This window comes from Christiangramia aestuarii, assembly GCF_009735585.1.
GTDB lineage: Bacteria > Bacteroidota > Bacteroidia > Flavobacteriales > Flavobacteriaceae > Christiangramia > Christiangramia aestuarii.
On record NZ_VJVW01000002.1, the window covers coordinates 173,015 to 230,685 of the forward strand.

Genomic DNA, 57,671 nt, shown 5'->3' on the forward strand with positions numbered 1-57,671 from the left:
GGCAGTATGACCACGTACGGGTTTACGGCAGGGATTACTTCGATAAATTAAGAAAAGTAGGTTTTCAAGTGGAAGAAGTAGACTACACCTCCCGCTTAAGTGAGGAACAGGTAGAGAGATACCGGCTGGCCAAAGGGGAGATCATCCCCGTTTGCCATAAATGATCATTCCAGCAGGTTTTTCCTGAACCCGGGACTTACGAACTCTCCCATATTACCTTCTGGAGTGGAATATAAGATATAAACTTCTACATTATCTAATTCCTCAACCAGCTTTTTGGTCCTTTCCAGCCCGAGAGCCATAAAAGCAGTGGCGTATCCATCGGCCATCATACAGTTATCTGTGATCACTGAAGCACTGAGAAGATTGCTGCGCTCAGCCTTTCCATTCATAGGATTTATGGTGTGGACATATTTTTGCCCGGTAACCGAATCCATTCGGTATTTACGGTAATTTCCGGAGGTAGCCATGGCCGCATTTTTCAGTTTTACTTTTGCTTTTAAACTACGCTCGCCTTCTTGCTGATCTGGATCGTCAATTCCAACCACCCAGTCGGCTTCGCTTTCCAGGTTTTTTCCCTTCGCTCTGAGTTCACCTCCCAGTTCTATAAGGTAGTTGTTCACTTTGTTCGCTTCCAGGTATTCCGCGATGACATCTATGGTATATCCTTTGGCTATAGCGTTAAAATCCAGATACACATTGGGATGCTCTTTTTGAAGCCTTCCTTTTTCCGTAATATTTATCTTATCAAAGCCCACCAGGTTGCGCAAAGAATCCAGTTTAGAGCTATCTATCTCTTTTAAAGGTTTATCGGGCCCAAAACCATAAGCGTTAACCAGGACTCCCACTGTTGGATCAAAATACCCGTTGCTTTCCTGGTATATCTTACTGGACCCAGCAAAAACCTTTTTAAAGTGCTTGTCTACCTTCACGGTGGTATCTCCCCGGTTGATCTTAGAAATATCAGATCCGGTTCGATAAGTACTCATTGAAGAGTTTATAACTTCAAGGATACTGTCAAGAGATCTTTCGAATTTAAGGTCACGATCTGAAAAATACTTAACCATGTAGGTAGTTCCCAGGGCTTCCCCGGTATATTGATGACCGTCTATTTCTGACTTATCTGCACAAGAAATCAGCGAGACCAGCGCTAAGAATAAAATCGATATTTTTTTCATATTAAAATTCCTTCCAACCTGAATAATTTACAACGTAATCTTCATCACTATCGATAGGTTTTTCGTAATCGGCAGAGTTTGCCAAACCTACGGCAGCATAAAAAGTGCGGGCGTTAAACTTCTCTGCATGCTCCTTGATCTCTTTAAAGAAAACCGGGTCGTAGGCAGAGGGATCATCGGGATATTCGATAGCCCTTACGATCACAAAATGTAATTTCCCGGCCTTTAAGGCCACGAACTGGGGATTCTTCTTTAACTGGGAATTCACCCCAAGGAATTCGTATCCCTGGTCTTCCAGGTCTTTCCCAACGATATTCATCGCCAGGTTATGCAGTTCCTGTTTGTTTAATTTCGGCATGGGTCAAAGATAAAAATTAGCTGGCTGAAAATTGGTTCACGTGAAACCTAACTTGATTCAGGTTGGTAAAAAGAGATCCTGAAACAGGTTAAGGATCACAATTCTGTTAATTCTGGATGTTCAATTAAAAGCAAAAAAATCCCGCCGAAGCGGGATTCTAATTTATTATCCTCCGAAGTCATCGAAGCGAATATTCTCTGGCGGGATTCCAAAATCCTCTCCCATTTTCTGAACAGCCTTGTTCATCAATGGAGGTCCACAGAAATATAGTTCGATCTCTTCCGGTTCTTCATGATGCGATAAATAGTTATCTATCACTACCTGATGAATGAATCCTACGAAACCGTCTCCTTCATCATCCAGGCTGGATTTTACTTTCCAGTTATCTTCTTCCATTGGCTCAGAAAGGGCCAGGTAGAACTTAAAGTTAGGGAAATCTCTTTCTAAAGCCCTGAAATGCTCCGTGTAGAACAATTCACGCTTAGAACGACCACCATACCAATAAGTCACTTTTCTATCGGTTTTCAAAGTTCTGAATAAATGATATAGGTGAGACCTCATTGGGGCCATTCCGGCACCACCACCAACATAAAGCATTTCTGCATCGCTCTCGTTGATAAAGAATTCACCATAAGGTCCAGAAATAGTTACCTTATCTCCTTTTTTCAGACCAAAGATATAAGAAGAAGCAACCCCAGGGTTCACATCCATCCAACCATCTTTAGCTCTATCCCATGGCGGGGTAGCAATACGAACATTCAGCATGATCTCACGCCCTTCAGCCGGGTAAGAAGCCATAGAGTAAGCTCTCTCCACTGTCTCAGGGTTCTTCATTACAAGCGGCCAAAGTTTGAATTTATCCCACTCGGCCTGGAACTTATCTGGAGTCTCGTGTTCTTCAGGGTGAGCCGTGATATCCATATCTTCGAATTTCACTTCACACTTAGGAACCTCGATCTGGATATACCCCCCAGCCTTGTAATCCATATCTTCAGGAATCTCAACAACAAATTCCTTGATAAATGAGGCTACGTTGTAGTTTCTAACTACGGTAGCTTCCCATTTCTTAATTCCGAATACCTCTTCAGGAATGGTGATCTTCATATCCTGCTTTACCTTCACCTGGCAACCAAGTCTCCAGCCGTCAGCGATCTCTTTTCTGGTAAAGTGAGGCTCTTCTGTAGGAAGAATCGCACCACCACCTTCTTCAACGATACACTTACACTGGATACAGGTTCCACCTCCACCACAGGCAGAAGGAAGGAAAAGTTTATTATCTCCTAAAGTTGAGAGCAAAGTTCCTCCGGAACCTACTTCTAAATCTTTTTCATTATTAACATTGATAGTTACAGGACCAGATGGGGTCAGTTTTGCCTTGGCCCCAAGTAGAATGGATACCAATAACAAGATCAGAACTAAAAATACTACTATACTCGCTATTATAACTGTCATAATCTTTCTTTACGATTATAATTTAATTCCCATGAAACTCATAAAACCTAGTGCCATCAATCCGGTAATGATAAATGTAATACCAAGACCTTTTAACGGAGCAGGAACATTTGAGTATGCAATTTTTTCTCTAATGGCTGCGATGGCTAGAATAGCAAGGAACCATCCTATACCACTTCCTAAACCATAAGTTACAGCTTCAGAAATTCCGCCGAAATCCTTTTGCTGCATAAAAAGCGATCCTCCAAGGATAGCACAGTTTACCGCAATAAGAGGAAGGAAAATACCCAAAGCACCGTATAGTGCAGGAGCGAACTTTTCAACGATCATCTCCACTAGCTGTACCATAGAAGCGATTACCGCAATGAACATGATAAAACTTAAGAAACTTAAGTCTACGTCTGCATATTCAGCGCCTAACCAGGTTAGGGCGCCAGGCTTCAGCAGGTAGTTGTCCAGTAAAAAGTTAATAGGTACGGTTACCACAAGTACGAATATTACCGCAGCACCTAAACCAACAGCTGTTTTTACAGTTTTTGATACCGCCAGGTAGGAACACATTCCCAGGAAGTAGGCGAATATCATATTTTCAATGAAAATACTTCTTACAAATAGATTAACTAATTCCATTTTTTATACTTTTTTGCTGTTCAGCTATTAGTTTTCTTCGATTAGTTTACGGTTTCTAGCTCTCTGTACCCAGATGATCACCCCTACCACGATAAGTGCCATAGGTGAAAGCAGCATTAGACCGTTATTCTCATAACCCAGAGCATAAAGCCCGGTTGACTCAGCAAGTGTAGCACCTTTATGACCAAGTACTTCAAATCCGAATAATTTTCCTGAACCTAGAAGTTCTCTAAAGAAAGCTACGATGATAAGGATAAGACCATATCCGGCAGCATTTCCGATTCCGTCAAGGAAGGATTTGTAAACCCCGTTTCCAAGCGCAAAGGCTTCCAGACGTCCCATCACGATACAGTTGGTAATAATAAGACCAACGAATACCGATAATTGCTTACTCACATCGAAAGCATATGCTTTTAGTATCTCACTTACCAGGATCACCAGGGAAGCAACTACTACCAGCTGCACGATGATACGGATACGGCTTGGGATAAGGTTACGCAACATAGAAATAATCATGTTACTAAAGGCCATTACCACCATTACCGCGATAGCCATTACGATAGCAGGTTCTAACTGAACCGTGATCGCAAGTGCCGAACAGATACCAAGTACCTGTACCGTAATCGGGTTATTATCATCTAAAGGATCTGATAGTAACTTTCTGTTCCCTTTAGAAAGAAAGTGCTCTTTTTCTTCAGAATCTGAAAGAAAAAGGATCATTTCCTGTTTCTTCTCTTCCTCTTTAGCAGAGTTGAATTTGTTCTCTTTAGCCATAATTATTTTATTGCTACTTTAATATCCTTTTGCTGCTCGAAATAAGGCAGGTAACGCTTCAATCTTTCTGAGATCATGTCTGAAACACCGTCACCGGTGATCGTCGCTCCAGAAATAGCATCTACCTTGTTATCGTCCTTATCTGAAACATCTATGTTTCCTTTTACCACAGATACACCTACCAGGTTTCCGTTCTCATCGAAGATCTTTTCATCTTCGAATTTCTTACGGAACCATTCTTTGGTGATCTCTGCACCAAGTCCAGGAGTTTCTCCAAGGTGGTCGAAAGTCGCACCTTTAATGGTATTTACGTCATCCTTCAGTGAAATGTATCCGAAGATCGCATTCCAAAGTCCGTTACCTCTTAAAGGAACGATATAATATCTGGAACCTTCAACTTCGGCAACATATAGAGGAAATACCTGCTCATTTACAGGCTTCTTAAGTTCTTTAGCAAGATCTACCTTAAAGGCATCTACAGACTCGTCTACAGATCCATCTTCACGAATGGCCACTTCTTCAACGATGTACTGGTCGTAAAGTTCTTTTGCTCCATCCCTGTCTGTAGCGATTCCCACTGTAGAAAGGATATTCTGCATTTTCTCTTTACGGATATTCTCCTGCTGGGTTGGCTGAAGCGAAGTCGCAGCAAAAGCAAGTACCGCGGCCACAACCACCACCATGATCACGGCGAACATAAAAGTATAGCCGTTACTATTTGTTTTATTTACTGATTTCTCTTCCATAATTATGCTGTTTCAACCTGAGGATTAGCATTCTTAAGTCTTTTCTTTCTTCTGTTAACGTTCGCCTGAACCACGTAGTGATCGATGGTTGGAGCGAAAACGTTCATAAGAAGGATCCCAAGCATCACTCCTTCTGGATATGCCGGGTTAAATACACGAATCATGATCGAGAAGAACCCAACCAGGAATCCGTAGATCCATTTTCCTTTCATGGTCTGCGCTGCAGAAACCGGATCGGTTGCCATAAAGACGATACCAAAAGCAAGTCCACCTACGATTAAGTGCAGATACCATGGGAAGTTAGTAAGGTCATTCCCTTCTAATCCCATTGATGGAAGCGCGTTGAAGATAAGGCCCATTACGGCAGCACCAATAAAGGCACTCACAATGATTCTCCAGCTTCCAACCTTGGTCAATATCAATAATAAAGCTCCTGCCAGGATACAGATCGCTGAAGTTTCAGCGATAGAACCAGGAATCACTCCCGAGAACATATCCATGGCAGAATATGGCACTTCACCACCAGAAGCAAGCTTCCCTAAGATAGTCTCTCCCGAAACCGCATCTACCTCGCTGGCTTCGCTCACCCATACGGTATTACCCGACATATAGGTTGGGTAGGCGAAAAAGGCGAAAGCACGAGCTGTAAGTGCAGGGTTCAATATATTCATCCCGGTTCCTCCGAAAGCTTCCTTACCAATAAGTACAGCGAACACTACAGAAAGTGCCACCATCCAAAGTGGAATATCTATCGGCATGATCATAGGGATCAATAATCCTGTTACCAGGTAACCTTCGTTCACCTCGTGACCTCTGAAGATCGCAAATGCGAACTCGATCCCTAGACCTACTGCATAAGACACAGCGATCATAGGAACGATCTTTAATGCTCCTTCAAGGAAAGCATCCCAGAAAGGCACGCCATTGGCATATTCTGGCAACTGGTGCAGATACTGGTATCCTCCATTCCACATTCCGAAGATAAGTGCCGGAACAAGGGCCAGAACCACGGTGATCATGGTTCTCTTAAGGTCTACCGCATCACGAATATGCGCTCCTTTTTTTGTTGTATGATTCGGGGTAAAAAGGAAAGTATCCAGGGCATTGATCGCCGGAGCATACTTTTCTAATTTCTGCCCCTTATTAAAGGGCTCCCTTATTTTATCTAATCTTTGTCTAATCCATTCCATAGTTCTTCAGCTTTTTAACCTACTTCAGTGATCATTAAATCCAGACCTAATCTTATTACTTCCTGAATTTCGATCTTGGAAGTATTCACATATTCAACCAATGCGAAATCTTCAGGAGCCACCTCATAAATTCCCAGGTTCTCCATTTTTTCTATATCTCCAGCCATACATGCTTTAATAAGCTGCATTGGGTAGATATCCATAGGAAGCACCTCCTCCATTTCTCCGGTAACCACTAAAGCACGCTCTTCACCATTTAGATTGGTAGTAGGAGTGTATTTTCTTTTAGGGAATAACCAGGACAAAGAAGTTCTGGAATTAGAGTGAATATTATTATAGGTAAATGGTAGCCATCCAAACATCCTGTAATTATCCCCTTCAGGAATAAGGGTCACTTCGTTATCGAAGAAACCGATGTACTGGTTATTGGAAAGCTGAGTTCCCGTAAGTACATCTCCAGAGATAATCCTAACATCGCCTGGTGCCTGACCAATAAGATCTGCTACGTTAGCACCGATCTTTACCTGGTAGTACTTTCTATCTTTAGCCTCGCTACCCGCAAGAGCAACAGTTCTTTCTGCATGGTACTCACCGGTTAGGAAAACATTACCAATTATAGCAACGTCTTCAACGCCAACAGTCCACGCACGCTCTCCCCTGTTAATTGGATCGATCTTATGGATCTGAACCCCAACATTACCAGCAGGATGATCTCCTTTTACATGATGCAATTCAACCCCCTGAATATTTTTAAGATATTGAGCTGAACTATCATCAACACAAAGATGAACTTTCCCAGGAGTTAATTTCTTAAGGGCATTGATCCCTTCCTGGAAAGCATCGATCTTGTCTTTTATGATAAAACCTTTATCTGCTGCAAGCGGAGCCGTGGTTACGGCAGAAATAAAGATAGCCTTAGGGGTATCCTTTGGGTCTGCAACGATCGCATAAGGTCTCTGATAAATAAAAGCTCCACAACCGCTTTCCAGGATCCTTTCCTTAACATCTTTAACATCGGCCTTAGCTGCATCCATCTTACCAAAATCGCGGTAAGCATCCTCAGCATCTGCCTCGATGATAATTTCCAGGATCTTTCTTTTATCTCCTCTTTTAATTTCTTTTAGCACACCGCTTACAGGTGTAGTAAAGCGAATTTGTTCTGTATATTTTGAGTAGAAAATCTCATCACCGGCAAGAAGTTTTGCTCCTTCTTTAACAACCATTTTAGGTACTACAGTGTGAAAATCTGGCGGTTTGATCGCATAGGTTTTAGATCTCGGAGCCTTGGTTAGCTCTCGTTCCGCCTCCCCTTCTAATCGCAGAGTTAATCCTCTTTTAATTCGAATGTCTTTTGACATAGGATGGAGTGTATGTTAAAATTTTTAGTTTAAAGTCGTGCAAATTTATGAAATTTGACTCCATTTATCCCAACAAATAATAGAATTTTACTTTCATCAACTGTTAAAATAAGTTGATGAAAACAAGGGATTTCTTTTAACTTTGTTTATTATAAAATTTATGAGAACCTTAATATTATTTCTGCTCCTTCAAGGAATTGGCTGTGCCATGTTCGGACAGACTGTTCAGGAAACAGCTCCTCCAAGCTTTATAAGGACCGTGATCTTTCAGGGTGAATCCCGCGAAAATGTAGGCAACCCGGTAATTAGCCTTGGAAGCCGGCTGCAGCTGAGTTTTGATGATATCATAGGTGACGAGGCAGATTATTATTATACCATAGAGCATTATAATTTCGACTGGACAACCAGCCAGCTTTCCAAGAACGAGTACCTGGATGGTTTTGATGATATCAGGATCATGAATTACACCAATGCCCTGAATACCCTTCAACCCTTTTCCCACTACGAGCTAAGCATTCCTAACCAGAATGTGAAACGCCTAAAGGTCTCAGGCAATTATATGCTGAATGTTTTTAATTCCAACCGTGAACTTGTTTTTTCCAGGAAATTCATGGTCTACGAGCCTATCGCGCAGGTTAGTGCCGAAATTAAAAGATCCCGTGATCTTAACTTTATAGATGAAAAGCAGATCGTGAATTTCAGCATCGACTCCCCAGATCTATTGCTGAAGAATCCCAAGGAAACCGTGATGGTAAGCCTGGTGCAGAACCATAATCTCAAACTAGCCATCAACGATCTGGAGCCCCAGTACACCATTGCCAACGAACTTATTTACAGGTACGATTCTGAAGCTTCCTTCTGGGGTGGCAATGAATTTCTGCAGTTCGATAACAAGGAACTAAGGGTCACCACGGCAGATATCGCAAGTGTTGAACTAGATGAACTTTACCATCATTTTCTTTTCCTTGATTTTACCAGGGCGAACGAGCCCTATACTTACAATCCGGATATTAACGGCGGATTTCTGATAAGGAACCAGCAGGCTCAGAACTCAGACCTGGAAGCAGAATATGTCTGGGTCCATTTCAGATTAAAGAATTACGACAATATCGATAATTCCCAGATCCATATTTACGGGGGCTTCAATAATTTTGAACTGGATAACAGTACCCTGATGACCTATAATCAGGAAACGGGATATTACGAAGGGGCCAGGCTTTTCAAGCAGGGCTACTATAATTATAAATATGTGTTGCTTAAGGAAGATGGGAGCATAGATGATGGTTTTATCAGCGGGAATTTTGATGAGACCGAGAACATCTATTCCATTTTGGTCTATTACCGACCTCCCGGGGCGAGATATGACAGGATGATTGGTGTTGGATATGCAAATTCTGAAACTATTCGAAACTAATATCTTTCCAAATGCTGGAAAACTATAACAAGAAAGACGCTCTTTATCACTATCGCGGGGACACCTGTCTAAACTGTTATCTCCCCCTTGAAAAAAGCGATAATTACTGCCCTAATTGCGGACAAAGAAACTCTACCAAAAAACTGAATTTTGGAGATTTCTTCGTGGAATTCTTTTCGGGGTTATTCAATTATGATTCACGGTTTCAGCGTACCCTTAGAGTATTGTTATTTCGCCCCGGCAAGATCTCCAAGGATTATGTGAATGGGAAAAGGATGCGTTACGCCAATCCTTTTCGGTTCTATTTGAGCGCCTCGATCATCTTCTTTTTAATCGCGGGAATTTCAGACAAGTTTGAAGGCGTGAATTTCGCAGAGCAGCAAGCAGGTATCGAAGAGGGGGTGATACAGGTACAAAACGACAGTATCTTAAGAAAAGAGCTCAACGAGATCCCTGCTTTCAAAAAAAACAATATCGAAATGGATTCTATCGTCAAAAACATCCCCAAAAGGCAACAGGCGGAAGAGAAATCCTATAAAGATGTTTATCTCACCCAGCAGGAGCTGGATACCATGAACTTTTTTAACAAAAATGGGAATAAACTCCAGATCTTTTACAAATACTATAAGGAAACCAAATTAGGTAAGGCTGAAGAAGCCATTGCCGATCTTAATTACGAAAACACCAAATGGAATGTCTGGTTATACCACAAGGCGATGAAATTCGATCTATTCTACAACAATCCGCAATTGTTCGTAGATTATTTCGTGAATAAGCTTCCCTTTATCATTTTCTTCTACCTTCCGGTCTTTGCCCTTTTCATCTGGCTCATTTACATCAGGCGGCCCTTTAACTATATGGAACACCTGATATTCGCATTCCACGTACAAACCATGCTTTTTGTACTTTATATAATTGCCTACAGTATAGATAATGTATTTAAGACCGACTGGGGCTTTACGACAGCTAATTTCCTGTTCGTTTTCTATCTATATAAGGCCATGCGCTACTTTTATGGACAGGGTCGTGTTAAAACGATTTTAAAGTTCATATTACTGAACATTATATTTTTTATTTTAGCTACAATAGCCACAATTGTAGCTGTAATTGTTTCTTTTTCAATATTTTAAAATGACCCAGCAGATCACAAAAGGCATAAAGATTTCCGTCGAAACCCATTTCGAAGGAATGTTCTTTAAGAACTACAAGATGCACTATGCTTTTGGGTATGTGATCACCATAGAAAATCAAAGCAATGATCCGGTGCAATTGAAATCGCGATTCTGGGAGATCAAGGATGTGTTGAATGATACTGAAACCGTCGCCGGGAAAGGAGTGATTGGCAGACAGCCCAAATTACAGCCGGGTGAAAGCCATACTTACCAGAGCGGCTGTCTTTTAACCGGACCTTTTGGCTCCATGAGAGGTTATTATAATATGGTAAATCTTAATACCAAAGCGAAATTCAAGGTACATATACCTGTTTTCAATCTCAGCACTCCCTATGCTCTTAACTGAAGGTATTCTTCAGTAACTTCCTTACTACTTAGATTCTCGTAACTAAACCTCAGCTCTTTTTCTGTATTCTGAACCTGGCTGATACTTTGGGTTTTCAGAAAACCCCGGTCTATGATAAGATCATATTCTCTATTACCTTCCCCAGCATTATGATGAAAATCTAAAAGCGACCTGGCTGAAAAACCTTCTGTTTCTTTAAGCTTTTTGAACCAGTCGCGCCGCAGTTGCTTCATTTCTTCAGAATACAAAGGAGAGGAAGACCAGAGGTGTTCTTTCAGAGGTAACTTCTTCAGCTTTCGTTGATGGCCGTCCCAAATAAATTCATAAAATATGAGTCCGTTATGCCAGTCTACCACGATCATGGTAAAAGGCTCTATACCTTCAAGCCTATAATCTTTAAATGCTTTTTTTAATTTTTTCCTACTCAGGAAATCCTTTACCACTACTCCCCTGCTTTTGCGATATTCGGGCTGTCTTATATGGGGTTTTTCTGCTCCGTTCATTAGACAAACACAGCGAAGCAATTCACTAATCCCCAGCCAGGTGCCTCCTGCCTCTTCATCTTTCGGAAAATAAAGCCTGCAACCATTGTATACCTCGCTTTGTGGTGGGAGGGTATTCCTACTTACCGCTTCGTCCCGGTTAGAGGTCAAAATAAAAGCGTTCAGCGATTCCGGATGAGGAACAAGAGTGATGGTACACATGGGTGAAAATGAAAATTTTAAGGAAAATTACAAAAAAAGTTAAGCTTTCGTGAACGGGTTCATCTTAGTCTTTAAAACCGCTTTATTTTTTTACCTTTAGCGCAATTAAAATACAATCGAAAAAAGCAAAAATAATATTATGGGAAAAGGATTTTTTCACGTTCCTGTAGCCGTTAACGAACCAGTTAAAAGTTACGCTCCGGGAACCCCAGAAAGAGAAGAAGTTTTACTCACTTACAAAGACCTTTGGAACGCAAATACCGAAGTTCCATTATATATAGGTTCAGAGCAGGTTAAAACTGGAGACACAAGAACCATTAATCCACCTCACGATCACCAGCATGTGGTGGGTACCTATCACATCGCTAAGAAAAAGCATGTTGAAAAAGCTATAGAAGAAGCTTTAGAAGCTCGTAAAAAATGGGCTAAACTGGAATGGGAACAACGTGCTGCGGTTTTCTTGAAAGCTGCTGACCTTATCTCTGGCCCATACAGACAAAAAATGAACGCTGCCACCATGATCGGGCAGTCTAAAAATATATACCAGGCAGAAATAGATTCAGCTGCAGAGATCTGTGATTTTCTTCGCTTTAATGTGGAGTTCATGGCAGAGCTATATAACGAGCAGCCAATTTCTTCTGATGGAAACTGGAACCGCGTAGAGTACAGACCACTTGAAGGTTTTGTTTATGCTATCACGCCTTTCAACTTTACTGCTATTGCCGGTAACCTTCCTTCCAGTGCAGCCCTGATGGGGAATGTAACTGTTTGGAAGCCTAGTGACAGCCAGATGCTGTCTGCCCAGGTCCTTATGGAAGTATTCAAAGAAGCCGGGGTACCAGATGGAGTGATCAATATGGTAAATGGTGATCCAGAAATGGTGACCGATACTGTACTGGCCAGCCCTGATTTCGCAGGTATCCATTTTACCGGTAGTACCGATGTATTTAAAGGTATCTGGGAAAAAGTCGGGAAGAATATCAGAAAATATAAGACTTACCCTCGCATCGTTGGTGAGACCGGAGGTAAAGATTTTATCCTTGCACACCCAACAGCAAATCCAAAACAGGTAGCCACAGCTATTTCCAGAGGTGCATTTGAATACCAGGGACAAAAATGTAGCGCGGCATCAAGGGTTTACCTTCCAAAAAGCCTATGGCCTGAGATCAAGGATTTCGTAGTAGAAGACGTAGAATCTTTTAAGATGGGATCTCCAGAAGATATGACCAATTTCATCAATGCAGTGATCCACGAGGCATCTTTCGATAAATTGGCGAGCTATATAGACAAGGCTAAGAAAGATAAGAATGCCGAGATCGTCGTTGGAGGAAATTATGATAAATCTAAAGGTTACTTCGTTGAGCCAACAGTAATCCTTACTACAGATCCTCATTACACTACCATGGAAACGGAATTATTCGGACCGGTGGTAACGATATACGTTTACGACGATAAAAATTTCGATGAAAAGAAGTGGGCAGATATTTGCGAAACTGTAGATAATACAAGTATGTATGCACTTACAGGGGCAATTTTATCTGGAGACCGTTATGCAGCAGCCCAGGCCACAGACCTGTTACAGAATGCTGCCGGTAACTTCTACATCAACGATAAGCCAACGGGAGCAGTAGTAGGTCAGCAACCATTTGGTGGAGCAAGATCCAGTGGCACCAACGATAAAGCTGGTTCTAAGATGAATCTTATGAGATGGATCTCGGTAAGACTAATCAAGGAAACTTTTGTTCCGGCAACAGATTACAGGTATCCTTTCATGGGTGAGTAATCCTTACTTACAAAAATTCTAAAAAAGCCATTCCACCCGGGATGGCTTTTTTTGTTATAGCTGATAATCAGAAACATACCGTAAACACTTGCTTTTCCTTCGGGGTTCATCGACTTTAATTGATTTTTAGCGAATAATTAAGATACTTTAGGATTTTTCTATTAAATTTATGAGCTATTTCACTCATAAACAGTTATTTGTGATTTAACATCTTGTTCCGCCCCATTTTTTTATTGCCCCACCTAAATTACCCTACATAATATTTTTTTGTAATTAAACCTTGCGACTATGGGGAAAAGATTACTAGTGATTATTGTATGGATTTCATTTTTGGTTCCAGCGCTAAGCTGGGGGCAATGTCCTACGTCTTTAACTATCAGTGCTGATACCGGTACTACCATTTGCGGAGGAACTTCGGTTACCTTCGACGCATCCATTCCTTCGGGATCTTATGGCAGCCTTTCTTACGACTGGCAGGTGAACGGAAGTTCAGTTGGAAGCGGAAACACCTTCAATTCTTCGAACTTACAAAACGGGGATGACGTCCAGTTAATCATAACTTCAACAGAATCAGATGGAGTTACTGCCTGTAGTAAAAGCAGTAATACGCTACAAATGACGGTGAATGCCAACCGCACCGGATCCGTCACCATACAGGCCAGCCAGACAAATATCTGCCCTGGAGAAACTGTCGACTTTTCAATTGGTTCCATTGCAAATGCAGGATCGGGAGCCACTTATTCCTGGAAAGTAAATAACAGTGTGGTACAAAGTAGTAATAGCAACACTTTCTCACAGGTAATGCAAAATGGGGATATTGTTAGTCTGGACGTCATTTCCAGTGTACCCTGTACTCCAAATTTTAGCAGTTCCAATACTATAAGCATAACACAAAAAGACGGGGTCCCCAGCCAACCTACGTCTATAAATGGAAACATAACGGTTTGTCCAGGCGAAACAAAAACCTATTCCGTTACTAATGATCCAACCGTTACTGAATATATATGGAGCATTCCATCCGGATGGTCTGGATCCAGCAATACAAATTCAATAGATGTTACTACGGGGCCTAACAGCGGAGATATCAGCGTAATTGCAAAAAATGATTGTGGCAGTAGTGCACCCATTACTATTAGCATCAATTCTGAAGCTGCCGCACCTAATACTCCCGGAACAATCTCAGGAAACACTTCTGTATGTCCGGGGATATCAGAAACCTATTCCATAGCCGCGATAGCCAATGCTGCGGAATATATCTGGACCTTACCAAATGGCTGGAATAATAACAATACTACTGTAACAACAACCACGCCCAGTATTGATGTAATATCCGGAGCCACTGGAAATAACAGTGACATAAGCGTTATTGCCAGAAATTCCTGCGGGGATAGTGCAGTAAGGAAACTAAATGTTACCGTAAAACCGGGCACACCAAATACACCAGGCTTAATTGCTGGCGATGACACTATTTGTCCAGGTGCAACTAAAACATATACCGTAGCCGCGGTTACGGGAGCAACCTCTTATACCTGGACCCTGCCTTCGGGGTTTTCAGCCAGTAACCTTACTACAAGCAGCCCAAGTATTAACATCACCGCAGGTTCGGCTGGTTCAGGCGATATAACAGTTAGCGCTTCTAACGATTGTGGTACCAGTAGTGGTGTTTCTACAAAATCGATCAGTGTTTTACCTGCTCCACCGGTAATGGCCGGTAGCATTCAAGGGCCTGCCGGAGTGTGCGCTAATACCACGGCGCATTCTTATACCATACCTGTTATTGCTAATGCCACTTCCTACACCTGGACCGCGACTTCAGGATTGAGTATCACTAGTGGCCAAGGAACAAATACAATTACGGTAAATTCAGGATCAACCGGCGGCAGTCTTTCGGTGATTGCGAGCAATAGTTGTGGAGACAGTAGCTCGCAGTCCATCTCAGTGAGCCTCAATAATCCGGCTCCGGTAATGACCGGATCGATAACCGGTCCTACAAAAGTTTGTAAAAACAGCACCAATTTACAATACTCTATTCCTGAAATAACCAATGCCGCTGAATATATCTGGACGGTACCAACCAACTGGATAATTACAAATGGCCAAAATTCACGAACCATCACAGTTAGTACGCCAGGAACTACCAGCCAGTCTAATACAATTTCAGTGGTAGCAAAGAACAGCTGCGGAACTAGCGCCTCCAAATCAATAACTGTCACATCTTCCAACAACGTACCTGCACAACCAGGAGAAATTTCTACAGATCTACCCAGCACAGCCATTTGTCCACCGGCAAATGGGTATAAATTCTGGGTGACACCAGTTTCTGGGATGACCTACAAATGGTACGTGCCTAACGGATTCCAGATTATTAGTGGTGCCGGAACCAATGAGATTACGGTAAATGTAACATCAAATACTGCCTACGGGAACAATCTTAAAGTAGAAGTTGAAGCAGTCAATGCCTGTGGACCCAGTACCAGAAGAGCCTATAGTAATATAAATATCGACAATTTTGTCATCGCCAACCTTGGCGCAGATCAAACGATTTGTTCTTCTACAACTACCCTTAATTTGAATGGGAATGTTTCTTTCGGATCAAATCAAGCTAAACTTAAGGTTACATCCATAACTTCTTCAGGAACAAATACTGTTCAAGGTTTACCAAATGGAAAGGTTAATGATTTCACCTATCAATACACTCCTTCCGCGAGCGATCTTGCAAATGGTAAGGTAACTTTCACGTTATTAACTGAAAAACCAGCCGGGGCCTGCCAGGAAGGAAAGGATGAAATGACCATTTTCTTCAGGCCAGTACCTTCAGTAACCATTGCAGCGGTATCGCCTATCTGCGAAGGAAATACTTCTACACTTACTTTCACAGGAACTCCAGAAACCAGGGTAACCTATAGAATAGGAAGTAGCAACACAGATTACACTATAGATTTAGGGGCATCAGGCACAGCAGATTTAACCACCACTGCCCTTAATGCGACTACCACATATAATTTGAGAAGTATAGCTTACACTACAGCTCCAAATTGTTCAGTTACAAATTTGACTGGATCGGCAACGGTAACAGTTACACCAATTCCAACAGCTAGCATAAGTTACAACCAGCCCTTCTGTACCTCGCTAACCGACCCGCAAGCCGTAAATATTTCCGGAACCAATGCATATACAGGTGGAAGCTTCAGTGCTCCGGCTGGTTTATCAATAGATCCATCTACCGGAGCTATTACGCCAGCCTCAAGTACACCAGGCAACTATACCGTGACCTATACAATTCCCGCCAGTGGCGGATGTGAGGCTGTGGATGTTACTACAGATGTTTCTATCCAGGAAAAATCTGTCATTACCAGCCAGCCAACCAGCCTTAGAGTATGTGAAGGTGATAATGCTGAATTCCAGGTAGAGGCCACCGGCGAATCCCTTACCTATCAATGGTACCTGAATTCTGTTGCTTCTGGAAACGAAATTGCCGGTGCAAATAGCGCTACCCTTAATTTAAATGGAGTATCTGCCGCCCAGGCCGGTTCCTATATAGTGGTCGTAGGCAATACTGCTTCCTGCGAAAATGTACCTTCCACTCCAGTAAACCTGGTGGTGGATCAAAATATTGTTATAACCTCCCAGCCAATTTCAGCCACAGTTTGTACTGGTGATAACACCAGCCTTGAAGTATCTGCAACTTCTGGTGGTTTAGCTTTAGACAATAGCTATTCCTACCAGTGGTATGAGGGTGAAGCTGGATCTGGCACCCCTATATCTGGCGCAAACTCCAGGGTTTTACCATTAAATAACGTTAACCTAAATACTTCAGGTAAATATTACGTGGAGATTTCAGGCCCTTCGGAATTCAAATGTCAAAAAGTTATCTCAGATGTTGCAGATTTTATCGTTAGAGAAACACCTGTCGTGGATATTTCAGGAGATACCCAAATCTGTGATGGTAGCAGCTCAGAAATTTATTTTTCTAATGGAATTCCTAATACGGTAGTCACTTATACTATTAATGGTAATAACACCAATCTACAAACCATAAGCCTTGATGGTTCCGGACAGGCTGTATTAAATACAGGAAACCTAGTCGCTACCAATCCTGACTCAAACACCTTATTCACTTACGAATTAAAATCGGTAGCATATGCCGATGATCCAAATTGTTCTAATATTGTTACAGGTACAGCAACAGTCACGGTGACTCCAAATCCCGTGGTTTCGATGTCCTTACCAAACAACCAGATTGAGTTCTGCACCCAGGACGGAAATAAATATACTCCCATCGTACAGGGCACAGGTAATTATAGCGGAGGTACTTTTTCTGCACCAGGCTTAAACATAGATTCCAATGATGGCTCATTTATACCTTCAGACAATTCAGCTGGAGACTATACCATCAGTTATGCAGTGCCTTCTTTTGGAGGCTGTGTTGAGGAAACGATTACTCTGGATATAAGTATCTTTGAAGAAGTTCTTATAACCTCAGAACCCTTTAACATGGGAATCTGTTCTACTGAAGATGCAGAATTTTCGGTGGTGGCATCTGGAGATAATCTAACCTATCAATGGTTCAAAGTAGTAGGCGACCCAGACATCAATACTGGAATTACAGAAACAAACGACACGGAACTTTCCGGCGAAACCTCAGCAACTTTATCTATTCCGGTTGCTACTTCTGCTAATGCCGGTGAATACTATGTTAAGATTGCCGGAACCAATGCCTGTACACCAACAGATGATACCCAGGTAAATTCGGAGGTGGTTAGCTTAAATGTTGACGAGGACATTGTGATCCTGGAGCCTGCGACAAATGTTCGAGTATGCGAAGACAGCAGCAATTCTGTAGAATTCAAATTTGTGGCTCATGCCGATGGGCAGCCTCTGCAATTTGAATGGATATACGCTGACGGCACACCGGTACCTGTAAATGGAAACGACCCTGAAGGAAGGTATTTGAGTTCCGTTACACAAGAAAATAATTACCAGAATTCTGGAATTGATGTATATGTTGGAACATTAAAAATAAATATGATCACCTCGAATGATCAGAATTCTTATGCGGTAAGAATAGATGGATCAGGAAATGATTTTACATGCCCTGAAGCTGTTTCCAATTCTTTCGATCTGGACGTAGATCCCCTGCCAAATGCGCCAACTGTTCAACCAGTTTCGTATTGCGTGGGAGATGATGCGGTTGCCCTGACCGCCAATGGTGCTTCTGGAGCAACCTTTATGTGGTATACCAGTAAAACTGACACCAATCCTACCACCACTGCTCCAACCCCTTCTACAGATACGGCTGGAACAACTTCCTATTTTGTAACTCAAAAAGATACCTATTGTGAAAGTGAAATGGCAGAGCTTGTGGTTACCGTAAACCCACTACCTGATGCTCCGCCTATAACTTCTGATGAGCAAACTATAAATTACTGCCTCGGTGAGGATGCCGCAGTTCTTTCAGCCACAAGTTCCGGAACCGATTACTCCTTAAACTGGTATGGACCTAACGATCAGGATGCAGTTTTAGCAGGCGCTCCTACTCCACCAACAGATAAGGATGGACAAATCTATTACTGGGTTAGCCAAACCGATGGCAATAGCTGTGAGGGTACCAAGGCGATGATCACAGTGAACATTAATAATTTACCTGATGTTACCATTACTAATTCAGGAAATTCTGAAATATGTGAAGGAGATTCAGTTACCCTCACTGCCACAGATGCGAATGCCACCAATAATCCTGGAACCAAATTCACCTGGACCTGGGAAGTCTCTGGCGAGTCGGCAAGCGGAGCTGTTCAAACTTTTGACCCTCTGGTTACCACTACTTACACAGTTACTGCCACCAACGATAATGGTTGCGTCAACACCCAACAAATCACTATAAATGTTGACAAGGCTCCTGTAGGCGGAACAGTAAGTGGCCCATCCAGTGTTTGCGTTAACGATCCAAACGGTTCTCTAGACCTAAATGGACACGACGGTATTATAGATCGCTGGGAGAGGAAGCCTGCTTCGTCTTCTACCTGGGAGGCGATAAATGAAACGACTCCAGATGCGAATTATCAATTTACGGGACTTAACGAAACAACTTCGTTCAGAGCCATTCTAACAAATGGTGTTTGTGCGGAAGTCGCTTCCTCTGAAATCACCATAAATATAGACGAAGAGCCTGTTGCCGGAGGAGTATTATTTAATAGTCAGGCTGGTTTAGACCGGGTATTTATGATGTGTGAATTTCCTTCTGATGATTATTTGGTACCACTCGAGTTAAGTGGAACCTATATTGGAGAAATTATTTCCTGGCAGTATAGAAGGAATTCCCAAACAGATTGGACGGTAATTAAGGAAAATGGCTCTAATTACACCGGTAATACTTTATCTGGAGCCCAGGTAAATGCAGCTAGCGGCAACGAATCCACCCTATTTAGGGTAGAAGTAGGAAATGGCGCCTGTACACCAAATGCTTTTTCAGATTATGCCACTCTTAGCGTAATACCATCTGATATCGCGCCAAGCCCGGTGCAAATAACTCCTGGAGAAGTATGTCTGGGGGAAATAGTTACTATGAGTTCATCTACCGGGTATGGTGGTTCCGGAACATTTCAGGGTGGAGCATTTGATAACTCATCCATTGCCAATCATGGTTGGAGAGTGATGAGATATGGTACTAACAACTTTACCGAATACACTTTTGAATCTGCAGCAGATAATACGAGGCCAGAAAGATGGATGAGAACCAATCCTCACGATTACCAGATGCAAAATCCTGACGGCTCTGGAAATATTATCTATCAAAGATTTGACAGCTGCTCCTGTGACGCAGGAAATAAGGGGTATGCCATTGTTTCTGGAGACAACCCCTCCACATTGGAGACACCGGTCTTCAATACTTTTACTATGGATAACCCAACTTTAACCTTCGACCAGGCGTATAATCTTACTTATAGTGATACCATCAGGGTTGAACTTTCACTGGATGGAGGTAACACTTATGACATAATCCTAATGGAGATTGGTGGTCCGCCAAATCCAGGTGATCCACCTGTGGTGAGTGGTAATTATGCATTCTTTGGTGATGATGGTCTGGGAGAACCAAATAACATGGAAATAGATCTTAGCAATTATGCGGGATTGAGCAACTTGAGGATAAGATGGCTATACGACGGAACCAGAGGAGGTATATACACCATCGACGATATAGGTCTTCCAGAAGATCCACAGAACGTACAACTCATCTGGTATTATGATCAAGATATTAACGACCCGAACAATAGCCTAGAACAGATCGGTCAAATAAACCAAAGTACAGTTACTTATCCCCAAAACGGGGCACAATGGCCAAAGATAGGCTGGAACGATTTCGAAGTGCAGACCGCACTCGTTTTCGATACCAACGGTGATCCATGTGAAAGCGCTGAAAACAGCGCAGTGGCAAGTGTTTACGTATTCGATAATTATACATCAACGGCAAACGCCAAAGTTGGGGAATGTGGTAATACCGATGTTCAGCTATCAGCTACCATAGAAGGAGTATTCCAGGGGATAATCACCGATTTTCCCGAAGGTGAGGGCTCAACCCTGGCCTGGGAGGTCATTGAGGCCCCTGCAGGATATTCTTTTTCTGAAGATCATTTTGTAGCCTCTAGTACAGATATATCGGCCATCGAAGACCCTAATGCGATCTTCCAACCACCGGTTGAGGGTAACTATAAATTAAGATTCACAATAACACCAAATGAATCACAAACTACCAGAAACGTACTGGGAGAAATGGTGACCCAGGATATATCTGCGAATCCATGCCCAATGAATCATATAGATACCGAATTTGAGTTTATTGATTGTACCACCCTCGATTTTGATGGAGACAATGATTATATAGATCTCGGTAATAATTATAATGGAAACTACTTTATAGAGGCCTGGATAAGACCTTTCGATAGAAAACTCGATGATGGATCTGGCGATACTGATGCATCAACAGGAACAATATTCAGTGGTCCTGGCTTTGAAATTTCCATGGAAAAATTGCCATCTAAAATCCAAAAGAATACCAGATGGTATCACATCGCGGTATCTAATAATGGTGCCCTATGGGTTGATGGAGTTTCGATCGCCGGAGGAATTACTGTAAATGGTAACGGTGGAAGTAAAACCATCATAGGTGCCAAATGGAATTCTACCACGAAAACTACAGAAAATCATTTTTCAGGATGGATAGAAGAGGTGAGGATCTGGAACAAGCCTCTAAATGAGAAACAAATCAGGTTTATGATGAATCAACGTCTGAAACTTGATGCTAATGGAACTGTGATCTCTCCGTTACAGGGTGAAGTTGTACCTAATCTGGTTATTAATGACGGAGGTTTAAGCAGTTATCATACAAACGGGACTTATAACCTTGACCAGGATGACGATCCATTTTACGACCTTACAACTAATGATCTTGCGGGATATTACAGATTGATTTCAGACAATCCTGATCCGGCTAATCTGGTAAGTTTTGATGCAGTACTAATGCCGTCTGGCGGATATACACCAGACCATTCTTTGAATAAGGTACCTGGAAGACTGTATAATATTACCACCGATCAGGAAAATACCTCTCCTACACCTTATCTATCAGGTAAGGATGGCACCTGGGCCGATCCAACTACCTGGGCCAGACCAATAGTTTGGGATTATCCGAACAGTAGTTATGATGGAACTGAATTAGGATGGAATATAGCACGGGTTAATCATAATATCACCTCAGACAACAAAGTGATCACAATGCTTGGATTACTTTCTGAAACACCTGGAAAATTATTGAGCATTAATGGAAACCACCCCATTAGAATTACACACTATCTTCTGTTACACGGAAATATGGATCTTGTAAATGAGTCACAATTACTTCAAGACCATGGTAGTATCCTGGATAACACCAGCCAGGGATGGGGAGAAATAGATCAGGAAGGTAGAATGAGTAGCTTTAATTACAACTACTGGTCAAGCCCATTCAGTACCCAAGGAGTTGACAACAACTCTGGATTTGAAGTCAGAGATATATTAATGGACGGGACAGACCCAAACAATCCGCAAGCAATCACTTTTAAAGATGGGTATTTTGCAGCTGATGGTGCAAAAACAGACCCAATTACAATAAGTAATTACTGGATCTGGGACTTTAGAGGAGGAGATGCTGACATTTATGGAGACTGGTTATATTTAGGCTCAGATTATCCTGAGATCGTGGGTGCAGGTTTCACTATGAAAGGAACAACTGGTTCTGCCAGTCTCGGTGCTAAACAGAACTATACTTTCAGGGGGAAACCGAACAATGGTAATATTCCTACCACACAGCTGTATTTGCAGAACAATCAAAATTTCCTGGTTGGGAATCCGTATCCATCTGCGATTGATGCTGACAAATTCTTAAGAGATAACCTGGTAAATGTTGGTACTGGTTCAGGTAACAACCAAAATAATGAGAATGTTTTTAATGGAACTCTATATTATTGGGATCATTTTGCAGGATATACTCACATCCTTGAGGAATATATTGGAGGATACGCGACCTATAACTTATCCGGAGCCGTTGAAGCAATTTCTAATGACTGGAGAATAAATGTAACAGGAGCTAAAAATACCGGTGTCAAACCAAAAAAATATATTCCAGTGGCGCAAGGATTTTTCTTAAACAGTGCTCCGGTGGGAGGCCAATCATTTTCTGGAAAAATCATATTTGATAATACCCAGAGATATTTTAAAGCTTTAGGGAGTGAATCTATTTTCTTACAACAGGAAGATGAAATTGTAAAAGGTAAACCTAATACTAAATCTGATTCTGATGATCGTATGAAAATAAGGGTGAAGTTTGAATCCCCTAAAAAATATTACCGACAGATTCTAGTTACCAGTGATCCTAATACTTCTAATGGATTCGACGTAGGTTATGATGCACCTCTTATTGAAAATAATGTGGAAGATATGTATTGGTGGTTCGAGGATCACGGTTTCGTGATCCAGGGAGTACCAGATTTTGAAAAAGAACAAATATTGCCATTAGCTATTAAAACCAATGCAGGAGGAGAATTCAAGATCAAAATTGATGAGACCGAAAATTGGCCATCAGGTAAAGAAATTTATTTAAAAGATAAATTGCTTGATACTGTTCACGATATTTTGAAACAAGATTATGTTGCCACAACAGAATCTGCTGGCGAGATCACAGACAGGTTTGAACTTGTCTTTTACAAGGAGCAAGCCGAAGATCCTATAGATCTGGATCCCGATGATATTGTGAATCCAGACCTTCCGGTCATTGATGATCTAGTTGGAGTAAGCTACAGTACCTTTAGCAAACAGATCATGATCTCTAACTACGATCTCCTTGAGGTAAATAAAGTGATGGTATTCGATATGGGAGGAAAGCTCATTCAGGAGTTTGATGGACTTCCAACCGAACGGGAGATCAGGCTGGCTATGCGACCTGTTCGTTCTTCGATATATATTGTAAAAGTATTCTCGGAAAAAGGAATCACCAACAAGAAGATCATTGTTAAATAATTTTCTAAATCATTTTAATGCAGGATTTTTCATACATGAAATATCCTGCTATTTTACTGAATAAAAGTTAGTTAAATAAGATTTTTCTGGCATTTTAGTTTAGGTTTTCGATTTAATGTGTATTTTTAACGATGAAAATCTAGATTGGTAGCCTATGCGCAAAACTACTACTGGACCCCAAATCCATTATGTACTAATATTTACGCTTATACTTTTTGGCCTTTCGACCATGACTGGCGGCCAATTGTATGGGCAGCAAATTAGTGTTTCCTCCCAGAGTCCAAGTTGTTCAGGAAATTCTGATGGAGCTATAGATATTTCTGTTACTGGAGGTACAACTCCGTATTCTTATTCATGGAGTGGCCCTAATGGTTTTAGCTCTACCAGTGAAGATCTCAACAGTATTGGTGAAGGGAGCTACACTGTTACGGTTACTGATGCAAATTCAAATACAGTAAGCGAAACTATCGACCTGAATTTTCAGGATAACACCGATCCACAGGTGGTTACTAAAAATTTTACCGTCCAACTAGATGCAACCGGAAATGCATCTATAGCCGAAGACGCCGTCAACAATGGTTCTTCTGATGCCTGCGGTGGACTCACCTTTAATACCAATATTACAAGTTTTAATTGTGATGATGTGGGAGCCAATACTGTAGAGCTTACCGTTACCGATGCTAATGGAAATTCTGCTAAGGCTACCGCAATAGTAACCGTGGAGGACAAAATTGCTCCACAGGTGATCACTTCAGATATAACCGCACAACTAGATGCAACCGGAAATGCATCTATAGCCGAAGACGCCGTCAACAGCGGGTCTTCCGATAACTGTGGTGGACTCACCTTTGATACCAATATTACAAGTTTTAATTGTGCTGATGTGGGAGCCAATACTGTAGAGCTTACCGTTACTGATGCTAATGGAAATTCTGCTAAGGCTACCGCTAAAGTAACCGTAGAAGACAATATTGCTCCACAGGTGATCACTTCAGATATAACTGTACAACTAGATGCAAACGGAAATGCAACTATTGCCGAAGATGCCGTCAACAGCGGATCTTCCGATAACTGTGGCGGACTCACCTTTGATACCAATATTACAAGTTTTAATTGTGCTAATGTGGGAGCCAATACTGTAGAGCTTACCGTTACTGATGCTAATGGAAATTCTGCTAAGGCTACCGCTATAGTAACCGTGGAGGACAAAATTGCTCCACAGGTGGTCACTTCCGATATAACTGTACAACTAGATGCAAACGGAAACGCAACTATCGCAGAAGATGCTGTCAACAGCGGGTCTTCCGATAACTGTGGTGGACTCACCTTTGATACCAATATTACAAGTTTTAATTGTACTGATTTGGGAGCCAATACTGTAGAGCTTACCGTTACCGATGCTAATGGAAATTCTGCTAAGGCTACCGCTATTGTCACCGTGGAGGACAAAATTGCTCCACAAGTGAACACTTCTGATATAACTGTACAACTGGATGCAAACGGAAACGCAACTATCGCAGAAGATGCTGTCAACAGCGGGTCTTCCGATAACTGTGGTGGACTCACCTTTGATACCAATATTACAAATTTTAATTGTGCTGATGTGGGAGCCAATACTGTAGAGCTTACCGTTAGTGATGCTAATGGAAATTCTGCTAAGGCTACCGCTATTGTCACCGTGGAGGACAAGATTGCTCCACAAGTGATCACTTCCGATATAACTGTACAACTAGATGCAAACGGAAACGCAACTATCGCAGAAGATGCTGTCAACAGCGGGTCTTCCGATAACTGTGGTGGACTCACCTTTGATACCAATATTAAAAGTTTTAATTGTGCCGATGTGGGAGCCAATACTGTAGAGCTTACAGTTACTGATGCTAATGGAAATTCTACTAAGGCTACCGCTATTGTCACCGTGGAGGACAAAATTACTCCACAGGTGATCACTTCTGATATAACTGTACAACTGGATGCAAACGGAAACGCAACTATCGCAGAAGATGCTGTCAACAACGGATCTTCCGATACCTGCGGTGGTCTAACTTTCGATACTAATATTACAAGCTTTAATTGTGATGATGTGGGAGCCAATACTGTAGAGCTTACCGTTACTGATACTAATGGAAATTCTGCTAAGGCTACCGCTATTGTCACCGTGGAGGATACGATTAATCCAGTTATTACTGTAGCAAATGATATCTCAGCAACCAACGATACAGGAAAATGTGAAGCCGGCCTAAGTATTGCCCCTCCATCTATTACAGATAATTGCGAAGCCGGAAATCCGGTAGGCACCAGGGATGATGGCCTGGAACTGGACGAGCCATATCCAGTCGGGAGTACCATTATTACCTGGAGCGTCCAGGATAATAATGGAAATTTTGCTGATGAAGTAACCCAGACTGTTACTGTAGAAGATAACCAGGCTCCCGTCCTGCCCGAAGTGCAGGATATCTTCTGGGGTTGCGAATACACGGTAGAACCACCGGTTACCACAGATAATTGTTCCGGTTCCATAACCGGTACCACCAACGATCCACTTACCTATAGTTCTACCGGAACCTATGAAATTGAATGGAGCTTCGAGGATGAATACGGAAATATTTCTCGATTAACACAAACTATCGAAATTGATGAACTAAGAGTCAGCATTTCTAAAACAGACATTCTTTGTAATGGATTTCAAACCGGCGAGGCTATAGCCACCACCAATGGAGGTGTTAAGCCATATGATTATTCATGGATCAACACCGAAACTAATACAGATCTTGGGAATAATAGTTCCATATCAGATATTCCTGCCGGAAATTATTCTGTTTCGGTTACTGATTTAAATGGATGTCAAGTAATTGAAACTATAGAAATTACAGAACCTTCTGCCTTAAGCATGACCACACCTTCAAGTACTCCAGTGACCTGCTTCGAAGGGAGTGACGGCATAATTAATGTTGGACAAATGACTGGCGGAACGGCACCTTACACCTATTCCTTAGACAATTCAAACTTTCAAAGCGGGACAACTTTTGAAAATTTAACTGCTGGAAATTATACTATTTTCGTAAAAGATTCCAACGAATGTTCTTTGCAGGTAGACCTTAGCATAACGGAACCCGAAATATTATCTGGCTCCCTTTCTAAAACCGATGTTAGTTGTTACGAAGGGACAGATGGAGAAATCAGTATTTCCAATGCCAGGGGCGGAAATGCAGGCTATGAATTCAGGATCAATGGAAGCACCTGGCAATCCTCTCCAGATTTTACCGGCCTTAGTGCAGGCTCCTACCAGGTAGATATTCGGGATGACTCACAAACTGCCTGTGAAATTAGTTTAGGTGAAATAAACCTCACCCAGCCTTCTGCTCCTTTAGAAGTGACGGCTACCTCAACTAACACTACAACCTTTGGAACTTCTTCAGGAACAGTCACAGCGAATCCAACTGGTGGAACTCCCGGCTATTTTTACGAATGGAGGAAAACAGGTTCCACAGAAATTTTAAAGACCACCAAAACCGTTAACAATCTTCCAGCCGGGGAGTACGAAGTGATCGTAAAGGATGCGAATGGATGTAGATCTGAGACAATAAAAGTTACCGTTCTCGATGCCCTATTTGCTGAAATAGATTCAGCCGCAATTTGTGAGTCGGATGATAAACAAGGGGATGACCCAATAAGAACTGCTTATTTCAGGGTTACAGGATTTTCTGCCCTTGGAGGATCCGGAAGTTATACCTATTCGTGGGATTTTGGTGAAAACAAATCTGCTACCGGCGTGGGTGAGCATGCCGTGGTTTATAACTCTCCTGGAAATAAAACCATTAAACTGACTGTCACAGATACTGTTTCCAATCAAGAGGTTGTAATTACACGTCAGCAATATGTAGGTTTATGTTATGAGCCTTGTGGCCAGGCCCAGAATTTTCAGTTTAACGTAGATGGGATATATATTGGAGATATTAACGGAAACGAACTCGACTTAGATGACCCTAATGTTTGCTCCTCTAATATAGACATGTATCTTTTCCTGCCGGTCTCCAAAAATGTGAACGTTTATAATCCTTATACCGAGGTAACCTTTAATACTTCCTCAGGTATCCTTGAGGACCTATTAGAAACTCAGGAAGATTTCGGATGTAAGGATGGAGATGAAATAGATGAAATCCCTGAATCAGAAAACCAGGGGAAAATAAACCGGGTAGGTGAATTCATCAGGCTTACAATTGACCCTATTGAATATGAGTGTGGCGACAATTTAAATATCGATAGTTTCTACATTACCTACACCAACGTTTCGAAAAAGGATTGCTTATCTAACAACAATGGTTTTTGTTATTCAACTAACGAACCGGTAACCGTTCCTACCCCGGTATATGTAAGTGCTACTCCAAACCATATCCAATGCTTTGAAGCAAGCACAGGTTTTATTGAGGTTAAAGGTTCGGGCGGTTTTGCTCCTTATACCTACAGTCTTACAGGTAATGCAGAAGATTATCAAACTACCAGTATTTTCAACAATCTGGGAGCTGGAGACTATACTGTATATATTAAGGATTCAAGAGGAAATGAAGGCTCGACCACTGTCACCATCAATCAACCTGTCTCAGCAGTAAAAATTACCGCATCTAAAACAGATCCTCCTTGCTTCGGCGAAAATGGAAGCGCTAGTGCTGTAGTTGAAGGTGGTACTCCTTTTTATGATAATAATGGAGATCCTTATTATGAAATTTTATGGAATGACACTTCCTCTCAAACCACTGTAAATGCGGAAAGCCTAAGCCCAGGTGAATATACGGTAACCGCTACCGATGCAAATGGCTGCCAAGCCATTTCTACGGTCAGCATTATTGAGGCACCTGAACTTACTGAACCAGAAGCGGGCGAAGACATAGAATTGGGCTGCGGTAGGTTTGATATCACACTTAACGCAAATACCCCTGAAACAGGGGTAGGTACCTGGACAATAGATACTGAAAATTCAGACCTTAACGGAAATATCGCTTCGCCTACCAATCCTAATTCAGAATTCAGTGCTCCGGAAGGAGTCTATAACCTCGTCTGGACGATCGCTAATGAGGATGGTAGCTGTGCAAAATCAGATTCGGTGACTATTAGCATAACCGGGGAATGTTCGCAATTAGATTTTGACGGTATAGACGATTATGTAAGTACCGGGGATACATATCCTTTAAATTCAGGAAACTTCACCCTGGAAGTATGGGTTAAGCCAGAATCCACCACCGGTATTCAGACTATTTTAAGCAAAAAAGATCGCAGTTCTGCATCAACCGGCTATGAACTAATAATTAATAACGGAGCCCCAACATTTAGGTGGAATGGCAACACAGTGAGCACATCTTCAAAAGTAAAAACTGACAGGTGGTATCACATTGCCGTTATCTATAATGGAACTGCCAGATTATATGTTGACGGCTTGGACGTGGGGAACAAAACCGGGGCAAATCCTTCTTCTACATCCGCTCCATTTATTCTTGGTGCTCTATATGATTCAAGTACCCCGAATACTCCTACCAACTATTATTCCGGATGGATCGAAGAATTAAGGATATGGAATAAAGCCCTTACCAAAGAGCAGTTAAGGTTCATGATGAACCAGAGAATTAAACTATCTGGTGGACTAACTTCAAACACTTTGATCGAAGGTGAGCTAATCCCAAATAAATCAATTCCGGGAAGTTATTATACCAGCAATAACCTGAACCTTGATGCTAACGGGAATCCTTTTTACGATCTTAAATGGGGTAATTTACTGGGATATTACAGGCTGATATCTGTTGACCCTGATCCGTTAAATTACCTGGAATTCGATGAAAGTTTGAAACCGTCAAGTGGTTCTACACCAGACTTATCCCTGGAAAGCGTTCCCGGTATTCTTTACAATATCGAAACTGATCAAAACAACACTGCACCGCTTCCTTATATTTCTAACCAAAATGGGAGGTGGCAGGCACAATCTACCTGGCTAAGGCCATCTGTTTGGAGTTTCCCGAATGATAAAGGGATTAACAACAAAAAAATAGACTGGAATATTGCCAGTACTTCAAATGACATATACTCTGATGACGACATCAACCTTCTTGGACTGATTTCAAATTCGAATGAATTAAAAATCAATGGAGATGTTGCCGCAGAAAATGGACAGGGCCTAACTGTAACTCATTATCTAAAGCTGGACGGATCTATAAACTTAGAAGGTAATTCCCAATTGGTACAAACCCAGGGAAGCATTCTTGATGATTCAAGTACAGGAAGTATAGATATAGACCAGCAGGGAACCGCGAACAGTTTTAATTATAATTATTGGACCTCACCTGTTTCACTGCAAGGGCAGACAAACAACTATGGCTTCAAGATCGCAGAAGTATTGCTGGATGCAACCACTCCGGAAAACCCTAAAGATTTAAGTTTCAATTATCAGTACCACTGGGCCGACGGTGGCAGCACTAACCCTAAAAGAATCAGCTCTTACTGGCTATATACCTTCCAGGGTACAGCAGATGATTACTTCCAATGGGGACAGGTTTCAGAAACAGAAGTATTGAAGCCAGGAATAGGATATAGTATGAAGGGTACCACCGGCTATGTCCCTATCTCCAACAGACAGAATTATACTTTCCGCGGAAAGCCGAATAATGGTGATATTACCGTCAACGTAGGAGCTGGACAAAATTTATTAACAGGAAATCCATATCCGTCAGCTATTGACTCTTACCAGTTCATTGATGAAAACCTTGGTGATTTCAATGGCAGCATTTATTTCTGGGATCATTTTGGTAAGGAAGACACTCACTATCTGGAAGAATATATAGGTGGTTATGCTGTAATGAATAAATCTGGAGCAGTGGCTGCCGCCTCTTCTATAGATTCAAGGATAAATGATACTGGTGACAAGGGAAATGCAACCCCTGGACAGTATATCCCGGTAGGCCAGGCGTTCTTTATTAGTACGATTGGAGTTTCCAGTCCGAACTCGATTACATTTAAGAATAAGTACAGGGCTTTTGTACCGGAGTCGACCAGCGATTCCCATTTTCATATGAAGGAAGATCCGGTTACCAAGAAAAGCAAGGACTACGCTTATAAAAAAGATACCCGATTTAAGATCAGGTTGAAATTCAAATCTCCGAAAGGATATCACAGGCAGATACTAGTCGCCGCAGATGCCAATTCAACCCAGGGATTCGATCTTGGTTATGATGCACCGCTTATTGAAAATAACGTGGAAGACATGTACTGGATGATCGATGAAACCGAGTTCGTGATCCAGGCTGTCCCGAATTTCAATCTTGACCAGGTACTTCCTATAGGATTTAAAGTTGCCGAGCCGGGAGAATACACCATTAAAATAGATTCCCTGGAAAACATAAAGACCAATTTCGATATTTACCTGCACGATATTAAAGAAGATAGTTTCTTCAATATTTCAAAAAAGGAATACACAGCGAACATTGAAGAAACCGGGGTATTCAACGAGCGCTATGAAATTACATTTAGAAAACCGCAAACTGAGGAACAGGTTGAAGAAAAACCTGAAATTGAGCTGGATGACAGGATCCTCGGGTTACAATATTTGAAAGACACAGACCAGATCGCCCTTTCTAATCCAGATCTAATGAACCTGGATTTTGTAGAACTATACAGTATTTCAGGACAAAAGATCATGAGCTTTAGGGAGGTACCGACTCAAAAGGACATACTGTTAAATGTGGACCAAAAACTGAGTTCGGCAGTATATATAGTAAAAGTATACTCGGGGAATAAATCCTATTCTAAAAAGGTGATCATCACAAAATAATTATCCCTTGTATTTCAGAGGAAGATAAACCACTTTTTTGGTTCCAAAGAATTCCTCTTCAAAGTAATCTGAAAGCTCAAAGATTTCCGCGGTGCGGTAGTCTTTGAGTTCTTCAGTTAAATCACCTCCCTTGAGGTAAAGTATACCGTTCTTGCGATCGTGTTTACTATCTTTTTCGATCTTGCCCTTCACCCACCTTACAAAACTAGGCATGACGGCAACCGCTCTGCTAACGATGAAATCATATTTACCATCGAGCTCCTCTACTCTCTGGTTAAAGGAAATCACATTTTCTAATCCCAGGCCTTCGCTTACCTCATCGACCACTTTTATCTTTTTGCCTATAGAATCCACAAGGTGGAATTGACTTTCTGGAAACATGATGGCAAGAGGAATCCCTGGAAAACCACCACCGGTACCTACATCCAGGATCTTCGAGCCGGGATTGAATTTCTGAACCTTGGCAATTCCCAGCGAATGCAGCACATGTCTTAAATACAGTTCGTCTATATCTTTCCTGGAAACCACATTTATCTTTAGGTTCCAGTCCTTATACAATTCCTCGAGTTTTTCAAATTTCGAGATCTGGTCGTCGGTTAATTCCGGAAAGTATTTTTTGAGTAATTCCAAAGCCTATTATTTTCAGCAAAAGTAATTATTTTTTATTGCTATTTTTCTTCAAATTCAGAAGTACGGAAAGTATAAAATTTTAACTTTGAAGCTGCTTCACCTAAAAACTGGGGCGTTTGCAATAAAACTGGTTACATCAGGAAATTTAAAACCTAAACATTATGCAGGAAAAATTATCGAATCGCATTAACTCAATGGCAACTTCCCAAACCCTGGCCATGGCCGCCAAAGCCCGTGAATTGAAGGCCGAAGGGAAAGATATCATCGGTCTAAGTTTGGGGGAACCAGATTTTAATACACCAGATTTTATTAAGGAAGCGGCGATTAGGGCGATCAATGAAAACTACAATTCTTATACTCCTGTTGACGGTTATGTAGAACTTAAAGATGCTATTATCAATAAGTTCAAAAGGGATAATAATCTCACTTACGATCGATCACAGATCGTGGTTTCCACAGGAGCGAAACAATCCCTTGCCAATGTAGCCATGGTGGTACTAAATCCAGGTGACGAGGTGCTACTACCCTGCCCTTACTGGGTAAGTTATGCCGAGATCGTGAAGTTGGCTGAAGGAGTACCGGTAGAAGTTCCTACCTCTGTGGAGACCGATTTTAAGATCACGCCAGAGCAGCTCGAAGCAGCGATCACTCCCAAAACAAAGATGATCTGGTACAGTTCTCCGTGTAACCCGAGCGGAATGGTCTACAGCAAGGAGGAACTAAGAGCCCTGGCCGACGTACTCAAGAAGTACCCAGATATTATCGTAGTAAGCGACGAGATCTATGAGCATATTAATTTTGTTGGAGACCACGCTTCAATGGCCGAATTTGAGGACATGTATGACCGTACGGTAACTGTGAACGGCGTTTCCAAGGCTTTCGCCATGACCGGCTGGAGAATTGGCTATATTGGCGCACCTTCTTATATCGCCAGAGCCTGCAATAAGATGCAGGGACAGATCACCAGCGGTGCCAACTGTATCGCTCAAAGAGCTGTAATTACCGCTCTGGAAGCACCGGTGAGCAAGATCAGCCATATGATAGATACCTTTAAAAGCCGAAGAAAACTTATCATTGACAAACTGAATGAAATTGAAGGCTTCGTGACTACCGAGCCGGAAGGTGCTTTTTATGTATTCCCAAATGTTTCTGCTTTCTTCGGAAAAACGATCAAAGGACACGAAATTCTGAATGCCACAGATTTCAGTCTTTTCCTTTTGGAAGAAGCTAATGTAGCAACAGTTACTGGAGATGCCTTTGGTAATCCTGAATGTATCAGGATCTCGTATGCCGCGAGCGAAGACCAGATCACGGAAGCTATGGCCAGAATCAAGAAAGCTCTTAGCTAATTCAGGATGATATATAAAATAAAAAACCGGCCATCCGCCGGTTTTTTTATGTTTTGATTTACTATTATCAGCTTTACCTGTTCCTCCAGAAGAATGGGGTTAAAAGGATAAGTACGGTAAAGAGTTCCAGCCTTCCAATTAGCATAAGAAAGGCACACCACCATTTTCCGAAATCTGGCAACATATCAAAGTTATTAACCGGGCTTAATCCTCCGAAGGCAGGCCCGATGTTCCCAAGAGAAGAGGCAGCTCCCCCAATGGCCGTTTCAAAATCAAGGCCTAAAGAAGCAAGTACAACGGCACCAATGATAAAAGAAAGCATATAGAGAATGAAGAATCCAAGAATATTGAAAACGATCTCTTTACTAATTGACTTTCCATTAAACCTAACCGGTAATATGGCGTTTGGATGCAGTGTTCTTTTAAATTCTGTGATCCCATTCTTGATCATGATGATATGACGCATCACCTTAACACCCCCGGCAGTAGATCCTGCCGAACCTCCAAGAAAGAATAATCCGAAGAATAGTATGGTTAGAAATGGTGTCCACATGGTATAATCTGCAGAAACAAATCCGGTGGTTGTAATTACTGCAAGAACCTGGAACAAACTATGCCTGAAGGCACTTTCTCCTTCTCCCCAAACCATTGGATGATCAATAGAGGATATGCTAACATCTGCCTGAAAATACACGATGAGCGAAGAAATTGCAGTAAAGGCTCCAATAAAAATTATATACCATTTGAATTCATCGTCCTGCAGCACGCGGCTGATTTTCCCCTTGAAAGCGAAGTAACTCAATACGAAGTTACTTCCAGCCAGAAGCATAAACAGGATAACGATATACTGTATCGCGGGATTATCGTTCCAGAAAGCCAAACTGGCATTCTTAGTGGAAAACCCTCCAGTAGAAAGGGTGCTAAAAGCGTGGTTTATCGCATCGAAGAAGCTCATTCCCGCAGCCCAGAGCAAGATGGTTTCTGCCAGGGTATAGGAAACATAGATAAGCCAAAGTCGCTTGGCCGTATCTGTAATGCGCGGTTTCAATTTATCGGCACTTGGCCCGGGAGATTCGGCAGAAAAAAGCTGCATTCCTCCAATTCCCAGTAAAGGTAAAATAGCGATGGCTAATACGATGATACCCATCCCTCCAATCCAGTGGGTTAAACTTCTCCAGAACAAGATACCCTTGGGAATTGCTTCAATGTCATTTAGTATAGAGGCTCCGGTGGTAGTATAACCGGACATGGTTTCGAAAAAAGCATTGGTAAAACGGGGAATGGATTCGCTTATTACATAAGGTAAAGCACCACTAAGCGCCATAAAAATCCAGCCGAAGGTTACAATGATATATCCTTCCCGCACCTTGACCTCTTTACTATGCCCTCGAGTAGTGAACATGAAAAGGGTACCAATAAATAAAGTTATAAGTGCAGCCGTGGAAATTTCGAGGGTCACTCCGTCCTGATAAAACCAGCTAACCAGGGTAGCCAATAACATGAAGCCGCCATTACATAGCAGCAACAAACCCATCACATGCAGAATTATTTGATAATTCAGTTTGGGCATTATAGAAATAGTTTTTCCACTTTATTAATAGACCTTGGCAAACAGCAGACAACGATTCTGTCTCCCGGTTTTATAAGAAAATCACCTAGCGCGATCAATCCCTTTCCATTTCTAATGATACCTCCAATAATGGCCGATCTTGGGAAATCCAGGTCCTTGATCTTTTTGTTGCTTACCTGGGATTTTGGTTTTACGATGAATTCAAGCAGCTCGGCATTCATATTGTTCAGTTTGGTCATGGCTACGACCTCCCCTTTTCTTACATACCTGAAGATATTATTCGCGGCAAGTAGTTTTTTATTGATAAGCGTATCTATCCCTATGGAATGGCTGAGCTGGAAGTAATCCATATTCTCGACCAGGGAAATAGTTTTTTTAACGCTCTTAGATTTGGCTACGAGGCAAGACATGATATTGGTTTCAGAATTTCCGGTTACCGCTATAAAGGCATCCATATCATGGATATTCTCCTCTTCAAGAAGTTCCACATTCCTTCCGTCACCGTTAATTATCAAGGTTTCGGGCAATTCATCGGCAAGCTCGTAAGCCTTGTCCCTGTCCTTTTCTACTAATTTCACCTTGAAATTATTTCGACACAGGTCCTGGGCTGTTTTTCTTCCAATCTTACTACCGCCAAGGATCATCACATTCTTGATATCCTGCCTGATCTTACCGGTAAGCTTATACAGCTCCTCTACCCCATTCTTAAGGGTTATGAAATATACCTGGTCACCATCTTTGAACTGGGTGTCTCCCCTGGGAATAAGAGTGTACTGAGTTCCAAAACGCTGTATCGCGATAGGCACAAAATTCAATTCCGGGAAAATCTTGGCGGCCTCTTTCACGGTCTTACCTACAAAGGTAGCCGTGCGTGAAAGGCTCACCCCTATCATGGTAAGTGCACCTTCTTCGAACTCATAACTATCGTTAAAAGCCGACTGATTCAAAAGCAATTCGATCTCCCGGGAAGCAAGCGCTTCCGGAGAAATTAACTCATCTATACCGAATCTTGTAAAACCAAGTTCACCCTGATTTTCGAGGAATTCGGTGTTTGATATCCTGGCAATGGTCCTTTTTGCACCAAGCTGCTTGGCCAGTACACACACGGTAATATTGGTAGCTTCACTGGAAGTTACACTAATCACCATATCTGTATGCTTAACATGAGCCTCTTTAAGGATCTTTATGGAGCTGGCATCACCTTTAACGGTTCTAATATCCAAGTGAGTATCTGCATAGGCAAGATTATCTCTATTGGGGTCAATTAGCGTGATATCCTGAGATTCGAAGGAAAGTAATTTAGCTAAATGAAATCCTACTTCACCTGCACCGGCGATAATTATTTTCATATAAAAGCTTCAAATTGCGAGAGCAAAGTTAAGGTATTTTGAAGAAACGAAAAATCTATTGTTCAAAGATAAAAATTAGTTGATTAGCAAGGAATTTTATGCATATCGGTTATCTTTGACCCAAATTTTTGCTATGAGTAAAAAGGTCACACCTTATAAGGATTCCAAGCTTACAAAGAAGAAGCAGGTAGAGCAAATGTTTGATAATATTTCAGGCAATTATGATGGGCTCAACCGGGTGATCTCTTTGGGGACAGATGTAAAATGGAGAAAGAAAGTCGTGGCGATGGTCGAGGCTACGAATCCAGACAGCATTCTCGATATAGCTACCGGAACCGGTGACCTGGCCATACAGATGGTGAAGACAGGCGCAAAGCGTATCGTGGGACTGGATCTTTCTGAAGGCATGCTGAAGGTGGGCCGAAAAAAGATCGCCGATAAAAACCTGAGCTCAAAAATAGAAATGATCCAGGGAGACTCGGAAAACCTTCCTTTTGAGGAGAATTCCTTCGATGCCATTACCGTAGCATTTGGGGTAAGAAATTTTGAGAATCTGGAAAAAGGTCTTGAAGAAATTTACAGGGTTTTGAAACCCGGTGGTATTTTCGTAGTATTGGAAACTTCGGTACCTACAAAATTTCCCTACAAACAGGGTTACCGACTCTATTCAAACCTAATTTTACCGGTGATAGGCAAGATTTTTTCAAAAGACAAGGATGCCTATTCCTATTTAAGTGAAAGCGCAGCAAATTTTCCATATGGAATCGCCTTCAACAATATTTTAAAGAAAATTGGGTTTATAGAGGTAGAAGATTTACCACAAACGTTTGGCGTATCAACAATATATACTGCCTCAAAGTAGTAATATGAAGAAGATTCTTGCAATTGCCCTAATGACCTTATGCCTAAATTCCGTTCAGGCGCAACTATTTTCAGGAGAACGGGTACTTAACCAACAAAATTTCGATCAGCAGCGCTGGTCGTGGGGATATTTTCTTGGGCTCAACAGTTATGATTTTAACTTTGACTACAAGAATTATAATCCGGATCCGGTAACTGGCCAGGATTTTAGGGTAGAGACCCGTACAGGATTTAATGTTGGTTTAGTAGGAAATTTAAGGCTGAATAATAATTTCGACCTCAGACTGGAACCAGGGGTTAATTTCAACACCCGGGGATTCCAGGCCTTGAAAGCTGATGCCAACACCTACCGTGAAGTTAGCTCTACCTATGTACATATTCCGTTACTGGTTAAATTCAACGCGAACCGACTGAATAACTTCCGACCGTTTGTCGTAGGTGGTGTATCCACTTCCATCAACCTGAGCAGTAACGAGAACAATCCAGATGATAATAGCGCCGGCCAGTTTAGAATGACCACTAATTCCTACTATTACGAGCTTGGCTTCGGTATAGACCTTTATCTCTACTATTTTAAATTATCCCCTTCCATTAGAGGTGTTTTCGCAATCAACGACGAACTGGTGAGAGATGCAGATCCAAATAGCCTTTATACCGGGAATGTTGAAAAGATGTCTTCTAGGGCTGTCTTTATAAATTTCACTTTTCAGTAGAAAGATTCCTGCGGAATTCACTTAAAACTATAGAGGTCGCCGTGGCTACATTAAGACTTTCGGTAGTCTGGACCTTCCCAAACTGAGGAATCGTGACTTTATTTTTAAGCAAAGAAATTATTTCTTCTGAAATCCCATTCGCTTCATTTCCCATAACAATGACCGCCGAATTCGGCAAAGCACTTGTGTATATATTATCACCTTCCAGTAATGTACCGTAAACCGGCAGATCTTTTTGCTGACCAAGGAATTCTGCCAGATCCAGGTAGTTGATCTTTACGCGGGTTAGCGAACCCATACTTGCCTGCACCACTTTAGGATTGTAGCAATCTACCGTATCGCCAGAGCAGATCAAATTCTCGATCCCAAACCAGTCGCATAACCTGATGATCGTACCAAGGTTACCAGGATCACGAACCCCGTCCAGGGCCAGGATCAATCCTTCAGGCTTAAAAGCAGCCGGACTTGGAATTTTAAAAACAGCCAGTACCTCCTGAGGTGTTTTCAGGGAGCTTATCTTTTTAAGCTCCTTCTCCTCGATCAAATTAAGTTTATCCTTAGGAAGCCCAAAAGTTTTTCCGGTAGTGAATAGCGAAACCAGCTCAAAATCAGAATTAATGAACTCCATAACTCCCTTAATCCCTTCTACAGTGAAGAGTTCATGTTTATTTCTGAACTTTTTTTGAGTGAGACTTTTTATTAACTTAATCTGGCTTTTGCTTAGCATTAAAAAAATGTATTTTTGAGCCACTAAACGCTACTGGTTGAAACGGCTTTTCGCAAAAATATTATTATTTTTCTTAACTCTTGTCCTAATAATTAGCTGTAATGCCGTAAAAAGACTAGACCAGGATGAAAACCTATTGGTGAAAAATGAAATTTTCAGCAATGGTGAAATCGTTAAGGATGCCGGGATTAAAAGTCGATTATACCAGGAACCAAACACCAGTATACTGGGTTTCCCGCTGGGCTTACATGTTTACAACCTGGCCAGGCCGAACATAGACAGCATACTTTCAGAAAGGTACCTGGAGAACGAAAGAAAACGGGATTTTCTCGTAAACATCCTTTCCAAGAAGCAATTCGACAAATACCTAAATTCAAGAAAGGAATTCAACCAATGGATCAAGAAAACTGGCGAGGCTCCGGTGCTGGTGAATGAAGAAGAGACCAAGAAATCTGAAAACAGGCTTAAATCCTGGTACTGGAACAATGGCTGGTTCAACGTAGAGACAGATTATAAGATCATACCCCTGGAGGATAAGAAAAAAAGAGCAAGAGTTGAATACTATGTAACCCCCCATGAGCCATATCTTATAGATTCCATTAAGACAGAAATTTCTTCACAGGCCCTGGATTCTCTGTACGAAATGCATAAAACTGAAAGTGAGATCGTGCCGGGAACAAAATACAACACGCTTGATTTTAATGATGAGCGCGACCGCCTTTCAGATCTTTTCAGAAACAACGGGGTATATAATTTCGACCAGGAGTATATCACTTTCGATGCAGATACCGTAGACACCAATCACAAGGTTAACACTACCCTGATCATTAAAAACAGGAGAAACAACATTGGCGACAGTGTGGCCCGCGTTCCTTTCAAGATACATAAGATTAGTAAGGTAAATATCTTTACAGATTACACCTACAATAAAAGGAATGAACCATTGACGGACAGTGCCCGTTATGAGAATTACAGGCTCTTTAGTTTTGATGAGATGCGCTACAAGCCGGAAGCCGTAAGTGATGCTATTTTCATTAAACCGGGAACTATTTACAGGGATGCCGACAGGACCAGAACATATAACCGAATTAACTCCCTCAGGGTATTTAAATATCCAGACATTCAATATAGCCTCGACCCAAGCGATACAACAAATACAGACCTGGTTACCAATATTTTCCTGTCCCCTCTTCCTAAATATTCCCTTGGATTCGATTTCGACGTTTCCCAAAGTAACATTCAGAAATTCGGAATTGGATTTGGAGGTTCATTTTTGATCAGGAATATCTTTGGAGGGCTGGAAAATTTTGAAATATCTGGCCGGGGAAGCATCGCCTCTTCCACAGATGCAGCCGCCAGCAGGGACGAGAACCGTTTTTTTGATATCACCGAGGTTGGCGCAGACATGAAACTTAGCTTACCTCGTATCTTCTTCCCTATAGATACTGAAAAGATCATCCCAAAATATATGTCTCCATTCACCAATATCAGCCTTGGGTTCAGCACTCAAAGAAATATTGGCCTTGACAAACAGACATTCTCCGGGATCTTCAATTACGCCTGGAAGCCTTCAAAAAAACTTTCTAATAGCCTCGACTTTTTAAATATTCAGTATGTACGTAATTTGAATACAAAGAATTACTTCAATGTTTACCGGAATTCATTCGAGGAGCTGAACGATATTGCCCAGGACAGTAACTATGAATTCATGGATCCTTCAGAAGATCCTGTGCTGGGAATTCCAGATGAGGCAGATGATTTTATCAATTATGTGGTCTCCCAGGATTTTCCGAACACCGGTCTTAACGAGGAAGATTTTTTCAATGTTTTGGACATTTACGAACGTAAATTAAGGTTAACCGAAAACAACCTTATTTTCGCTACTAACTTCACCTACCTGTGGAATACCAGGGAAAGCCTTTACGACAAGGAGTTTTCGAGGTTCAGGTTCAAGGTGGAAACTGCAGGGAATGTTCTCTCTTTATTATCTGGAGTATTTAATTACGAGCAGAATGAGCAGGGAAACGACAAAGTTCTGGGGGTAGCTTATTCCCAGTATGCCAAAACCGAAATAGATTTCATTAAACACTGGGATCTTGGTCGGGATAAGATCTTTGCGGCAAGAGCTTTTGGAGGTATCGCCATTCCCTATGGCAATTCAGACAATATCCCGATTACCAAAACTTTCTTTGCTGGAGGACCTAACGACAACAGGGCCTGGCAGGCTTATGACCTGGGACCGGGAAGCAGTGGTAGTTTCCTGGAGTTCAATGAAGCCAACCTGAAACTGGCTTTTAATGCCGAATATCGTTTCGGCCTTATTGATGAATTTAAGGGTGCTCTGTTCGTAGATGTAGGAAATATCTGGAATGTACTGGATTCCAACACAAATCCCGATTTTGTTTTCGAGGAATTTGCCGACCTGAAGGAACTCGCCGTGGGTAGCGGTTTTGGATTGAGATATGACTTCAATTTTTTCGTGCTACGCTTCGATATTGGCTTTAAAACCCATGACCCCGCACAGCCTGAAGGCAAACGCTGGTTCAGGGATTACAATTTCACCCACGCGGTTTATAATGTCGGAATCAATTATCCTTTCTAAGCCAGTTTATTTTCTTATTTTTGTAAGCCTAATCAAGAAAAGTTATGAGTCACAATATTAAACCAGGCGTTGCCACAGGAAAAGAAGTTCAGGAAATATTTAATTATGCCAAGAAGAAGGGTTTTGCACTTCCAGCGGTGAATGTTATAGGTTCAAGCAGTATAAATGCGGTACTTGAGACAGCTGCCGAATTAAATTCTCCGGTCATCATTCAGTTTTCTAACGGTGGAGCCCAGTTTAATGCGGGGAAAGGACTTTCTAATGATAATGAAAGAGCTGCTATCGCAGGAGGGGTTGCTGGCGCAAAGCATGTTCATGAACTTGCCAAGATATACGGTGTTCCGGTGATCATGCACACAGACCATTGTGCCAAAAAATTACTTCCTTGGATAGATGGTCTTTTGGATGCCAGCGAAAAGCACTATGAGCAATTCGGAAAACCTTTATACAGTTCTCACATGATCGATCTTTCAGAGGAGCCTCTGGAAGAGAACATGGAGATCTGCAAGAAGTATCTTGAGAGAATGTCTAAAATGGGAATGACCCTGGAAATAGAATTAGGTATTACCGGTGGTGAAGAAGATGGAGTTGACAATACCGATGTTGATTCCTCTAAATTGTACACACAACCAGAAGAAGTAGCCTATGCTTACGAGGAGCTTAGCAAGGTAAGCGACCAGTTCACGATCGCGGCTGCTTTTGGAAATGTTCACGGGGTATACAAACCTGGGAACGTAAAACTTACTCCTACTATCCTGAAAGATTCACAGGAATACATTACCAAGAAATATAATGTAGAAGAAAATCATATAGATTTTGTTTTCCATGGTGGTAGTGGTTCTACTGTAGAAGAAATTCGTGAAGCTATTGGTTACGGAGTAATCAAAATGAACATAGATACAGATCTTCAGTATGCATATATGGAGGGCGTACGAGATTATATGGGAAGCAGAAAAGATTATCTTGCTAACCAGATTGGAAATCCAGAAGGTGAAGATGTACCTAATAAAAAATACTACGACCCTAGAAAATGGGTTCGTGAAGGAGAATTAACCTTCAAGGCGAGATTGAAAAAAGCCTTTGAAGACCTAAATAACGTAAACACATTATAAAATAAAACGACAGTCCTTCTTTTTTTGAAGGGCTGTTTTTTATTGCCATAAAGTTGATCATCGAAAGATAAAAATTGAAAAAGAATGGCTTGGTTTAAAAGAACGCAAAAAGGAATACAAACTCCAACCGAAGAGAAGAAAGATGTCCCTAAGGGACTTTGGTATAAATCCCCAACCGGTAAAATCGTTGATGCAGAACAGTTGGAAAGCAACTTTTATGTTAGTCCGGAAGATGGTTACCATGTAAGAATTGGAAGCAACGAGTACTTCAAAATTCTTTTTGATGACAACAAGTTCAAAGAACTGGATAAGGGAATGACCTCCAAGGATCCGTTGAACTTTGAGGATACTAAAAAATACACCGAAAGGCTTAAGGCCGCACAGGAAAAAACTGGCCTTAAAGATGCGGTAAGATGTGCTGTTGGTAAATCTAAAGGTAAAGACCTGGTGATCGCCTGTATGGATTTTAAATTTGTAGGTGGAAGTATGGGTTCTGTTGTAGGTGAGAAAATTGCCCGCGCAGCAGATTATGCCTTAAAACATAAGATCCCTTTTATGATCATCTCAAAATCTGGAGGTGCAAGGATGCAGGAAGCTGCTCTTTCTTTAATGCAGCTGGCGAAAACTTCCGTAAAACTGGCTCAGTTAGCCGATGCCAAGATTCCTTATATCTCTCTGGCAACCGATCCTACTACTGGAGGAACCACGGCTTCTTTTGCCATGCTCGGAGATATCAATATTTCTGAGCCTGGTGCGCTTATAGGTTTTGCCGGGCCTCGTGTGGTAAAAGACACTACCGGAAAAGACCTTCCAAAGGATTTTCAAACCGCAGAATTTCTGAAAGAAAAAGGATTCCTGGATTTTATCACCAAAAGATCTGAGCTTAAGGACAAGGTAAACCTTTACCTGGATCTTATTCAGAATCAACCGGTAAGGGCTTAAAATCGATTAAATAAAAAAAGCGGTTTAAGTAGGTAATTTTTAAATTAGTAGTATCTTTGCCGCCTGACAGAAAAACTGTCAATACATAAAAATCATTTAAATAATATTGGAATGTATTTAGCAAAAGAGAAAAAAGAAGAGATCTTCGAAAAGTACGGTAAAGGTAAGAACGACACCGGATCGGCTGAAGGACAGATCGCATTATTCACTTACAGAATTGCTCACCTTTCTGAGCACCTGAAAACAAATCGTAAAGATTTTAACTCAGAGCGTTCACTAGTAAGACTGGTTGGTAAAAGAAGAAGTCTTCTAGACTACTTGATGAAGAAGGATATCATGAGGTATCGTGCCATCGTTAAGGAACTAGGATTAAGAAAATAATTTTCAGGGGCGCATTAGCGCCCCTTTTTTTTATATATTAGTTTGACCTGAGAAAAAATTCAGGTATTCAAAAATTGTCGCCCAGAGGGGTAGTTTTTCATTGGTCTACAAACAACTACACACAACACACAACCCGGCCGTCCGGATGGCGGAGACCTTTGTTTAACTATAATGATCTGGTTGAAGTTATTCAGATCAAGAATTCGAAATTATTATGATTCCAAAAACATTTAAGGAGGTTATCGATTTAGGAGATGGAAGAACCATTTCCCTCGAAACCGGTAAACTGGCAAAACAGGCTCACGGGTCGGTTGTTGTTCAAATGGGTAACGCTATGTTACTTTGTACGGTAGTGTCTTCATACACGCCAACTACAATGGATTTCTTTCCATTAACATTAGATTACCGTGAAAAATTTGCTGCTGCAGGTCTTTTCCCTGGAGGTTACTTCAAAAGAGAAGCAAGACCTAGTAGCGAAGAAATTTTAGTGATGCGTTTAGTAGACCGTGTATTGCGTCCACTATTCCCTAAAGACTATAAATTTGAAACCCAGGTAATGATCCAGTTAATGTCTCATGACGATGAAGTTATGCCAGACGCTTTAGCCGGACTTGCCGCATCTGCCGCTATTCAATTATCTGACATTCCTTTTGAAACTCCGATTTCAGAAGCGAGAGTTGCGAGAATTAATGGCGAATTTGTTCTTAACCCAAGCAGGGAAAAACTTGCTGAAGCAGACATGGATATCATGGTAGGTGCTTCTGCAGATTCTGTGATGATGGTTGAAGGACAAATGGACGAATGTTCTGAAGAGGAAATGGCTGAAGCTATTAAATTCGCACATGAAGCCATCAAGGTTCAGTGTGAGGCACAGATAAGACTTGCGGAAGCATTCGGTAAAAAAGAAACTCGTGAGTACGAAGTAGCTGAAACCGATGAGGAGATCGAAAAGAAGATCTACGATGCTACTTACCAGAAAGCATACGATATCGCGAAGAGCGGTACCAGCAAAAAAGAAAGAAGCGAAGCTTTTTCTAACCTGAAAGAAGAAGTGAAAGCTATGTTCTCTGAAGAAGAACTTGAAGAAAAAGGGAAAATGATCTCTGGATACTTCAATGACGCTCAGAAGAAAGCCGTTCGTGATCTAACCCTTAAGGAAGGAATTAGACTTGACGGTAGAAAGACAGACGAAATTCGTCCTATCTGGTGTGAAGTAGATTACCTTCCATCTACACATGGTTCAGCTATCTTCACCCGTGGAGAAACTCAGGCATTAGCTACAGTAACTCTTGGTACTTCCAGAGAAGCTAACCAGGTAGACCTTCCAACCCAACAGGGAGAAGAGACCTTCTACCTACACTATAACTTCCCTCCTTTCTCAACCGGAGAAGCTTACCCAATTAGAGGTACTTCAAGACGTGAGATAGGCCACGGGAACCTTGCCCAAAGAGCACTAAAAGGTATGATCCCGGCAGATTGTCCTTATACAGTACGTGTTGTATCTGAAGTTTTAGAATCTAATGGTTCTTCTTCTATGGCTACAGTTTGTGCAGGAACCATGTCTTTAATGGATGCCGGAGTTCAGCTTAAGAAGCCAGTTTCTGGTATTGCCATGGGACTTATCTCAGATGGTGAGAACTACGCTGTTCTTTCTGATATTCTTGGTGATGAAGATCACCTTGGGGATATGGACTTTAAAGTAACAGGAACCGAAGATGGTATCACAGCCTGCCAGATGGACATTAAGATCAAGGGACTTTCTTACGAGATCCTTGTGAATGCTCTAAAACAGGCTAGAGAAGGGAGACTTCATATACTTGAAAAACTTACCGAGACCATCCCGACTCCAAACCAGAATGTGAAAGCACATTCTCCAAAGATCATTACCAGAAGAATTCCGAACGAATTCATTGGTGCTTTGATCGGACCTGGAGGAAAAGTTATTCAGGAACTTCAAAAAGAAACCAAAACTGAGATCGTGATCAACGAAGATCCGGTAACAGAAGAAGGTATCGTAGAAATTCTTGGAACTCAGCAGGAAGGAATCGATAAGGTTCTTGCCAAGATCGACTCTATTACCTTCAAGCCTGAAAAAGGCAGTGTATACGAGGTTAAGGTGATCAAGATCCTTGATTTTGGAGCAGTAGTAGAATACGTGGATGCACCGGGGAACGAAGTATTACTACATATTTCTGAACTTGCCTGGGAACGCACCAACGACGTAAACGATGTGCTGAAATTAGGAGATGTGATCGATGTGAAATACTTTGGTCTTGATCCTAAAACCAGAAAAGACAAGGTTTCAAGAAAAGCCATTCTTCCAAAACCGGAAGGTTTTAAAGAAAGAGCACCAAGAAACGACAATCGTGATAACCGTGGATCCAGAGATAATCGTGGATCTCGTGACAACCGTGGTCGTGACGACAGGAAACCAAGAGAGCATAAGAACTAGTTCTCTGAACACCATTAGAAAAAGCCCGTACCTGTTACGGGCTTTTTTTTTGGATATTTTTTCGATCTGATGAAATTTACATCGAACTCTCCCGACTACCCTGCCGGAAAGATTTACAGAAAATTAATTTAAGCCACGAAATCTGCGTTAGGGATTGTAGCGAAAAGCCCACAGCGACTGAAGGGAAGCGAGGACTTGCAGCGTAAAGCCCGGCACGAAGTGCAACGCCCAAAATAAATTTCATAATCTTTTTGTAACATTAAGAGTACTTCTTACGTATAACTATGTACAAGAGCTATGCACCATTAAAATCCAAGTAGAAGATAGATGAGACAACTGAAGATTACGAAGCAGGTAACCAATCGTGAAACCGCTTCGTTAGACAAGTATTTGCAAGAAATTGGAAAAGTAGACCTGATCACCGCTGATGAAGAGGTAGAATTGGCACAAAGAATTAAAGCGGGAGATAACCGTGCCTTAGAGAAACTAACCAAAGCGAACCTTCGTTTTGTGGTTTCTGTAGCAAAACAATATCAAAACCAGGGATTAACCCTTCCCGACCTTATTAATGAAGGTAATTTAGGATTAATTAAAGCTGCGAAACGTTTTGACGAAACTCGTGGTTTTAAATTTATATCATATGCTGTATGGTGGATTAGACAATCTATCCTGCAGGCATTAGCCGAGCAATCGAGAATTGTTCGTTTACCATTGAACAAAATTGGTTCAATAAATAAGATCAACAAGACTTTTGCTTTCTTAGAGCAGTCACATGAGCGTCCGCCAAGTGCTGAGGAGATCGCGAAAGAATTGGATATGACCATTAATGACGTTAAGGAATCCATGAAGAATTCCGGGCGTCACGTATCTATGGATGCTCCTTTAGTTGAAGGAGAAGACTCTAACCTGTATGACGTTTTACGTTCTGGTGAGTCACCAAATCCAGATAAGGAGCTATTGCACGAATCTCTTAGAACAGAGATAGAGCGTGCTTTAGAAACACTAACGCCACGTGAGGCCGATGTGATAAGACTTTATTTTGGACTGGGTGATCAACATCCTATGACATTAGAAGAGATTGGCGAGACTTTTGATCTAACCAGAGAAAGAGTACGCCAGATCAAAGAAAAAGCCATAAGAAGATTAAAGCATACGTCTAGAAGTAAAATTTTAAAAACGTATCTTGGCTAAGATATTTAAAGTGACAACAGTTTAGTGGCGGCGTGATGAACCGACATGAAAATAACTGTTCGTTTTTTGATTGATGAATGACCCCGGAGTGATGACCGGGGTTTTTTCTTGCCCAATTTTTCCTCTTACTATTGATCCTTTTAATTAAAGCATTCTTTCCATTTATAGGGAAAGAATTAGTTATACCTGTTTTTCTTAGTATTTTTGCGATATAACAACAATACAACTATGAGTAAGACTTTAATTGCCCCTTCTATGCTGGCTTCCGACTTTGGAAACCTTCAGCGTGATACTGAAATGGTTAACAAGAGTGAAGCCGACTGGTTTCATATAGATATCATGGACGGGGTCTTTGTACCCAACATTTCCTACGGGATGCCCGTTTTGCAGGCAATTACCAAACATGCGACCAAAACGATCGATGTGCATTTAATGATCATTGATCCAGACCGATATATTAAAGATTTTGCTAAACTTGGCGCTGATATACTTACCGTACACTACGAAGCATGCACTCACCTTCACCGAACTTTGCAGGCCATTAAGGCAGAAGGGATGAAAGCCGGGGTGGCGCTTAATCCACATACTAGTGTAGAGCTTCTAAAGGATGTTATAAATGATATAGACCTGGTGCTTATCATGAGCGTGAACCCGGGATTCGGCGGGCAAAGCTTTATTGAGAACACCTACAGGAAGGTAAAACGAATAAAAGAGATCATTGTTGAAAATAACGCGGAAACCATCATCGAGGTAGATGGTGGGGTGACCGACAAAAACGCAGCGGAACTTTCTAAAGCCGGTGCAGATGTGCTTGTTGCCGGTAGTTTCGTTTTTAAATCTGAAGATCAGCTTGGAACCATTAAAAACCTGAAGCAAGTTGCAAATTCCTAAGAATAAATATGAGGTAGTAATCATTGGTGGTGGTCCCATTGGAATCGCCTGTGCGCTGGAAGCCGAAAAGAAAGGCCTTTCCTACGTGATCCTTGAAAAGGGCTGCCTGGTAAATTCGCTTTACCACTACCCTACCAATATGACGTTTTTTTCGACTTCGGAAAAGCTGGAACTGGACAATATTCCATTCATAAGCAATAATCCGAAACCGGGAAAGCGTGAGGCGCTGGAATACTATCGAAGGATCGTTACCTCGAATGATATCAACATACATTTATTTGAAAAGGTAAATTCTGTAGAAACCAATCCAGACCAAACCCATACTGTAAAGACCACTAAGGGAGAATATATCGCGGAAAATGTGATCGTGGCGACCGGTTTTTATGATATTCCGAATTACCTGGGAATCCCGGGAGAGGAATTGCCAAAGGTTTCACATTACTATAACGATCCGCATTATTATGCTACCCAGAAAACCATTGTGGTAGGTGCCAGCAACTCGGCGGTAGATGCGGCGCTGGAGATCTATCGTAAAGGTGGCGATGTGACCATGATCGTTAGAAAACCTGAAATTGGTGAAAGAGTGAAATACTGGGTTAGGCCAGATATCATTAACCGGATTAAAGAAGGAAGTATCAAAGCTCATTTCAACTCATCTTTAAAAGAAATCAGAGAGCATGAGGTGGTAGTTCAGACGCCGGAGGGGGAAGAAGTTCTTGAAAATGATTTTGTCCTCTTATTAACCGGATACAGGCCTAATTTTGGATTTTTACAGGATATTGGCATCAAACTTTCAGACGATGGGCGTAAGATCCCGGAATATCATGAGGAAACCATGGAAACCAATATTCCCGGAATATTCCTCGCTGGTGTAATCTGCGGCGGAGTGGAAACGCATAAATGGTTCATCGAGAATTCGAGGGTGCACGCTAAAATGATCATGGATTACCTGCATCAAAAGACCAAAGTTTCCTAAACAGGGAAATACAAAAATTGAACTAGCATAAAATTAAAATGGCCCTTTTTTCAAAGGGCCATTTTCAGTTAACACCGAACCTAAAATTTGAAACCGAGTTTCAAAAAGGTCTGCCCGAAAAAGGAAAAGGTATTGGAATTTGCTTCCAGGTTCTCTAACCCCGGCCCGGGACTTTTCTGGCTGTAAGCATACAGGTATGATACAGGTTTAACCTCTGCACCCATGTACAAACCTTCCATTAGATGGAAGTCTACTCCTCCTATAATCTGTGCGCCCACACCAAATACCTCGGTATGTCGTTCACCTATATCCACGATAACCGGTTCATTAGCCTGGGTAATCACGGCCGGATCGTAGGCAGATCGCCTGGCATAATAAAAGGGAAACGTGAATCCCACATAAGGTGAAACCCTTTTAAACCTGGAATCGAAATGCAATTCTGCTCCCAGATTAAAATTAAGATCGGTTCTTTTATCAGATTCCACCGAAGCATAATTTGGGATCCAGACCTGGTTATTTTCCTCTTCAAAATTGGTAAAACTTTCAATATTAGACCTTGAAGGGGTATTCCTAAAGATAGCGCCCCCACTTAATTTCAGGGCAAATCTATTCGAAAGGAAAAACCTTCCCTCTACCCCCACCATATTGGAAGCATCATTTTCGTTCGGGTCTATCATATCGGCATACGGGCCCTCTCCTTCAACAGTCCAGTTTACTACCGGAGATGAAGGTGCCATAAGACCGGTATCAAAAAAGTTACCCCTACCAAAAAGTACTGAGATGGAGAAATCTCCCCCTACCGGGGCATATATATCTGTAGTATCTATCTCTTCAATTTGCTGGGCAGTTGCACCCAGAATACCGAAAAGAAGAATACCATAAGTGATTATTTTTTTCATGTTATATCCTATTAATTTTATTAGTAAAGAATTAAAATGGAAGCCCCGCCTCCACGGGGCTTCTTGAACTAATAGGATTAGTTGTTATCAACGATTTCGTAGAACATTTCAAGATATTGATCGGCCAGGTCTTTAAGAGCTTCATACTCCTCCATAAGGCGAGCAATCCTGTCTTCAGTTCTTTGGATCATCGCTTCCATTTCTGAAGCCTCAAAAGCATTCTGGACTAGCAATTCCTGATTTTGCTCGATCTCTGCCTCCAGGGCTGCGATCTGGTCCTGGTAGGCCGCGATCTGGTTTTCAAAGTCTGCTACAGAACGATTTGGATCGTTCAGGTAATAGTAAAGATCCCATCTAAGATCCCATTGAGATCCTAATTCCGATTCAATTTCAGAAACGGCATACCAGGCCTCATAATATTCTGAGGTAAGCTCATTCAAAGTAGCCCAAAATTCTTCAGCATTACTAACACCAAGATTACTAAAAATAGCCTCTAATCTTTCTTGATTATAATTGATATTATCATTTAAATTAATAACAGCATTATTGTAACTAGCCAAGGTAGACGTCAATCGAGAAATACGATTAAGTAATCCCCTATAATTTTCATTGGAGTTAAAATTGTTTAATGTGCTAACTGCATCTCCATACGGTGTACCTGGGATAGGATTATCATACATCCAAATACGGGCATTGTAAGTATAGCCCTCAAACTCCCATGTGTTTGTGTCTGAATTATAAGACCATTCAGACACTGGACCTCCATAATAATCTCCGGCATATTCAATAATATTCTGCTTAGCAGCATCGTATGCCTCTTGAGCTTGTGCTAAATCATCAGTGGTTCCATTAAATTCAGCATATTTTAGATCATACCATTCTTCTTCGGCCACCTGCGTAAGATTTATCAAAGTTGCATACTCATCCTCTAGCGAACTCTCAATATCAGAAATATCTTGTGTATAAGGTTCTATTCTTTCTGATGCTTCAGCCAGATTCTCTTCAAGTTTTGAAATTTCAGTTTGATACAGACCTATCAATTCCTTATCATTTTCGATATAGGAAATTCTGTCTCCAACTTCAGATGCTCTTGATGCGAAGGTCTCGTAGATATTATAAATTCTTTCCATTGCCAAGTTGCCTTCGTTTAACGCAGCCTCGAGTTCATCGATTCGATTTTCCACCTGGGTAAGTTCTTCCCTAACATCTTCGGCATTGGCATTAAGACCTTGCAGGCGAGATATATTGGCTTCAATTGCTTCGATCTCTGCAAGATCGGCATCGATCTGAGCTTGTAACTCTGCTTCTACTTCTCCGAAGTTAAGCACATTGCCTTCGGCATCCAGATTGGCTTCATACCTGGATACAATAGTCTTTAAATTGTTTATCTGATCTAGTTTATTGCCTGCACGCATCGTATTGGTCTCATAAAGATCCAGATAACCCTGGGCAGTCTCATTGATCTGGGCAGCGAGTGCATCTACCGCCTGCTGGGTAGCAAGACGTGCCTGGGCGGCAGCTAATTCGGCCTGGGCAATTTCAGTTTGAAGTCGTGCTTTTTCAGCTGCCAATTCGGCTTCCAATAGTTCTTTCTGGTACTGGGCCTCGGCCACGGCAGCCTCAAGCTTGGCTATTTCGCTGGCAGTCCTGGCTTCCATCAATGCCTCTTCGTAAGCAGCCTGAGCTTCCATTAGGGCGGTTTCTGCAGTCATCATCGCGATCTTAGCTTCGCTTTCTGCCTTGGCGATTTCAGCCTGGGCCTGTAAAAGGGCTGCCTGTGCAGCCTGGGTTTCGGCCTGGGCAGTTTCAAAAGCAGCCTGGGCTCTGAGGTAATCTGCCTGGGCGCTGCGAAGTTCCTCTACCTGAGGTGAAATATCCTCAGATACACAAGAAGTTAATAAGACACTGGTACCTATCGCACAATAGGTGAAAAACTTGGTAATTGTTCTCATAGTTGAAAATTTAGATTTTTAAATTTTAACAAATGAAAAGATTTAAGGCACTGGAAGAAATACCCATCGGAGGGTATTTTTTAAGAATATTTTATGTTTTTCAGCATAAAAACAGCCTTTTTAGGTCCATAAAATATCTATAATCTTATTTTTTAGTTAAAAATCAGATAAAAGATGAAAATGAAATTATTCGGAAAATGCTGCTCTAAATTAGCATCAAAATCATTTTCAGAATAGCTTAAACAGGAAAAATCAAACATAAAAAAAGGGCGATTTTAAATTTAAAATCGCCCTTGATAATATTTTATTAGATCAAGCTTAGTCCATCAAGACTACTGAATTGGAACCTATTCCTTTTCTTCTACCAATCAATTTCCCGTAAAACTCAAGATCTTCGTGATTATTCCTGAAAGAATGGTCTACTTTCCTGCCAATCTCTTCCAGCGGAAAGGTATAGACTTCTATCTCTGGATAACCATCAAACTTATCAGATTTACTGATCCCGATTTCTATAGAATTCTTTGCTTTGTTGTAGACAACAAATTCTGCCAGGAAATTATGCCTTAAAAGGTCGACACAATCCTGGGAAAGTGTTTCACATTCCTTGCATTCTGATATATACATCTTCACTAGTTCTTTTAAAGATGCTCTTAACTGGTTAGAATTAAAATAAGCTGCCATTGGTGTTAGGTTTTTAACTTTGATGGCTAATTTATCGGATAAGCTTTCTCCCTGAAACTATTTATATAAGATTTAACGCCAAGGTTTAAAAAAAATGAAATTTTATCATCTAAACCAATTTTCCTTAAAGCAAGTTTAAGAGAATCAGGCTCCGGCAAAACTCCCGGAGCCTGATATCTATTAATCAATTATGATCTGTCTTTCGTAGCTTTGACCATTCCCGGTTACCAGCTTGCAGATATATACTCCACTAGGCAGGTTACCCCGATCAAATCTCACCCTTACCAGTTCATTAGCATTCACGACTGCGGAATGCAGGGATCTAAGCTGTCTTCCGTTCATATCGAAGATCAAAAGGTCTGCCTTTAATCTTTCTTTTAAGCTAAACCTGATCTCACAATCGCTTTGCATTGGGTTTGGTGCCACTTCCAGGGAATTCAGAATTATTGGAGCCTCCGCTTCTACTACCTGAGCCTGAACTTTTTCTGCAGATTCCATGGTTTTAGTATTTCCTCCACCTTTTGGTTTATGTATTACTATGGAACCGCCACCAATTTCGGTTGTAGCATCGGCATTTTCGGCCATAGTTCCCTCATTATCGTAGATAACCGAACTCGAAGAACCACTTGACCAGACCTTTATCCTGAATCTGTCTATTCCGTCACCTCCCGTGGCATGACCATCGATAACGGTGACCATGAACTTATGATCTCCAGACCCATTTACGGTTCCACTACCTCTATAGGTAGCTTTTTTATTACCAGAAATTACCAGTGACATATCATCATGTTTAAAACTCTTGAAATGGAAATCACCTTCTTTAAACTGGAAGTTGGTATTACCATCAACTTCGGTCATGTTATTTTTACCTGTTTTATATTTGGCATTAAAGCCGAAATTCGCTTTTCCAGTTGCTGATGGATTAATGGTATAATCTCCAGGTTTAGAAGTGATCCAGCCACCACCGGTAACGAAACCGCCTGATGGATCGTAGATCACTAAATAATCGTAAAGTTGAAGAGACTCATTCCCACAGGCGTCTGAAATTACCAACAATACGCTATACACTCCAGTTCCTGTTGGATTTTCACTAGTTTCAAAAATGCTGGAATCGAAAGTGCCCTGAACAAAATTGCCATTAAAAATCCCGGCCTTTTCAAATGGTGCTACGATAGGAGCGATAATTTCTCCATTAAGAATATAATCATCGAAATTACCATCAGGATTAAAATACCAGGTTGCGGTTAGACCCGAACAATTGTCTCCAGTTGAAGGAGCCTGAATAGTAAAGGTTTGATTTACTGCTACCGGATCTAATGATTCTATGGCACCTAAATTAGGAGCGGTTTTATCTTCCACTGTGATCGTTTGAACAAGATCTGTAGTCAGTCCTCCACAATCTGTTAAGGTATAGGTCCTGGTAATAATATAAGGATCACCATTACAGCCAGCTCCTCCATTATCGGTATCAGCCACCGTTACTGTAACAGCTCCTCCACAATTGTCTGCCTCATCTGTAATGGCTTCGATATCGGCAACAGGCACATCGGCGATGCACTCCAAGCCGGTAATATCAGCAGGGACTGTTCCCGTTGGTGGTGTAGTGTCTTCCACTGTGATCGTTTGAACAAGATCTGTAGTCAGTCCACCACAATCTGTTAAGGTATAGGTCCTGGTAACAATATAAGGATCACCATTACAGCCAGCTCCTCCATTATCGGTGTCAGCCACCGTTACTGTAACAGCTCCTCCACAATTGTCTGCCTCATCTGTAATGGCTTCAATATCGGCAACAGGCACATCGGCGATGCACTCCAAGCCGGTAATATCAGCAGGGACTGTTCCCGTTGGTGGTGTAGTGTCTTCCACTGTGATCGTTTGAGTATGAGAGGTGGTTAGTCCGCATTCATCGGTCGCAGTCCAAACACGGGTCAGAGTATAGTCTCCTCCACAATTACCAGCTGTAGTGGTTTCATTAAAACTAACCGTGGCCGATCCACAATTATCAGTCGCGGTAAGTGTTTCAGCGGCGGGAACAGCATCACACTCAACGGTATCATCACCGGAAAGTGCCTCTACAAAAGCTGGTGGGGTCGTATCTTTAATAAAAAAGGTTGCAGTAGTTGAATTAGACTTATTATTAGAATCTGTAGCGGTAAAGGTTACCGTCACTGAACCAGTAGATCCACATTCATCACTAATACCATTATAATTATTGCTCCAGGTCACACCCCCACAGTTATCAGAAGCAGAGGCTCCGCCATTGCTGTTGAGCCAGGCTTGAAGATCAGAAGCATTTCCTGCACCGTCGCATTCCACCTCCTTATCCACTGCCTGGACATCAATATTAGGAGGTGTGGTATCCTCCACAGTTATCTGCACTACATTCGATTCATTCTGCGCACAATTTGCTGAGTTAACTTTTCTCTTGAACCAAGTTGTCTGAGATAAAATTCCCGGACTATAATCCTTAGAGTTATTTGTTCCCGAGGCAGCTGTGAATCCAGAACTGGCACTAGAGGTGCTACTTTCCCATACATAGGCATAACTGCCATCTCCTCCTGATGGAGTAGATCCGGTTAATGCAGCAGGAACACTACCAGGACAAATGGTCTGAGGTCCAACAATACTATTATCTCCAATAGCAGGAAAAACAGTTACCGAACTATTAATCGCATCAGAAATACATCCAGTGGTACTATTCCTCACGCTTAACGCAAAGGGTATTGAACTGCCACTGGCAGGGGAACTTAGATTCACGGTGATGGGGGAGGCTCCAAGGCTTCCATTGGTAACGGCTGTAATCCCGGTGCCTGATATACTATACTGGTTGGGACTTCCGGTAGTACCATAATAAGGAATCGTAAAAGAAGTGGCTCCAGCGCATATTGGAGAAATAGTTCCTAAAATAATGCTTGGTTTCGGATTAACCGTCACTGTAACAGAGGTCCTAGAAGAACTTCTACAAGCACCTCCAGGTTTTACGGCCTCAGCAAAATAAGTTTTAGTGGTAGTTGGAGATACGGAAAAGTTCGCCCCACTTGCACTTGACCCAATAGCTGTTCCTCCGGAAGAAGTTTCAAACCATTCAATCGTATTTCCAGATGATGTGGCATTTAGATTAGAAGATGCTCCACTACATATTGCGGTAGGAGTTGCAGTTACAGAAGTTGGTGCAGCTGGTGAGATACATGCTGAAATTTGAAAATTATTTTGCGTAAATGATCCTGCATACGGATTATTAGAAGGATCTCCATTGAAATCTGCCCTTAATCCACTAGACCCATTATATGGGCCTACCGGCTGTGTCACATTGTAATTAAAAATTGCAACTCCACTTGAGTTGGTTATTGCGCTACCAAGGGCAGTGCCTGAGTTTATAGAAAAAAAGATTGTACGACCTGAAATAGGGCTTCCATTCCCAGTACCTCCGCCTTGTTGTGTAAGGGTTGCTGTAAGAGTTATAGTGGTTCCCTGCTCTGCACTCGAGGGACTAGCCAGTATAATTTGACTATTAGAATCCGTAAAAGTGGTAGTGGCGACTAATCCAGAATTTTGACCCGTCGCAGTCAATACAAAAGCTACTCCAAGGTGATTTTCCTTAATCAAAAACCCATCATAATAAATATTTCCCTCAGAATCGGCTATAGCATTATCTCCAACAAATATTATGGTATAAGTAAATTGAAGAATTATACGCCGAAAACCAGCAAAGTCCTCCTAAATGATAAATGGAAATGAATATTTAAAGAAATAAAATCTTGCTTAGGTAAGATACTTAAATACTATATATACCGCCAGCACCACGCTTAGTGCTAAAATAATATTACGGTAAAGGTTGCTATAATCCTGGATCATAAATTATTGGTCTTTATCAGTTTTACAATGTAAATATCATCCTCTGGATTAAAAATGAGGGTTTTCCCCTATTTTCAATCCAATTTTTAGCATGATAATCTTAACCGATCTGGAATTAGATTAAAAAGAAAGATCCAAAAGAAGAATTTCTTTTGGATCTTTTAGTGACCCCGGCAGGATTCAAACCTGCAACCCTCAGAGCCGAAATCTGATGCGCTATTCAGTTGCGCCACGGGGCCGTTACTCAGTTAGCAGTTCGCAGAAGATATAACCTCAGCACCACTGCTTTCTACATAACTTCTATGATAATTTTTTTCTTACGATCATGGAAATGGTCTTCCCGTCTGCCTTTCCGGCCAGTTCTCCGGTAGCCATACCCATTACCTTTCCCATATCCTGCATTCCAGAAGCACCAGATTTGGCGATGATCTCATCTACTTTAGCTTCGATCTCTGCCTCGCTCATCTGTTCCGGAAGGAATTGTTCGATCACGGCAGCCTGCTGCAGTTCTGGCTCGGCAAGGTCTTCCCTGCCCTGCTCCTTATAGATCTGCGCGCTGTCCTTGCGTTGTTTTACAAGTTTTTGCAAAAGCTTCATTTCTTCTTCCTCGGTTAACCCATCTTTAGAAGAAGATTCTGTATTCGCCAGTAAGATAGCTCCCTTTACGGCTCTCATGGCCTCAAGTTTCATGCTGTCTTTAGCTTTCATTGCGGCCTTCATTTCGGCCATCACTTTTTCCTGTAAACTCATAATGCAAAATTAACGCTGCGAAGATAAAATTTTCTGCTCGAAATTACCACTTATTTATCCCTGTAAAAATAAGTATCTTCAAGTTTTGAAATTGAATCTTATGATGTCCCGCCTCTTTTATGCCTGTTTGTTTTTCATCATCTTCCAAAGCACTGAAGCCCAGCAAAAATACGTGGATAGCTTATTTGCGGTTGGAAAAACCCAGACAGAAGTTTATGCGGAAAAGAATAATGAAAAACTTATCATCGACCTCTATTTCCCGGAAAACAATGACGAAAAAAGGCCATTGATCGTCTTTATGCATGGAGGTGGCTTT

General features: G+C 41.6%; 37 protein-coding genes and 1 tRNA gene (2 of these 38 running past the window's edge). 19 read left to right on the forward strand and 19 right to left on the reverse strand.

All coding sequences use genetic code 11. The features are described from left to right. On the forward strand, nucleotides 1-164 hold the final stretch of the coding sequence (locus tag FLP08_RS04920; RefSeq protein ID WP_156274640.1) for a class I SAM-dependent methyltransferase. Its footprint begins 601 nt before the window's first position; the window shows 164 of its 765 coding nt (coding positions 602-765); its start codon lies beyond the left edge, outside the window; it ends in the stop codon at nucleotides 162-164. Here FLP08_RS04920 and FLP08_RS04925 read toward each other — a convergent pair whose 3' ends face one another. The 8 genes from FLP08_RS04925 to FLP08_RS04960 all read right to left on the reverse strand — a co-directional run bounded on the left by FLP08_RS04925 (nucleotide 165) and on the right by FLP08_RS04960 (nucleotide 7,686). Then, nucleotides 165-1,178: an FAD:protein FMN transferase gene (locus FLP08_RS04925; RefSeq protein ID WP_156274642.1), complete on the reverse strand. Its 1,014-nt coding sequence runs from the start codon at nucleotides 1,176-1,178 to the stop codon at nucleotides 165-167. A gap of 1 nt (nucleotide 1,179) precedes the next feature. Further along, a complete protein-coding gene (locus FLP08_RS04930; RefSeq protein ID WP_156274644.1) occupies nucleotides 1,180-1,536 on the reverse strand; it encodes a DUF8840 domain-containing protein in 357 nt (118 codons plus the stop codon). 165 nt (nucleotides 1,537-1,701) lie between these two features. Then, nucleotides 1,702-2,988 (reverse strand): NADH:ubiquinone reductase (Na(+)-transporting) subunit F, encoded by a 1,287-nt coding sequence (gene nqrF / locus FLP08_RS04935; protein ID WP_156274646.1) that lies wholly within the window; start codon nucleotides 2,986-2,988, stop codon nucleotides 1,702-1,704. A 15-nt stretch (nucleotides 2,989-3,003) separates the two neighbouring features. After that, on the reverse strand, nucleotides 3,004-3,618 hold the full coding sequence (nqrE, locus tag FLP08_RS04940; RefSeq protein ID WP_156274648.1) for an NADH:ubiquinone reductase (Na(+)-transporting) subunit E: 615 nt from the start codon (nucleotides 3,616-3,618) through the stop codon (nucleotides 3,004-3,006). A 27-nt stretch (nucleotides 3,619-3,645) separates the two neighbouring features. Continuing rightward, nucleotides 3,646-4,392: an NADH:ubiquinone reductase (Na(+)-transporting) subunit D gene (locus FLP08_RS04945; protein ID WP_156274650.1), complete on the reverse strand. Its 747-nt coding sequence runs from the start codon at nucleotides 4,390-4,392 to the stop codon at nucleotides 3,646-3,648. A gap of 2 nt (nucleotides 4,393-4,394) precedes the next feature. Continuing rightward, the gene (locus FLP08_RS04950) at nucleotides 4,395-5,138 is read right to left on the reverse strand and encodes a Na(+)-translocating NADH-quinone reductase subunit C (protein WP_156274652.1); all 744 of its coding nucleotides are present in this window, start codon (nucleotides 5,136-5,138) and stop codon (nucleotides 4,395-4,397) included. A gap of 2 nt (nucleotides 5,139-5,140) precedes the next feature. Beyond that, nucleotides 5,141-6,328, reverse strand: a complete 1,188-nt coding sequence (locus FLP08_RS04955) for an NADH:ubiquinone reductase (Na(+)-transporting) subunit B (protein WP_156274654.1) — start codon at nucleotides 6,326-6,328, stop codon at nucleotides 5,141-5,143. 14 nt (nucleotides 6,329-6,342) lie between these two features. After that, the gene (locus FLP08_RS04960) at nucleotides 6,343-7,686 is read right to left on the reverse strand and encodes a Na(+)-translocating NADH-quinone reductase subunit A (RefSeq protein ID WP_156274656.1); all 1,344 of its coding nucleotides are present in this window, start codon (nucleotides 7,684-7,686) and stop codon (nucleotides 6,343-6,345) included. A gap of 160 nt (nucleotides 7,687-7,846) precedes the next feature. Here FLP08_RS04960 and FLP08_RS04965 point away from each other — a divergent pair, with 160 nt between their 5' ends. Genes FLP08_RS04965 through apaG form a run of 3 tightly spaced genes read left to right on the forward strand, consistent with a single transcriptional unit; the run spans nucleotide 7,847 to nucleotide 10,618 of the window. Then, nucleotides 7,847-9,100, forward strand: a complete 1,254-nt coding sequence (locus FLP08_RS04965; RefSeq protein ID WP_156274658.1) for a type IX secretion system plug protein — start codon at nucleotides 7,847-7,849, stop codon at nucleotides 9,098-9,100. An 11-nt stretch (nucleotides 9,101-9,111) separates the two neighbouring features. Next, nucleotides 9,112-10,230: a DUF3667 domain-containing protein gene (locus FLP08_RS04970; RefSeq protein WP_156274660.1), complete on the forward strand. Its 1,119-nt coding sequence runs from the start codon at nucleotides 9,112-9,114 to the stop codon at nucleotides 10,228-10,230. Between the two features lies 1 nt (nucleotide 10,231). Next, nucleotides 10,232-10,618 (forward strand): Co2+/Mg2+ efflux facilitator ApaG/CorD, encoded by a 387-nt coding sequence (apaG, locus tag FLP08_RS04975; RefSeq protein ID WP_156274662.1) that lies wholly within the window; start codon nucleotides 10,232-10,234, stop codon nucleotides 10,616-10,618. On the opposite strand, the gene FLP08_RS04980 is transcribed toward apaG, so the two are convergent. Next, nucleotides 10,603-11,322, reverse strand: a complete 720-nt coding sequence (locus FLP08_RS04980) for an NRDE family protein (RefSeq protein ID WP_156274664.1) — start codon at nucleotides 11,320-11,322, stop codon at nucleotides 10,603-10,605. The genes apaG and FLP08_RS04980 overlap by 16 nt on opposite strands. A 139-nt stretch (nucleotides 11,323-11,461) precedes the next feature. On the opposite strand from FLP08_RS04980, the gene pruA reads away from it, so the two are divergent. The 3 genes from pruA (at nucleotide 11,462) to FLP08_RS04995 (ending at nucleotide 31,469) form a co-directional block, all read left to right on the forward strand. After that, on the forward strand, nucleotides 11,462-13,105 hold the full coding sequence (gene pruA, locus FLP08_RS04985; RefSeq protein WP_156274666.1) for an L-glutamate gamma-semialdehyde dehydrogenase: 1,644 nt from the start codon (nucleotides 11,462-11,464) through the stop codon (nucleotides 13,103-13,105). Nucleotides 13,106-13,393: 288 nt separating this feature from the next. Next, nucleotides 13,394-23,656 carry a PKD-like domain-containing protein gene (locus FLP08_RS04990; RefSeq protein WP_156274668.1) on the forward strand — a complete coding sequence of 3,421 codons (10,263 nt, stop codon included), beginning with the start codon at nucleotides 13,394-13,396 and terminating at the stop codon, nucleotides 23,654-23,656. Nucleotides 23,657-23,810: 154 nt separating this feature from the next. Then, a complete protein-coding gene (locus FLP08_RS04995; protein WP_156274670.1) occupies nucleotides 23,811-31,469 on the forward strand; it encodes a DUF8693 domain-containing protein in 7,659 nt (2,552 codons plus the stop codon). Here the strand turns inward: FLP08_RS04995 and rsmG are convergent, their stop codons facing one another. Beyond that, nucleotides 31,470-32,099, reverse strand: coding sequence for a 16S rRNA (guanine(527)-N(7))-methyltransferase RsmG (gene rsmG / locus FLP08_RS05000; protein ID WP_156274672.1), 630 nt, complete (start codon nucleotides 32,097-32,099; stop codon nucleotides 31,470-31,472). It lies immediately after the preceding gene. A gap of 161 nt (nucleotides 32,100-32,260) precedes the next feature. Between rsmG and FLP08_RS05005 the strand changes: the two genes are divergently transcribed. Further along, complete coding sequence (locus FLP08_RS05005) at nucleotides 32,261-33,448, forward strand: pyridoxal phosphate-dependent aminotransferase (RefSeq protein WP_156274674.1); 1,188 nt, start codon at nucleotides 32,261-32,263, stop codon at nucleotides 33,446-33,448. 73 nt (nucleotides 33,449-33,521) lie between these two features. Here the strand turns inward: FLP08_RS05005 and FLP08_RS05010 are convergent, their stop codons facing one another. Next, nucleotides 33,522-35,018 carry a TrkH family potassium uptake protein gene (locus FLP08_RS05010; protein ID WP_156274676.1) on the reverse strand — a complete coding sequence of 499 codons (1,497 nt, stop codon included), beginning with the start codon at nucleotides 35,016-35,018 and terminating at the stop codon, nucleotides 33,522-33,524. Then, complete coding sequence (trkA, locus tag FLP08_RS05015; protein ID WP_156274678.1) at nucleotides 35,018-36,367, reverse strand: Trk system potassium transporter TrkA; 1,350 nt, start codon at nucleotides 36,365-36,367, stop codon at nucleotides 35,018-35,020. Before trkA ends, FLP08_RS05010 begins: the two co-directional genes overlap by 1 nt. Nucleotides 36,368-36,500: 133 nt before the next feature. Between trkA and ubiE the strand changes: the two genes are divergently transcribed. Both ubiE and porT read left to right on the forward strand, forming a co-directional pair. Beyond that, a complete protein-coding gene (gene ubiE / locus FLP08_RS05020) occupies nucleotides 36,501-37,229 on the forward strand; it encodes a bifunctional demethylmenaquinone methyltransferase/2-methoxy-6-polyprenyl-1,4-benzoquinol methylase UbiE (protein WP_156274680.1) in 729 nt (242 codons plus the stop codon). Between the two features lie 4 nt (nucleotides 37,230-37,233). Then, a complete protein-coding gene (gene porT, locus FLP08_RS05025) occupies nucleotides 37,234-37,941 on the forward strand; it encodes a type IX secretion/gliding motility protein PorT/SprT (RefSeq protein ID WP_156274682.1) in 708 nt (235 codons plus the stop codon). Here porT and FLP08_RS05030 read toward each other — a convergent pair. Continuing rightward, entirely contained in the window at nucleotides 37,928-38,668 is a 741-nt protein-coding gene (locus FLP08_RS05030; protein WP_156274684.1) for a TrmH family RNA methyltransferase, read from the reverse strand. The two genes, porT and FLP08_RS05030, sit on opposite strands and share 14 nt — an antisense overlap. A gap of 37 nt (nucleotides 38,669-38,705) precedes the next feature. Here FLP08_RS05030 and tamL point away from each other — a divergent pair, with 37 nt between their 5' ends. The 8 genes from tamL (at nucleotide 38,706) to FLP08_RS05070 (ending at nucleotide 49,215) form a co-directional block, all read left to right on the forward strand. Beyond that, complete coding sequence (gene tamL / locus FLP08_RS05035; protein ID WP_156274686.1) at nucleotides 38,706-41,270, forward strand: translocation and assembly module lipoprotein TamL; 2,565 nt, start codon at nucleotides 38,706-38,708, stop codon at nucleotides 41,268-41,270. 44 nt (nucleotides 41,271-41,314) lie between these two features. After that, nucleotides 41,315-42,382: a class II fructose-bisphosphate aldolase gene (gene fbaA, locus FLP08_RS05040; protein ID WP_156274688.1), complete on the forward strand. Its 1,068-nt coding sequence runs from the start codon at nucleotides 41,315-41,317 to the stop codon at nucleotides 42,380-42,382. Nucleotides 42,383-42,466: 84 nt separating this feature from the next. After that, complete coding sequence (accD, locus tag FLP08_RS05045) at nucleotides 42,467-43,324, forward strand: acetyl-CoA carboxylase, carboxyltransferase subunit beta (protein WP_156274690.1); 858 nt, start codon at nucleotides 42,467-42,469, stop codon at nucleotides 43,322-43,324. Nucleotides 43,325-43,435: 111 nt separating this feature from the next. Beyond that, complete coding sequence (gene rpsO / locus FLP08_RS05050) at nucleotides 43,436-43,705, forward strand: 30S ribosomal protein S15 (RefSeq protein ID WP_156274692.1); 270 nt, start codon at nucleotides 43,436-43,438, stop codon at nucleotides 43,703-43,705. A 214-nt stretch (nucleotides 43,706-43,919) separates the two neighbouring features. Continuing rightward, a complete protein-coding gene (locus FLP08_RS05055; protein ID WP_156274694.1) occupies nucleotides 43,920-46,157 on the forward strand; it encodes a polyribonucleotide nucleotidyltransferase in 2,238 nt (745 codons plus the stop codon). A 327-nt stretch (nucleotides 46,158-46,484) separates the two neighbouring features. Further along, nucleotides 46,485-47,348 (forward strand): sigma-70 family RNA polymerase sigma factor, encoded by an 864-nt coding sequence (locus FLP08_RS05060; RefSeq protein ID WP_072552879.1) that lies wholly within the window; start codon nucleotides 46,485-46,487, stop codon nucleotides 47,346-47,348. 228 nt (nucleotides 47,349-47,576) lie between these two features. Beyond that, complete coding sequence (gene rpe, locus FLP08_RS05065) at nucleotides 47,577-48,239, forward strand: ribulose-phosphate 3-epimerase (RefSeq protein ID WP_156274696.1); 663 nt, start codon at nucleotides 47,577-47,579, stop codon at nucleotides 48,237-48,239. Next, nucleotides 48,226-49,215 carry a YpdA family putative bacillithiol disulfide reductase gene (locus FLP08_RS05070; protein WP_156274698.1) on the forward strand — a complete coding sequence of 330 codons (990 nt, stop codon included), beginning with the start codon at nucleotides 48,226-48,228 and terminating at the stop codon, nucleotides 49,213-49,215. Before rpe ends, FLP08_RS05070 begins: the two co-directional genes overlap by 14 nt. 80 nt (nucleotides 49,216-49,295) lie before the next feature. Here the strand turns inward: FLP08_RS05070 and FLP08_RS05075 are convergent, their stop codons facing one another. From FLP08_RS05075 to FLP08_RS05100, 6 genes are all read right to left on the reverse strand, one after another. After that, complete coding sequence (locus FLP08_RS05075; RefSeq protein ID WP_156274700.1) at nucleotides 49,296-50,114, reverse strand: BT1926 family outer membrane beta-barrel protein; 819 nt, start codon at nucleotides 50,112-50,114, stop codon at nucleotides 49,296-49,298. Nucleotides 50,115-50,191: 77 nt separating this feature from the next. Next, the gene (locus FLP08_RS05080; RefSeq protein WP_156274702.1) at nucleotides 50,192-52,066 is read right to left on the reverse strand and encodes a hypothetical protein; all 1,875 of its coding nucleotides are present in this window, start codon (nucleotides 52,064-52,066) and stop codon (nucleotides 50,192-50,194) included. 318 nt (nucleotides 52,067-52,384) lie between these two features. Further along, the gene (locus tag FLP08_RS05085; RefSeq protein WP_156274704.1) at nucleotides 52,385-52,747 is read right to left on the reverse strand and encodes a hypothetical protein; all 363 of its coding nucleotides are present in this window, start codon (nucleotides 52,745-52,747) and stop codon (nucleotides 52,385-52,387) included. A 180-nt stretch (nucleotides 52,748-52,927) separates the two neighbouring features. After that, on the reverse strand, nucleotides 52,928-56,356 hold the full coding sequence (locus FLP08_RS05090; RefSeq protein WP_162430934.1) for a DUF8696 domain-containing protein: 3,429 nt from the start codon (nucleotides 56,354-56,356) through the stop codon (nucleotides 52,928-52,930). 414 nt (nucleotides 56,357-56,770) lie between these two features. Then, a tRNA-Arg gene (locus FLP08_RS05095) sits at nucleotides 56,771-56,844 on the reverse strand. 61 nt (nucleotides 56,845-56,905) lie between these two features. Further along, nucleotides 56,906-57,355, reverse strand: a complete 450-nt coding sequence (locus FLP08_RS05100; RefSeq protein WP_156274708.1) for a GatB/YqeY domain-containing protein — start codon at nucleotides 57,353-57,355, stop codon at nucleotides 56,906-56,908. Nucleotides 57,356-57,455: 100 nt separating this feature from the next. Here FLP08_RS05100 and FLP08_RS05105 point away from each other — a divergent pair, with 100 nt between their 5' ends. Continuing rightward, nucleotides 57,456-57,671, forward strand: partial view of an alpha/beta hydrolase gene (locus FLP08_RS05105; RefSeq protein WP_238388443.1) — the start only. The gene runs 687 nt beyond the window's last position; only the first 216 of its 903 coding nucleotides appear in the window; the start codon lies at nucleotides 57,456-57,458; its stop codon lies beyond the right edge, outside the window.

Excerpts from the sequence above, each read along its gene's own strand:
- FLP08_RS04970 (WP_156274660.1), top strand. The coding sequence starts at position 9,112 with ATGCTGGAAAACTATAACAAGAAAGACGCTCTTTATCACTATCGCGGG.
- FLP08_RS04925 (WP_156274642.1), bottom strand. The coding sequence starts at position 1,178 with ATGAAAAAAATATCGATTTTATTCTTAGCGCTGGTCTCGCTGATTTCT.
- FLP08_RS05100 (WP_156274708.1), bottom strand. The coding sequence starts at position 57,355 with ATGAGTTTACAGGAAAAAGTGATGGCCGAAATGAAGGCCGCAATGAAA.
- FLP08_RS04950 (WP_156274652.1), bottom strand. The coding sequence starts at position 5,138 with ATGGAAGAGAAATCAGTAAATAAAACAAATAGTAACGGCTATACTTTT.
- FLP08_RS04990 (WP_156274668.1), top strand. The coding sequence starts at position 13,394 with ATGGGGAAAAGATTACTAGTGATTATTGTATGGATTTCATTTTTGGTT.
- fbaA (WP_156274688.1), top strand. The coding sequence starts at position 41,315 with ATGAGTCACAATATTAAACCAGGCGTTGCCACAGGAAAAGAAGTTCAG.
- ubiE (WP_156274680.1), top strand. The coding sequence starts at position 36,501 with ATGAGTAAAAAGGTCACACCTTATAAGGATTCCAAGCTTACAAAGAAG.
- FLP08_RS05080 (WP_156274702.1), bottom strand. The coding sequence starts at position 52,066 with ATGAGAACAATTACCAAGTTTTTCACCTATTGTGCGATAGGTACCAGT.
- FLP08_RS05055 (WP_156274694.1), top strand. The coding sequence starts at position 43,920 with ATGATTCCAAAAACATTTAAGGAGGTTATCGATTTAGGAGATGGAAGA.
- FLP08_RS04995 (WP_156274670.1), top strand. The coding sequence starts at position 23,811 with ATGCGCAAAACTACTACTGGACCCCAAATCCATTATGTACTAATATTT.
- rpe (WP_156274696.1), top strand. The coding sequence starts at position 47,577 with ATGAGTAAGACTTTAATTGCCCCTTCTATGCTGGCTTCCGACTTTGGA.
- FLP08_RS05010 (WP_156274676.1), bottom strand. The coding sequence starts at position 35,018 with ATGCCCAAACTGAATTATCAAATAATTCTGCATGTGATGGGTTTGTTG.
- FLP08_RS05060 (WP_072552879.1), top strand. The coding sequence starts at position 46,485 with ATGAGACAACTGAAGATTACGAAGCAGGTAACCAATCGTGAAACCGCT.
- FLP08_RS04955 (WP_156274654.1), bottom strand. The coding sequence starts at position 6,328 with ATGGAATGGATTAGACAAAGATTAGATAAAATAAGGGAGCCCTTTAAT.
- FLP08_RS04945 (WP_156274650.1), bottom strand. The coding sequence starts at position 4,392 with ATGGCTAAAGAGAACAAATTCAACTCTGCTAAAGAGGAAGAGAAGAAA.
- trkA (WP_156274678.1), bottom strand. The coding sequence starts at position 36,367 with ATGAAAATAATTATCGCCGGTGCAGGTGAAGTAGGATTTCATTTAGCT.
- FLP08_RS05030 (WP_156274684.1), bottom strand. The coding sequence starts at position 38,668 with ATGCTAAGCAAAAGCCAGATTAAGTTAATAAAAAGTCTCACTCAAAAA.
- pruA (WP_156274666.1), top strand. The coding sequence starts at position 11,462 with ATGGGAAAAGGATTTTTTCACGTTCCTGTAGCCGTTAACGAACCAGTT.
- apaG (WP_156274662.1), top strand. The coding sequence starts at position 10,232 with ATGACCCAGCAGATCACAAAAGGCATAAAGATTTCCGTCGAAACCCAT.
- FLP08_RS04980 (WP_156274664.1), bottom strand. The coding sequence starts at position 11,322 with ATGTGTACCATCACTCTTGTTCCTCATCCGGAATCGCTGAACGCTTTT.
- FLP08_RS05075 (WP_156274700.1), bottom strand. The coding sequence starts at position 50,114 with ATGAAAAAAATAATCACTTATGGTATTCTTCTTTTCGGTATTCTGGGT.
- FLP08_RS04930 (WP_156274644.1), bottom strand. The coding sequence starts at position 1,536 with ATGCCGAAATTAAACAAACAGGAACTGCATAACCTGGCGATGAATATC.
- porT (WP_156274682.1), top strand. The coding sequence starts at position 37,234 with ATGAAGAAGATTCTTGCAATTGCCCTAATGACCTTATGCCTAAATTCC.
- FLP08_RS04965 (WP_156274658.1), top strand. The coding sequence starts at position 7,847 with ATGAGAACCTTAATATTATTTCTGCTCCTTCAAGGAATTGGCTGTGCC.
- nqrF (WP_156274646.1), bottom strand. The coding sequence starts at position 2,988 with ATGACAGTTATAATAGCGAGTATAGTAGTATTTTTAGTTCTGATCTTG.
- accD (WP_156274690.1), top strand. The coding sequence starts at position 42,467 with ATGGCTTGGTTTAAAAGAACGCAAAAAGGAATACAAACTCCAACCGAA.
- FLP08_RS04960 (WP_156274656.1), bottom strand. The coding sequence starts at position 7,686 with ATGTCAAAAGACATTCGAATTAAAAGAGGATTAACTCTGCGATTAGAA.
- FLP08_RS05005 (WP_156274674.1), top strand. The coding sequence starts at position 32,261 with ATGCAGGAAAAATTATCGAATCGCATTAACTCAATGGCAACTTCCCAA.
- nqrE (WP_156274648.1), bottom strand. The coding sequence starts at position 3,618 with ATGGAATTAGTTAATCTATTTGTAAGAAGTATTTTCATTGAAAATATG.
- rpsO (WP_156274692.1), top strand. The coding sequence starts at position 43,436 with ATGTATTTAGCAAAAGAGAAAAAAGAAGAGATCTTCGAAAAGTACGGT.
- FLP08_RS05085 (WP_156274704.1), bottom strand. The coding sequence starts at position 52,747 with ATGGCAGCTTATTTTAATTCTAACCAGTTAAGAGCATCTTTAAAAGAA.